Consider the following 53682-nt stretch of genomic DNA (forward strand, 5'->3'; position numbering starts at 1 on the left):
TGAAGCTCTTGCCCGGGAAACAAACTCAAACTAACAGTCCCTTGTCCTGCCTCGCGGGTGGAGGAATTTGACTGACCACACCCGGAGGAATTTGAAGTGACCCGCGGGGTCTGGCCGGCGACTATTCCGCCTCCGGCGACTACAAGGCCTTCGCGCTCAACATCGGCGGCTTCACAGGCGCGGCGTTGAACCAGCCGACCGAGGAAGCCGCGCGCAACATGGCGCTCGAGCAGTGCCAGAAGCGCGCCGATGCCGCGCAATCGCCGCGACGTTGCGAGCTCTATGCGGTCGGCAACGACGTCGTCTACACGCACGGCAAGCCGCCGATGCCGCCGCAGCCCTGGGTGCGCCACGACGCCATGACTGAGCGGGCCTTCGCGCCGAAGGATTTTCCGATGGTGCGCGATCCGGCAAAAGTCCGGCTCGAGAACATGTTCGTGCCGGCGGCGAAATCCCGCGCCATCGCGCTCGGCCCGGGCGGTCAATATTTCATGGTGCTGGGCGCGTCATCCGTCGACGATTCGACGCGGCGTTCGCTGGAATCGTGCGGCGCCATCGCCGGCGTGGCCTGTCTGATCGTCGCGGTCGACGACAATTTCGTCGTGCCGATCCCGACCCTGCTCAGGATCACCGGCTTCTTCCATGCCGCGTCCAACGCCTCGATCGCGGCCGACGCGCGCGCCGAGGTCGTGCGCAAGCTCGCCGATGGCATGGGCTGGAACGCAGTCGCGGTCGGGACCGCGGGCCGGCCGGGCCTCGGCCTGAAGGCCGCAGACGAGCAGACCGCCGTCAATTCCGCGCTGGCCGACTGCGCCAAGCGCGACAGCGATTGCCACGTCATCGCGATCGGCCCGTTCACGGTCGGACCGACGAATTAGAGCTTGCTGCGATCGGAGAGAGCGTTGCTGTTGGCCCAAACAGCTCTGCAAGGGAGTTTTTGACCGCCGCCACGCCGCTTGCGCCCCGCGGCCGATTCTCTCCGACGCTTCAAAAACTTCGCAACGACCACTGCCCATCGCGCCGGCAATCGCCGGCTATTGTGCATGGGGTTGTTTTCGCAGTTTTAGTTTGCGAAGGGCGCAAACTGCTGCGCGACCGCGCGATAGACCTCGCGGCGGAACGGCACCACGAGATCGGCGACGCGGTCGAGCCGCTCCCAACGCCAGGCGTCGAACTCCGCGGGCTGTTCGTTGCGCGGCGTCAGCGGATCGATCTCGTCGTCGCGGCCGGTGATGCGCAGCGCGAACCATTTCTGGCGCTGCCCGCGGAACTTCGCCAGCCGGTGCGTCTGCGGCCCGTCGTAGGGCGGGAATTCGTAAGTCAGCCAGTCTGTCTCGCCGAGATAGTCCGCACTCTTGACGCTGGTCTCTTCCCAGAGCTCGCGCAGCGCCGCATCGCGCAGGTTCTCGCCCTCATCGACACCGCCTTGCGGCATCTGCCAGTCGAGGCCCGGCAGGATGATTTCGGGGCCGTCGCCCTTGAAGCGGTGACCGATCAGCACGCGGCCATCGGCATTGAAGAGGGCGATCCCCACGTTGGGACGGTAGGGCTTTTGATTGGTCACGCGCGCGTCTTTCATCGTCATTCCGGCGATGCATTAGCACCGAACCCGGGATGACGATTTGATTTATTCATCCGCCAGCGCGGAAAATTCCTTCACGACGCGCTCATAGACCGGGCGCTTGAACGGGATGATCAGCCCGGTCAGGTTCTTCATCGGCTCCCAGCGCCAGCTCACGAATTCGGCCTTGTGGCCGCCGCCGGGCTTTTCGACATTGATCTCGCTGTCCTTGCCGGTGAACCGGACCGCGAACCATTTCTGGCGCTGGCCGCGATAGCGGCCCTTCCAGGCGCGCCCGGCAACCGTGCGCGGGATGTCGTAGACCAGCCAGTCCGGAACCTCGCCGAGCCGCTCGACCGAGCGCACGCTGGTCTCCTCATAGAGCTCGCGCTTGGCGGCCTCCCAGGTGTCCTCACCGGGATCGACGCCGCCCTGCGGCATCTGCCAGACATGGGCGTCGTCGACATGCTCGACGCCACCGGCGCGTCGGCCGATGAACACCAGACCCTTCTTGTTGATCAGCATCACACCGACGCAAGTACGGTAGGGCAGATCCTCGTAACGCGCCATTCCGCCAGACCTCTCGCGTGTTTTTGGTGGGTATGCCGGCCCCGAGGGCCCGTGCCGTACCAATCCGTTGATTTAGCTGGATTTTGATTTCAGCATCGCTGTTGTCAATGGCACCAAAAGGATACCCCGGTCACTCAATGTCTTGGTCCAGCTGCCGATGCGTTCGATCGAGACCGGCAGGGCGGAGGCGGTGCCGATGGCGACGCCGCGCTCGCGCGCCATCGATTCGAGCTTGTTCAGGGCGCGGTCGATCTCCGCGGGTGTCGGCACCACATCGATCGCGATGTCGCCCTTGCCGAACGGCATCGCCTGGCTGCCCGCGGCCTGGGGCGCGATGCTGCGCGGCGAGGAGCCGTCGTCGAAGAAGCCGAGGCCGCGCTTGGCCGCCTCGCGGATGATCGGCTGCATCGCGGCGTCGGTCGCCACGAAGCGGGCGCCCATGAAATTGGTGAGGCCGGCATAGCCCTGCATCCGGCTCAGGTGCCAGTACAGGCGGTCCATGTTCTGGTCGGTGGTGAGCGAGGTCAGCAGCGTCTGCGGGCCCGGGTCGTTGTCCGGGAAGTCGTAGGGCTCCATAGGGATCTGGAGGAAGATCTCGTGGCGCTGGGCGCGGGCCCGCTCGGCGAGCTTGCCGGGATCGGCGCCATAGGGCGTGAAGGCCAGCGTCACCGCCGGCGGTAGCCGCATGATCGCGTCAGTGGTCTTGGCCGCGCCGACGCCGAGGCCGCCGATCAGGATCGCGACCACGGGCATCTTCGCGGCCTTGGCGCGGTCGGCATCCGCCGCATAGACGTTGAACGGCTTCGCGCCCTCGGCGGTTACGGGGATCATGCCGTAGCGCGATTTTTCCAGCAGTTTCGGGTCGATCCCGGCCATGACGGGCGGTGGGGCGGAGGCGGCGGCCGCGTCGCCCTTGTCGGCGGCATCGCCGCCACCGATCACCACGTCGTGGCGCGTGCCGGTGGAACCGTCGATCATGGTGACGGTCTTCTGCTCGCCAGCCTGCTTCGGCGCCTCCTTGGCCTCGTGCTTGTTCTCTGGCTTGCTCTCCTGGCCAAGGCCCGCGGCGGCCGGCTTCTCGTCGGTGGCCCTGGGCTCGCGGATCGCAATCCGCGTCATCGGCTCGCCGCCGAGCGGATCCTTGTTGAAGATGGCGAAGCCGGCGAAGGCGACCAGGAACAGGCCAAGCATGACCGCGAGGGCCTGCATGGCTGTGAACGGCAGCCGCAGCCGCCGTTTCCGGCGCGGCTTGTCCTGTCCGAGCGGGGCGCTCAGATCATCGGCCGTTTCAGTCATGCGAGATCCCGAATCACTCCCGCCGACGATACCACGCCGAGGTCAAGCGGCGTCAGGCCGGGATAGGCCGGGGGTCGCAGGAGCCCCAAGCAAAAAGGGCGGCTCCGGGAGCCGCCCTTTTCGAGAGATGAGATGACGCGCCGACTTAGTTCGCCGCTTTGGGCTTGTCGGTCGTGGCCTTGTTGTCGCCCGGCGTCGGCGCCGCGGAGGCGCTGTTCTTGATGCCGTGGAGCAGGTCGTCCGCGAGCTTGAGCGCCTTGTCGTCCTTGGCGTCCGGCGGAACATAGGACTGCGAGCCGGTCTTCTCGTCGCCGTCGTTCTTGAGATGGCCGCGCAGCGAAGCCTCGCCCTTGGTGTCGGTGCGCGACTTCAGCTCGTCCGGCACGTCCTGGAGCACTTCGATGTCGGGCACGATGCCCTTGGCCTGGATCGACTTGCCCGACGGCGTGTAGTAGCGCGCCGTGGTCAGACGCAGTGCGCCATTGCCCGAGCCGAGCGGAATGATGGTCTGCACCGAGCCCTTGCCGAACGAGCGCGTGCCGACGATGGTCGCGCGCTTGTGGTCCTGGAGAGCGCCGGCGACGATTTCCGATGCCGAAGCGGAACCGCCATTGACCAGCACGATGACAGGCTTGCCCTTGGTGAGGTCGCCCGCATGCGCGGTGCGGCGCTGGGTCTCCTCGGCATTGCGGCCGCGGGTCGAGACGATCTCGCCCTTCTCCAGGAACGAGTCGGAGACGGTGACCGCTTCCTCGAGCAGGCCGCCCGGGTTGTTGCGGAGGTCGATGATGTAGCCCTTCAGCTTGTCGCCGATCTGATTCGAGAGGTTGGCGACCTCGCGCTTCAGGCCTTCGGTGGTCTGCTCGTTGAAGGTGGTGATGCGGATATAGGCGATGTCGTCGGCCTCGATGCGCGCGCGCACCGAGCGGACGCGAATGTTGTCGCGCACCAGCGTGACGTCGATCGGATTGTCCTGGCCCTTGCGGATGATCTTGAGCTTGATCTTGGTGTTGACCGGACCGCGCATCTTCTCGACCGCCTGGTTCAAGGTCAGGCCCTGCACGGCTTCGTCGTCGAGATTGGTGATGATGTCGTTGGCCATGACGCCGGCGCGCGAAGCGGGCGTGTCGTCGATCGGCGAAACCACCTTGATCAGGCCGTCCTCCATCGTGACTTCGATGCCGAGGCCGCCGAACTCACCGCGGGTCTGCACCTGCATGTCGCGGAAGCTCTTGGCGTCCATGTAGCTCGAATGCGGATCGAGGCCGGTGAGCATGCCGCTGATCGCGGATTCGATCAGCTTGGTGTCATCGGGCTTCTCGACATAGTCCGAGCGCACGCGCTCGAACACGTCGCCGAACAGATTGAGCTGGCGATAGGTGTCTGCGGTGGCGGCTCGCGCGCTGGAGCCCATGAAGACCGCGCGCGGCTGGGTCACGAACAGCGTCAGCGCAGCACCGGTGGCCGCGCTGAGGAGGATAACTGAAGTCTTGCGCATCATCCGCGAACCTTCTCGCCTTCATTTGCGGCCCACCATGGGCCTGGATCGATTGGAGTGCCGTCCTTACGGAACTCGACATACAGCACAGGTTGACTCGCGTTCGTGGCGAGAATGGAGGCGACTTGAGAGGTCGACCCCATAGTCGCGACCGGTTCCCCCGTGAGCACAAACTGACCGATGTTAACCGAAATGCGCTCCATCCCGGCGATCAGGACATGATACCCGCCCCCGGCGTTGAGGATCAAGAGTTGTCCATAGCTGCGGAACGGGCCTGAATAGACAACCCAGCCATCACACGGCGTCGTGACCTGGGAGCCGGGCCTGGTTGCCAGCGAAATGCCCTTCTGGACACCGCCGACCCCGTCGGAACCGCCAAAATCCCTGATCTTGTTACCGTTAACCGGCAGAGGCAGGAGCCCCTTGGCCGCCGCGAAGGCGATCGCCGGGGTGGTCCGGGACCGGTCCTTGAAAGTCCCCGGACCGGGCTTGGCGCTGGCGGCCGCCTTGGCCTCGGCCTGCTTGGCGGCCTCGGCGGCGCTCTGCAGATCCTGCTCCATCTTGGTGATCAGCCCCTGGAGATCGCCGACCTGCCTGGAGAGCGCGATGGCGCGCGAGTTCTCGGCGTCGAGGTCTTTTTCACGCGACGCCTGCTGGCGCTGCCGCTCGTCGACCAGGGCGGTGAGCCGGGTCTGGTCATTGCGGACCTTGTCGCGGTCGGTGGCGAGCTGGTCGCGTTCGGCGGCGATGTTCTTGCGCAAGGCCACGAGCTCGCCGAGGTCGCCCGCGAGCTTCTCGGCGCGGCCGCGCAATTCCGGCACCACGGCGCCGAGCAGCATGGCGGTGCGCAGTGATTGCAGCGCGTCTTCGGGCCGCACCAACAGCGCCGGCGGCGTGCGCCGGCCGGCGCGCTGCAACGCTGCCAGCACCTCGACGATGTCGGCGCGGCGCGACTCCAGCGAGGTGCGCATCTGCTGCTCGCGGCCGTTGAGCGAACGCAGCCGCGCTTCGGCTTCGTCGATCTTGGTCTCGACGGCCCGCACATTGGCTGCGGTGTCGATCAGCTGCTGATTGAGCTGGGTGCGGTCCTGGCCGAGCGAGCTGATTTCGGCCTTGAGCTTGGCCTGCGCTTCCTCGGCGCTCTTCTGCCTCGCGCGGGCGGCCTCGAGCTCCTGCTCGCGCTGCTTGATCGCATCGGGCGAGGCGGCCGCCGTCTGTGGCGCGGGCGCAATTATCTGACCTTGCGTCTGAGCTTGCGCGAGGCTTGCGCCCGTAACGCCGGCGATCAGCAGCAGGTTGAGGATCGGCGCTCGCATCGCTTTACGCAAAGGTGCTCGTTGTGCGCGCATCATGCGCGGTGATAGGGGTGGCCGGCCAGAATGGTGGCGGCCCGATAAAGCTGTTCCAGAAGCATGACGCGGACCATTTGGTGCGGCCAGGTCGCAGAGCCGAACGCGATCGCGAGCTTGGCCTTACGGCGCAATTCGGGCGAAAGTCCGTCCGCCCCTCCGATCACGAAGATAGTATGTCCGGCACCCTCGTCGCGCCAGCGCCCGAGGTGCCGTGCGAATACGGTGGAGTCGAGATTCTGGCCGCGCTCGTCCAGCGCCACCAGGATCGATTTTTCCGGGATGTGCGCACCGATCGCCGCGGCCTCTTCGGCCATCCGAGTCGCGGTGTCGCGCGCACGGCTTTCGGGGACTTCGTGGATGGTGAGCTCGCGGAATCCGAGCTTGCGGCCGGCTTCGTCGAACCGCTCGAAATAGCGGTCGGCAAGCTCCCGTTCGGGGCCCTGCTTCAGCCGGCCCACCGCAATGACAGCAACGCGCATGATATCTTCAGGTCGTGTTTCAAGACCGCGCGCAATATGCGCGCGCACGACGCTAGCATGCGCGTCAGCCGATTCGAAATCGGCTCGATGAGCCTAGATCGCCTTCGCCGCCCCAGGGCCCTGGGTGTACAATCTCTCGAGATTGTAGAACTCGCGGACCTCGGGTCTGAACACGTGCACGATCACATCGCCGGAATCGATCAGCACCCAGTCGCAATTGGGCAAGCCCTCGACGTGGATGTTCTTGATGCCGTTTTCCTTGAGGCCCTTGGCGACGTTGTCCGCGATCGCACCGACGTGCCGGTTCACCCGGCCGGTGGTGACGATCATGTAGTCGGAGTACGCCGATTTGCCGCGAAGGTCGATGGTGACCGTCTCTTCCGCCTTCATGTCGTCGAGGCGGGAGAGGATCAGGCTCAGCGTCTTGTCGGCGCCGGGTTGCGCCTTCAAGGCCGCAGCTTTGGTCGATGTTTTACGCGCCGGTTTCGCTACCTTGGGTAAAACAGACTTGGACAATACAGATGTGGTCAGGGACCATTCCTTTCACTGTATCGCGAACGCCGAATCCGACGCTCACCGGTTACACTACATCATGTGGGGTTAAGGGTTTCAATATGCCAGAGAGTCCGAAATCCCCACAACGTCCACACACTTCGTCTCACTTCGGACCTTTCCAGCTCCCGTCCGGGTTCCGCAAGCCGGTCGAGGACAGGTTCAGTTTCAACCCGGTCAGAAAGACCCAGGCCGGCGCCGGCCGATCCGCAAGCAATGCCGCGTCCGTCTCGGGCACGCGGTAGCGTGCAAGGGCCTGGGCAGCGGGCGAGGCGAGGGCGCGAAAACTCTGCGGCGGGCGATCGATGACCGCAATCGGCACCTGGTCGGCGATGCGCCGCCAGTGCTGCCAACGATGGAATTGAGCGAGATTGTCGGCGCCCATGATCCAGACAAAGCGCAAGCCACTGAGACGGCGGCGCAGGGTGTTGATCGTGTCGATAGTGTAGCGGGTACGAATGACGGATTCGAGACAGCTCACCTCGATCCTGGGATCGTCGGCGACGTCGCGCGCGGCCTGCATGCGCGCGCCGAGCTCATGCAGCGTGCCGTTCTCCTTCAGCGGATTGCCCGGCGTCACCAGCCACCACACGCGGTCGAGTCGGAGGCGTTTCAGCGCGAACTGGCTGATGGCGCGATGGGCCTCGTGCGGCGGATTGAACGAGCCGCCGAGCAGGCCGACGCGCATGCCTTCGGTGTAGGGCGGAATGGCCTGCGCGAAGAAACGTGGCGCGACGAAATTGTTACTCAATGCCCCACGCCTCGCGACATGACTTACGGCCGCGTCTGACCTGTGCCGTGGACGCGATATTTGAAGCTCGTGAGCTGCTCGGCGCCAACAGGACCACGGGCGTGGAATCGGCCGGTGGCGATGCCGATCTCGGCGCCGAAACCGAACTCGCCGCCGTCGGCGAACTGCGTCGAGGCATTGTGCAGCACGATCGCGGAATCGACCTCGCTCAGGAATTTCTTCGCAGCAGCCTCATCCGCGCTCACGATCGCGTCGGTGTGATGCGAGCCGTGGTTCTGGATATGCGCGATCGCGCCGTCGACACCGTCCACCACCTTCGCCGCGATGATGGCGTCGAGATATTCGGTGTCCCAATCGTCTTCGCTGGCAGGCTTGACGCGCGCATCGGTCTTCTGCACGGCGGCGTCGCCGCGCACTTCGCAGCCGGCCTCGATCAGCATCTCGACCAGCGGCTTCAAATTTTTGGCGGCAGCGGCGCGATCGACCAGCAGCGTCTCGGCCGCGCCGCAGACGCCGGTGCGGCGCATCTTGGCGTTGAGCACGATCGACTTCGCCATGGCGAGGTCGGCGCTGGCATCGATATAGACGTGGTTGACGCCTTCGAGATGCGCGAACACGGGCACGCGGGCTTCCTGCTCGACGCGCGCGACGAGGCTCTTGCCTCCGCGCGGAACGATCACGTCGATGGCGCCGTTCAACCCTGACAGCATCATGCCGACCGCCGCGCGGTCGCGCGTCGGCACCAGCGTGATCGCCGCCTCGGGGAGGCCCGCTTCACGCAGGCCCTGGACGAGACATTCATGGATCGCGCGGCACGAACGAAAACTGTCGGAGCCGCCGCGCAGGATCACCGCATTGCCGGACTTCAGGCACAGCACGCCGGCATCCGCCGCAACGTTCGGCCGGCTCTCGAAGATCACGCCGACGACGCCGAGCGGCACGCGCACGCGCTCGATGGTCATGCCGTTCGGCCGCTGCCAGCTCTCGGTGACGATGCCGATCGGATCGGCGATGCCGCGCACGATACCGATGCCCTCGGCCATCGACTCGACGCGCGCAGGTGTCAGCGTCAGGCGGTCGATGAAGGAGGCGATCATGGTGCCCGAGGCCCGGGCATCCGCGACGTCCTCGGCATTGGCGGCAAGGATCGCCGCAGAATTCGCGCGGATCGCCCGCTCCATGGCCTCGAGCGCCCGGTTCTTCTGCTCCGGCGGCGCCAGCGCCAGCACGCGCGCGGCAGCGCGGGCACGGGCGGCGAGATCGGACATCAGCGCCTGGAGATCGGCATTGCCGTCGACGGCTTTGAGGGGGGCGGCCATTGGAGCTTCAACCTTTTGCTAAGGCGGTGTCCTAGCATGGAAATCCCGCGTCTGCGAAGGGTCGGGAGGGTATGGCTGGTCTCTCCGGCGAGGCGCCGGCTAGGTCATTGGCCCAGCAAATTCAGTGAAAAGGGCCGTCGCGGCCCTTACCCGCCCACCACCAGATCGTCGCGGTGGATCATCTCGGACCTCCCGCTGATGCCGAGGATGGCCATCACGTCCGGGGACGAGCGGCCCTTGATCCGCTCGGCGACCTCGGCATCGTAGGCGATCAGGCCGCGGCCGACCTCGCTGGTGTCAGGGCCGCGCACGATCACGGCATCGCCGCGGGCGAACTGGCCTTCCACCTTGATCACGCCGGCCGGCAGCAGGCTGGCGCCGGCACGCAGCGCCGTCACGGCGCCGGCATCGATGGTCAGCGTGCCCTTCGGCTCCAGCGTGCCCGCGATCCAGCGTTTGCGCGAGGTGATGGGGTTGGCCGGCGTCAGGAACCAGGTGCAGCGGCCGCCGTCGGCGATCGCCTGCAGGGGATGCTCGATCTTGCCCGAGGCGATCAGCATATGCGTGCCGCCCGTCGTGGCGATCTTGGCGGCTTCGACCTTGGTGCGCATGCCGCCGCGCGACAGCTCGGACTCGGCGTCGCCTGCCACGGCCTCGATCTCCGAGGAGATGCTGTCAACCACGGGAATGAGTTTGGCGTTCGGATTGTTCTTCGGCGGGGCGTCGTAGAGCCCGTCGATATCGGACAGCAGCACCAGCAAATCGGCGCTCGCCATGGTGGCGACGCGCGCGGCGAGGCGGTCATTGTCGCCGTAGCGGATCTCGTTGGTGGCGACCGTGTCGTTCTCGTTGATGACGGGGATTGCGCGCCATTCCAGCAGCTTGCCGATGGTGGAGCGCGCATTGAGATAGCGGCGGCGCTCCTCGGTGTCCTGGAGCGTGACCAGGATCTGCCCCGCACCGATGCCGTGGGCCCCGAGCACCTCCGACCAGATCCGCGCCAGCGCGATCTGGCCGACCGCGGCGGCCGCCTGGCTTTCCTCCAGCTTCAGCGGGCCGCGCGGCAGCTTGAGGCGGCTGCGGCCAAGTGCGATCGAGCCCGAGGACACCACGAGCACGTCGCGGCCCTCGCGATGCAGCTTGGCCATGTCGTCGGCGAGCGCGGCGAGCCAGGAGGCGCGCACCTCGCCCTTGTCGGAATCGACCAGCAGGGCGGAGCCGACCTTGACGACGATGCGGCGGAATTGACTGAGTTCGGGGCTGGCCATGTGTGTTTGTATTGGCGCGTGTGACGAATTGCTCTGCATCGGAAACGGCGGAGCGACAGGCGGCGCCGGTTAAGGCCTGCTTTTGCAGCAGGACGATGGCCGGCGCAAGGCGGTCGAAATGGTAAACGGCGCTTGTCCGGGACGCTCGCCTGGCTCTAATTGTCGCCAACCATAATGGGCAAAGAGGAAACCGATGGATCGCCGCAACTTCATCGCCGGATGTCTCGGGTTGCCGCTGTTGGCGCAGGCGGGCGGATCGCAAGCGCAGGCCGGGCTGACAAAGATGATCTTCCCGTTCGCGGCGGGGGCGGGCGGCGACACGCTGTGCCGGCTGATCGCGCAGGAGATGGCGCCGGCGCTGCAGCGGACCATCGTGGTCGAGAACCGTACCGGCGGCGACGGCCTGATCGGCATCAAGGCGGTGAAGGGCGCGAGTGCCGACGGCAGCATGGTGCTGGTGACGACCGGGCCGACCATGTACCTGCTGCCGATGGTGGAGACGACGCCGAGCTTCGACACGGCCAGGGATTTTATGCCGGTGTCGCTGCTGGCGCGGTTCGAATTCGCGCTCGTGATCGGTCCGGGGATCGATGCCACGGATTTCAAGTCATTCGTGGCATGGCTGAAGGCGCATCCGGACAAGACGTCGTTCGGCGTGCCGAGCAACGGCACTATTCCGCATTTCGCCGGCTCGAAACTGGAGAAGGATCTCGGCATTCCCCTGAGCCGCGTGCCCTATCGCGGCAGCGCGCCGATTCTCAACGACCTCGTCGGCGGCCATCTGCCGTTCGGAATCACCACACTGGCCGATGCGCTGCCGCAGCATCGCGCCAAGGGCGTGAAGATCATCGCGGTCGCGAGCGCGGAACGTTCGCCCTTCGCGCCCGAGGTCCCGACGCTGAAGGAGAGCGGTATCGATCTCGTCGCGGATGCCTGGTACGGCATGTGGCTTCCCGCCGGCAGCCCGCCGGACTTCGCCGGCAAGCTCGGCGCCGCCGCGAGTGCCGCGCTCGCCAGGCCCGAGGTGAAGGAAAAGCTTACCGCGATCGGGCTGATCCCGGTCGGCAGCACCGCGGATGGCCTGACCAAGGAGCTCGCCGCGAACACGGCGTTCTGGCAGCCGATCGTGAAGGCGACGGGGTACAAGATCGAGAATTGAGGCGCTGCTTGTGCTCCATACTCCGCCGTCATGGCCGGGCTTGTCCCGGCCATCCACGCGCATCAGCGATCGACGCAAGACGTGGATGCCCGGGTCAAGCCCGGGCATGACGAGTGGAGAGAGCCGCGCGCTCTTTCTATCTCCGCATCCTAAGGGGCCGCAAAGCAGCGGCGTCTCGAAGGATGAAGGGCCAAGGTGCAGCGGGGGCCTGCATGGTTCGAGACGGCGCTTCGCGCCTCCTCACCATGAAGGTTTTAGAGCTTCGCGCGCTGCGCGATGCCGTCCTTGATCGACGCGAGCTCGGCTTCGTCCCAGACACCGATCAGGATCCCGCCCTTCACCTGGAGCTGGTTGTCGGCATAGTTAGCGATCTTCTCGCGCGGCGTGGTGATGTGATCGTTCGGATGCAGCGCCCAGTCGAACAGCTCGGCCTGAAGGCGCGCGATGATGCCGGCACACTCCGGATCGTCGCCGCGATCCAGAAACTCTTCCGGATCGGTTTCGAGATCATACAGCATCGGGCGGAAGCCGGAGGCGTGGATGTACTTCCAGCGGCCGTCGAACACCATGAACAGGCGGCAGCGCTCGATCGGCTGGTTCAGCTTCAACCGCACATCCTGCATGGCGTAGTCGTATTCGGAGAACGCGACCTTGCGCCAGTCGGACGGCCTCTCGCCGCGCAGCAGCGGCAGCAGCGAGCGTCCTTCGAGAATGTGGCCCGGCACCTTGCCGCCGAAATAATCGACGAAGGTCGGTACGAGGTCGATGCCTTCCACCAGCGCGTCGCTGCGCGTGCCACGCGTGGCGTCGGCTTCCCTGGAGGGATCGATGACGATCAACGGAATTTTCGCCGACTGCTCGTGGAACAGATCCTTCTCGCCCATCCAGTGATCGCCGAGATAGTCGCCATGATCGGAGGTGAACACGATCATGGTGCTGTCCAGCAGGCCGCGCGCCTCCAGAAACTTCATCAGCACGCCCATCTGGTCGTCGATCTGGGTGATCAGGCCCATATAGGTCGGGATCACCTTCTCGCGGGCCTCGTCGCGTGCCATGTTGCGGGAGTAGCGCATGTCCATGTAGGCGCCGAACACCGGATGCGGATTCTGGCGTTCGCGCTCGGAGCGGATCGCCGGGATCATGTCATCGGTCGAATACATGCTCGCGTAGGGTTCGGGAGCGATATAGGGCCAGTGCGGCTTGATGTAGGACAGATGCAGGCACCACGGCCTGCCGTCGGTCTCGGCCTCGCTGATGAAGTCCATCGCGCGCCGCGTCATGTAGGGCGTTTCGGAATGCTCGTCCGGCACGCGCGCGGCCTTGTCGGCATGCACCAGGAGCCAGCCGTTCTGCAGGGAGCCGTCGTCCGCCGCGCCTGAATTCGCCCAATGCTCCCAGGGATTGGTCGCCTCGAATCCCTGGCTGCGCAGGTACTCATCGTATTTCGGGCGCGGCCGTCCGGTCGGATGCAGGCCGTCGTCACGCTCATAAGGCTCGAACCCGCATTCGGCGACGTGCACGCCGATCATCGATTCCGGCGGGATGCCGAGCGCCTTCATGCCCTCGAGATCGGGCGCCATGTGGGTCTTGCCGACCAGCACGTTGCGCACGCCGATCTTCTTGAGGTGGTCGCCGAGCGTGGGCTCGCCGACGCGCAGCGGCCAGCCGTTCCAGTGCGAGCCGTGCGAGCGCATGTAGCGTCCGGTGTAGAACGACATCCGCGACGGGCCGCAGATCGGCGACTGCACATACGCCTTGCTGAAGAGCACGCCACGCTTGGCCATGGCGTCGATGTTGGGCGTCTTCAGCGTCGGATGGCCGGTACAGCCGAGATAGTCGTAGCGAAGCTGGTCGCACATGATCCAGAGAACGTTCTTCGCGCGCGCCATGCTTCGCCCCTGCCGTTTCTTGATCTTTTAATGCTGCGCTATCGCGGTCGCGATGACAAGCCAGTGATGCGCGCGCCCGCGGCCGCAGACTCCGCTGTCGTCCCTGCGAAAGCAGGGACCCATAACCCCAAGACGTAGTTTTGCGAAGGCTCGTCGTTCGGTACTACGACCATTCGCAATCTAGAGATCACGCGGTATGGGTCCCCGCCTTCGCGGGGACGACCGTGGGGAGAGAGATCAGGCTGACCACGGCTCCGCTTCGGCCGCGCTCTTCGCCTTGGCCGATACCGGGGCCTCGCCGATCACGTCGACAAGCGCGCGCAACGCTTCCTTCACGCCGTCGCCGGTGATGCCGGAGAGCAGCAGCGGTGTCTTCTTGGCGGCGCGCTTCAGCCGGTCCTTCTGCTTCTTCAACTCGTCCGGCTCGACCGCGTCGATCTTGTTCAGTGCGACGATCTCGATCTTGTCGGTGAGCAGCCCGCCATAGGCATTGAGCTCCGTGCGAACCGTCTTGTACGCCTTGCCGGCATGCTCGCAGGTCGCATCGACCAGATGCAGCAACACGCGGCAGCGCTCGACATGGCCGAGGAAGCGGTCGCCGAGGCCGGCGCCTTCATGCGCGCCTTCGATCAGACCGGGAATGTCCGCCAGCACGAATTCGCGGCCGTCGGAATTCACGACGCCGAGCTGCGGATGCAGCGTGGTGAAGGGATAATCGGCGATCTTCGGCTTGGCCGCGCTGACCTTGGAGAGGAAGGTCGACTTGCCGGCATTGGGCAGGCCGACCAGGCCGGCATCCGCGATCAGTTTCAGCCGCAGCCAGATCCAGCGCTCCTCGCCGGGCTGGCCGGGATTGGCGTTGCGTGGCGCGCGATTGGTCGACGACTTGAAATGCGCGTTGCCGAAGCCGCCATTGCCGCCCTCGGCCAGCACGAATTTTTCGCCGACATCAGTGAAGTCGTGGATCAGGGTCTCGCGATCCTCGTCGAAGATCTGCGTGCCCACGGGCACCTTCAGCACGATGGCCTTGCCGTTGGCGCCATGACGGTCCGAGCCCGAGCCGTTCTCGCCCTTCTGGGCCTTGAAATGCTGCTGGTAGCGGTAGTCGATCAGCGTGTTGAGGCCGTCGGCGACCTCGATGACCACGTTGCCGCCGCGGCCGCCATTGCCGCCGGAAGGACCGCCGAATTCGATGAACTTCTCGCGGCGGAACGCCACGCAGCCGTTCCCGCCGTCACCGGAGCGGATATAGACCTTTGCTTCGTCGAGGAATTTCATGGGCCATAGGTAGGGCAGGCGGTCCCGCGCGGCAACCCGGACTTATCCCTGAATCGGCCGAAATCCTGCGAATTTGACCCCGTGCTTAACCTGCAGGCCGTCTCCGGATCAGGAATTTCTGCATCCCCTCCAGCACCAGCTCCTTGCGCTGGTTGAATACGGTGCTTTTGAGCGTCACCGCGCCGGTCGTGCGACCCGGCACCAGCTCCGTGACCTCGAGCGCGGGATAGATGGTGTCGTCGGCGAACACCGGTTTGAGGAACCGGCTCGATTGTTCGAGGAAGCCGACCAGGGAGTCCTCGACCATGAACGGAAACAGGCCTGCGCCGGGCGCGGTGTGGATCAAGGTCTGGAAGCCGTGGGCGAGCAGATGCGGCATGCCGCGGCTGCGGCAATATTCCACGTCGTAATGCACGGGATGGGTGTCGCCGCTCGCGGTCTGGAAGGCGGCGAACACCGCCGAGGTCTGGGTGCGGCTCGGCAGCACGAAGCGCTCGCCGACCACGAAATCCTCAAACCAGCGTTGCGCGGGGATCATGCGATGCCGGGTCGGGTCGAAGTCGGTCATGTCCATGCTCTCTCGTTGGGGAGGCGCCTATCGCTATCGCGCCGCGAAGAGTGCGACAATCCGTTCAATCAGCAGATGCGGGCTTGTCCGGCGCGCTCACGTGATTAAAACGGCGCCAATGCCCTTCTTCAAGAATCTCTCCGCCTATGACGACCGCTCCGCGCGCCTGGCCGGCATTGCGCTGATGGTGCTGTCGATCTTCATGTTCTCGTTCGGCGATGCCATGGGCAAGTTCCTGGTCGGGACTTATTCGGTGGGGCAGCTGCTATTCCTGCGCGCCTGCGCGGCGCTGCTGCTGCTGTCGCCGTTGGTCTGGCGGCAGCGTCACCAGTTTCTGCATCTGGAGCGGCCGTGGCTCCAGCTGTTTCGTGTCGTGCTGTCGACGCTGGAAGTGGCCGCCTTCTTCCTCGCGACGGTCTATCTGCCGCTCGCCGACGTCATCACCTATTATCTCGCGGGCCCGATCTTCGTCACCGCGATGTCGGCGATCTTCCTGGGCGAGAAGGTCGGCTGGCGGCGCTGGACGGCGATCCTGATCGGCTTCTGCGGCGTGCTGATCGCGTTGCGGCCGTCGGCGCAGACGGTCAGCCTGCCGGCGCTGATCGCGCTCGGCGGCAGCCTGTCGTTTGCGACCCTGATGCTGATCACACGCAGCCTGCGCAAGACGCCCGACATCGTGATGGCGTCGTCGCAATTCATCGGCACGTTCTCGCTGGGTGCCGTGCTGTCGGCATTCCACTGGGTGCCGCCGACACCGGGCAGCCTCGCGATCTTCGCACTGGCGGGGTGCGTCTCGGTGACGGCGCTGTTCTGCGTCAACCGCTCGCTCAAGCTGGCACCGGCCAGCGTCGTGGTGCCCTATCAATATTCGATGATCGTCTGGGCCGTGATCTTCGGCTTCGTCGTGTTCGGCGACGTGCCGTCGATTGCCACCATCATCGGCGCCGCCATCATCATCGGCGCCGGGTTCTACATTTACTTACGCGAACGCGATCTCGGCCGCCCCAGCAACGAGGTGAATCCGCCAGCGTAGGTGCAGCTACACCGTCGTCCCGGGGCGCGCGAAGCGCGAGCCCGGGACCCATACCCACAGGACGTCGTTTTGCGATAACTCGGAGTGGGAGCTTTGCGCCACACTTCTCCCTGGGATTATGGGTCCCGGGCTCGCGACTTCGTCGCGCCCCGGGACGACAGTGGAGAATGGAGCAGCTCTCCGCCCTACCTCATCCGTCTCGCACTGCTCCAGTTCTTGAGCGACGGCCACACGCCGCGTGAGAGGCGGAAGCAATCGACCGGCGTGGACGAGCCCAGCGCGAGGAAGCGATGCAGCTGGACGCCGCTCCACTGGAAGCCGCACTTCTCCAGCACGTTGCGCGAGGCCGGATTGGTGACGCGCGCACCCGCATAGAGATGATCGTCCTCGAACTCCTCGAAGAAGAAGTCGATCGCGCCGCGCGCCGCCTCGGTGGCAAAGCCCTGGCCCCAATGCTCGACGCCGAGCCAGTAGCCGAGCTCGGCATTGTCGGGCGTGGAGCGGTCGATGCCGACCATGCCGACCGGCCCGGTGTCGTGCTCGATCAGGAACACGGTCTCGCTGCCGAGCGCGGCGGTGGCGCGGACGAATTCGACGGCGTCATCCTGCGAATAGGGGTGAGGAAGGCGACGGGTGTTTTCCGCGACACGGCGGTCGTTGGCGAGGTGGGCGATGGTCCTGACGTCGGCGAGAGTCGGGCGCCGCAACGTCAGCCGCTCGGTGGCGACGACGCTCGGTCTCGCCTCCCGCAAGGTCACGCTCGAGAAATCCTGCAACATGTCCGGCTCCGTCAAAGTCACTAAGTGAAAAGTGAGCAAGTCAAACGAAAGGGGAGGCCGGTTTCCCTGCCTCCCCTGGAGCCGTCTCGTGGACTCCGCCGGTTCGGTCAAGGACCCGGCGGACTCCAAATTTGGTCCACCGTCTATTCAGCCGCCTCGGCGATCGGGAGTACCGATACGAATGTGCGGCCGTTGGCTTTGGCTTGGAACGTGACGCGACCCTCGATCTTGGCGAACAGAGTGTGGTCCGTGCCCATGCCGACATTAAGGCCGGGATGCCAGGTGGTGCCGCGCTGACGCGCAATGATGTTGCCGGGAATCACGACTTCGCCGCCGAACGCCTTGATGCCGAGGCGCTTGCCCTTCGAATCGCGACCGTTGCGCGATGATCCGCCTGCTTTTTTGTGAGCCATGGCTCGTCTCCAAAATCCTGCGTATTTCTAGATCAATTCCTTGACGGAATCATTTCACAATTTCTCACGCATCAATTCGTGATTGCGCGTGATCAAATTATGCGGCGGCTTCTTCCTTCGCCTCTTCCTTGGCGACCTTCTCCCGCTTCGGACGCGGGCCCTTGGTGGGCTTGGCGCCGTCCGTCAGGATCTCGGAGATACGGAGGACCGTGATCTCGTCGCGATAGCCGCGCTTGCGGCGCGAATTCTTGCGGCGGCGCTTCTTGAACGCGATGACCTTCGGCCCGCGCTTGTGGTCGAGCACCTCGACCGCAACGGACGCGCCTGCGACCGTCGGGACGCCCAGGACCGGCGTGTCACCGCCGAGCACCAGAACTTCATTCAGCTGTATGATCGAGCCGACTTCGCCTTCGATCTTGCCTACTTCGAGAACATCATCCGGCACGACGCGGTATTGCTTGCCGCCGGTTTTGATGACTGCGAACATCGTTTTTTCTCCGTGTTCAAATCCCGGCCTCGCGACGAGACTCGTCCGGGCCGGCTTTTTGTCAGTCGCTATGGGTTTATGCGCGTTTTGTGCGGGCGGGAGTTATCCCTTTGAAAACCCACGCAAAAACAAACAGCGCGAGAAACGCCCCGCGCCGGTTGCGGGGACTTATAGCCGCAGATCGCCGCAAGTCAAGGAAAACCACCGAAAACGGCCCGGATTTGAAGGATTTGGGCCGTCGGCCGGCCCGGACTCGAATCTCGGCCGGCGCTGCAACTTCCGGGTTCCCGCGCCGTTGTCCCGGCCGGAACAGCTAACCGGGCAGGGCTTTCATGGCAACGGACGAACTGGTCAAGACGACGACGGGCATCGCCGCCCACGGCGCGGCGCGGCTGCCGTCGGTGGACATCGACAGCTTCAACATCGAGATGAAGGACGAGGACGGTTTCCTCGGCGACCGCGCCAGCAAGGGCGCGTTCCGCGAAATCCTCGAGCGCTGGCGCAAGCCGCTGCGCAAGTCCGGCGAGGACCCGTTCGGCAAGGAGCCATCGGATGAGATCAGCAAGAAGACGCTGGACGCCATCCTGATCGGCGATGACACCGAGGCCTGGGCCGTGGTGCATAGCGCCATCGAGGACTTTGCCCAGGAGCTCGCTTACGTCACCCGTCGCTTCCTCAAGAGCAAGGCCTGGGCGAAGACCGAGCGCATCGTCGTCGGCGGCGGCTTCCGCGATTCACGGCTCGGGGAGCTTGCGATCGCGCGCACCGAGATCATCCTCAAGGCCGAGGATTTCAAGATCGACATGGTGCCGATCCGCGCCCATCCCGATGAAGCCGGATTGATCGGCACACTGCATCTGGCGCCGTCATGGATATTCGAGGCCCATGACAGCATCCTCGCCGTCGACATCGGCGGCACCAACATCCGCTGCGGCCTGGTGGAGACCGGCTGGAAGAAGGCCAAGGACCTCTCGAAGGCCAAGGTGGTGAAATCCGAGCTGTGGCGTCATGCCGATGACGAGCCGACCCGCGAGGGTGCGGTGAAGCGGCTCACCAAGATGCTGAAGGGGCTGATCACCGAGGCCGAGAAAGACGGCTACAGGCTCGCGCCGTTCATCGGCATCGCCTGTCCCGGCGTGATCAACGAGGACGGCTCGATCGAGAAGGGCGCGCAGAACCTGCCGGGCAATTGGGAGAGCAGCAAGTTCAACCTGCCGGCGAGCCTGATCGAGGGCATCCCCGAGATCGGCGAGCACGACACCGCGATCCTGATGCACAATGACGGCGTGGTTCAGGGCCTCTCCGAGGTCCCGTTCATGCAGGATGTCGATCGCTGGGGCGTACTCACCATCGGCACCGGGCTCGGCAATGCCCGCTTCACCAACCGCCGCAAGGAGAACGGCAACGGAAAAGACCGGGATTCTACTGAGAACGGCAAGAAAAAGGGTAAGGCGGACAAGGAGTAACCTTGACTGGTTAGGTTAAGGACCGGATTGCGTTGCGGCGCACAGGACACTCGCTACGGTCGAATCGTCGCCTCACCCTGGCCGGCGAAGCCGCCCTTCCCAGCCAGTATTTCAATGAGCGGCACGGGACCGCCAGTGTTTACCGCGTCTGGCGGTCCCACCCCTGTCTTCAGCTCCAGCCGATCCGCTGAAAGAACGCCGCGATCTCCGCGGCCGCGCGATCCGGATCTTCCCGATGCGGGAAGTGGCCGACGCCCGGAAACATCGCGACGTCGAGATCGCCAAACGTCTCGCCGAGACGATCGGTCCAGGCATAGGGAAACAGCGGGTCGTGCTCGGCCCAGCGCACGCAGGTCGGCACCTTGATTGGTGCCAGCTGCGGGACTTCGCCCTTCATCATCGCGACCCGCCCGGCATGCGAGGCGCGATAATGCGCAAAGCCGCCGGCGAGGTTGCCTTCCCTAAAGAAATTGTCGGCGAAGGCATCGAGAACATCGTCGAACGCGTTCTTCCGATGCGCCCAACCTTTGAGGAAGTGACCGATATAGAGCCGGCAGCTTTCGCGGCTCGCCCCGACCAGCGCCGGCGCCATCTCCATCTGGTGGAAAGATTGATACCAGATGTGGTTGAGCCTATCAGGCGCCGCCATGCGCGGCCCGATGCCGGGATAGACGAAGTCGAAGAAGAACAGCCCCGCGAGCCGCTCGCCCGCCTGTCGGGCCAGCGGCTGCATCACGGCGCCGCCGACGTCATGGCCGACCACGGCGAATCGGTCGATGCCGAGCCCGTCCATCAGCGCCAGCATGTCCGCCGCATGGCCATCCGGCCCATAAGGCCCGTCCGGCTTGTCGCTGTCGCCGAAGCCGCGCAGATCGGGCGCGATCAGCATGAAACGGTCCGAAAGCCTTGATATCACCGGCTCCCAGGTCAGCCAGAACTCCGGCCAACCATGCAGCAAAGCAGCGGTTTGCCGCTGCCGGCGCGGACCAGGTGGAAATCGGCGCCATTGGCGGTGATCGTGAGATGCTCCACGGCAGTTCCTCCCGGCGATTGGAGCGTTTTCGAGCGAAGCGGACACCGGTTCGCGTCAGGAAAACGGGTCAAAACAAGAATCTGGAGCACCGTTCCGATTCACCGGAACGGAAGCGGCTCCAGGGCAGGGGCTGAAAGAGGCAGCGGATTTTCCCCTTTCGCGCCTTGTCTGGCCCGCCATCCTCGCCTATTAACGCCCCCAACCACAGGGGCCCTGCTCCTTACTTGGCGCCTTCAGGAGAGGTGGCAGAGTGGTTGAATGCACCGCACTCGAAATGCGGCATAGGTGCAAGCCTATCGGGGGTTCGAATCCCTCCCTCTCCGCCAAAACATTAGCAAAATCAGCTAGTTAGATTGATTGTCGTCATTCAGCGCACAGTTGAACGTACAATGCGCTCTCGGCGCCTGCGTCGCGAGGCCGCGGAGCTTGAGCAGATTTGGAATGGGCTGACCGGGTAGGGACGGGCAGTTCTCCATACCCACGACCGGCAGTAGTTCGCGCTCGTTCCGCGCCGCTAGGAATCGATAATTTGACTCTCGCCTTAGCCGCGTTTCGATGGCGGCATGCCTCGTCCTAAACGCCGCACATCAACGCACGCAGATGGCCGGCCGCTCAAGATCACCTTCGGCGAGATGCGAGAGATGGGTGTGCGCGGCGTCTTGATCTATTGCCATTGTGGCCATCACGTCGCCCTGGACGCCGACCGCTGGCCTGACACTGTGAGGCTATCCGATCTCGAGCCGCGGTTCGTTTGCTGGGGTTGCGGCAATCGCGGCGCCGAGGTTCGGCCAGACTTCGACCGAGGTAACCCACAGCTCGCAATCATGGGGTACCGAAACGCGACATGACCAAGGGCCGGGGCGGCGCAAGCTGAAGCAATGAAAGACACCGCCAACTGAGGCGGCCTCAAATCATTTTGTCGATCTCGCGAGCGCGCCTCTCCATTAGGTCCGCGAACAGTTGCAAGACCTTCTCCGTTTCGGGAGGGAACACACATGCAAGCTTGCGAAGCTCAGCAAGGTCCGCCTGTATCTCGATAAGCTCATCAAGTGCGGTTGGTGTCATACCGGCGGCTGTAATCCGGGTGATCTCAGCCACTCGCTGATGTGCGAGGCGGTTTCAGCCTGCCGTGCTTTCCTTTCGACGGCTTCGCGCAGATTGCCATGCGGAAGCAATTCGGCTTGTTCATGCAGGCGCTTCGCCTCTTCGGCGAGACGTCCTTCAAGCGATTTGGTTTGCGTGGAATGGCGACGCATGGCGCTGCTCCTATCTAGAGGAGGCGGGAGCGCTAATGGCGTTCTCATCACCGATGAAAGCCAGGGGCCGCGCGGTGATAGGTGTTTGTTAACACCTATCGCGGGCCGAATCTGGGCAAAATTGACCAGCGCACCCACAAAGCGAATTAGCTCATGGGAAAAGCCGCAGCGTGGTTCCAACACACACACACACACACACACCCACACTGCGGCATTCCCGGACAACTAAAAATTGTTTGATGCTTAAATCGCGCCGGTGTTCTCACAGTAGAACACCCCGTTCCGAAAATGCATCCGTACGACTACCGGAGTCCGCTGTTTTACCCATTGTCGTTAGAGATCGAACGTGGCACGGCTCGCTTTCCAGCCCCCAATGCTCCCGGCTGCCGATCCAATTGCGGATTGGAGCGCCGGGAGTGCTAGGCCCGCCAGTGAACCGGCGGGCCTTTTGCTGTCAGATGCCAGAGACCTTCTTCCCAGCGATCGCGAGGCACAAGCTGAGCTTGAAGCACAGCCGGCCGACGTAGAGCCGGATCAGGCGCACTCGTTGCCCCCGATCAGGACAATCTTCGCTTGCGGCCTTGCTGGCTCGGTCAGCTTTTCCTTCAGATCTTCAACCCGTTTTAGGACATCAAAGATGCTGAATGAGAGCATTTCCGCATCACGTCGCGGCATGCTGAAAACCTCAGGATCAGGGTCTCCTCCGAGCAGACTTTCATGCGCGCCAATCGCAACCAGAACCATCTGCCTGATTTCGTGAAGCGCGTTGTCAATGTCATTCACGTCCATCAATTCGCCCTCCCGGTTTCGAGCGCAATCAGGTCGGGCGAGATGGTGTCTCGGTCGGTACCTGCCGCCATGTAGGCAAGCGTCACCATCAACTCGGCCGGCAGGATCAGCTTCACCACCACTTGCTGATAGCCGGTGCTGTCGACACTCGGCACCGTGAACACCAACCGGCGGTTCGGCCCCAGCGTATCTATCCGGGCTAGGCCGTGGCAGTAGATATCGCAGGCCTGATCTATCAAGAGATTTTTGTCCATCACATCACCGGCTGGTTTTCCGGTCATGGCTGCACCCACAGCAGCGAGTGCACCAGCAGCGAGCCGGAGCAGATGGTCAGCACCGCCACCAGCGGTACTGGCGCGACGGGACGGTTCATAAGCCGGCGAAGTCGGGCAAATCCAGACGTGATTGTGGTATCGTGAGTGTCAGATCTAGTCACGGGTCACTCCTTGACTGGGTTTAGAGCCGGGGCGGAAGTTGACGCTTCCCCTCGGCTTGCTTTTCCTGTATACGAAAAGTCATGACCAAACAAGAGAAGTCTGTACACAAAAAGTCCATGGGGCGCCCACCCGGCATCAAGTATGGCGGGACAATCCCCGCCCGGTTCGAGATTCAGACCATGAAAGCGCTCGACACTTGGGCAGGAAAACACGACGTTTCACGGTCAGAAGCCATCCGCCGCCTTGTCGAGCTGGGGCTGAAGGCGAAGTCCAAGGGCGGTTAATCGCTTTTGGCCGCTTTAGCTGGGGTTAAATACTCCCCAAGGTTGAATCCGCGCTCGATTTCGTCAAATACTGGCCAATGTGACGATCCCGTTACCTATTATTAATAGTATCAGTTCTTGATACGTTCAGTATTGCGGAACGTATCAGGGATCGATACGTTAGCGAGCAATCGATGGCCATTCGGTCTTTCAAGGACGCCAACACCAAGGCGGTTTTTGACGGCAACTGCCCCCGCGGGTTCCCGACAACAATTGTCAGGGTGGCTCGTCGGAAAGTCCGAATGGTTGACGCTGCAAAGGGGCTATTCGATCTGAAAGCACCGCCAAACAACAAGCTTCATGAACTGGAAAAAGATCGCAAAGGACAGCACGCGATTTGGATCAACAAACAGTTCCGAGTTTGCTTTGTTTGGAGAGATGGCGAAGCGTATGACGTTGAGATCGTAGATTATCACGACTAAGTAGGAGGGTTAAGAAATGGCAAAGTTGAAGCCACTGCACCCGGGAGAGGTCCTGCGGGAAGAATTTATGGAGCCCTACGGCCTAACTCCGTACGCCCTTGCGAACCTGTGCCATATCCCGCGCACTCGCATTGAGCGCATTGCCCGGGAGGAAACGGGTATTACGGCTGATACCGCATTGCGTCTCGCAAAGGTATTCGGCACCACGCCCGACTTCTGGCTTACGCTGCAATCGAGGTTTGAGGTCGAAAAGACCGGCGCCGAGATTGCTAGCGAGCTGAAGCAGATCAAACCACGTGAATTGGTAGCGGCCTAAACGGCCGTTACCAATGCTCGCAATAGTGCATAGCTCTTGTAGGTCAGCGGCCGGTTAAAATCGCTGCCGCTCCTGGTCGCCCGGTAGCGCCGCCAGAGCAACCGGTTCGCGACCTTGGCCTCGGTTTCGTCGTCACCCATTTTTGCGCTATATCCGATTTGCAAGCCGCCGTTCGGCACGAAAAATGTATCACCCTCTCGACCGACCGATATCTCCCCAGAAGCAGCGGATAATCGAGCGCGCGAACAAATTGCGGGGCATGTTGGTGGGCTCCTATTCTCAGGTGGAGTACTTGCTTGGTAACTTGTGGGTGTCGATGGAGCAGGTTGATCCGTATTTCACCAAGCGTAATGAATTTCCTTACCGTCTACCGAGCAGGGTCAAGGCAATCAGACAGCTACTTGATGTTCCCCACGGACCGCTATTTCAATTCCGTGCGAAGGCTGTTGAGCTGCTGGACGAGATGGACGCCTACGAAAGGCACCGGCGCATGATGGCACACGGGTATATGGAGGTGGAGCACTCAGCGAGCGGGCATCTTGTGCGCGTAAGGTTTTACGAACCAACGAAGGATGACACTGCCAATGAGGTGCACACAGAAATGTCGCTCAATAAAATGGAGGCAGACGCCAAGAAAGCCGCCGATTTCGCCGGGCGCTGGATGCGTCTCCAGTTCGATATTCACGCTCAATTTGGTTGGGTTGCACCAGCTACTACTCTGAGATCGCATAAATCCCAGGGGATTGTCGTTCAATCTCGCCGGCGTCCGTCTTGATTTTCCCCCGCGAATCCTCTTCCGCCTCCACAAGCGCAGAATTGCGCTGCGGAAGGGCACGCCTGAGTCGAGGCGCTAACGTGGCGAGACGGCCTTATCGCGCCCAGACGAAGTCTTTCACCCGTGAATCTGCACGGAAGGCATCCCGATCAAAGGCGATCGATATCCGAGGTGCTTCGCACACTGCGCGGACTCCATTGGAGTCTAAATGAAGTTTCCAGCTCTGGCGGTCGACTGGCTCATGCTTTGCAAACGCCTCGGGGCTTAGGATTGCAAAGTTCGGCCCCTTTTCGGGGTCTCGAACTGACGTGTACTTGATGACCTGGATGGCAGCCTCACGCGCGCTGTCAGCGACTGCTTGGGCAGTGGTATAATCGACGAGGTCGTAGAGCGGCGCGTGGTCAATAAACGGAGGCGCAGTAAGGTCCAAAGCCCGATTTGTGGCAATTTCGACCGCAAGGGCTGTATATTCTCCCGGATTCTGCGGCCAAGGTGTCCCAGGAGATTCCGCGAAGAAGAGCAAACGATAAAAGGCCATCTCAGCGATGGCGGTGCCTGAATGTTCTGCGGCGTAAAACACGCCGTCGGCTGCATTCGGGCGCCGAAACCTGCTCCCATTGGGATTTTTGGCGCTATAGCGGAACGGCGTCATCAAAAGGAAGTGGAGAGCTTCGCAACCAGCCGGTACCGACGGTTTTGTTTCGTCTATCAAGCGCTCAAGAATTTCTTGCTCTGCCAGTGTATCCGTTACCTTCATTGTCGAGGCTTGGTGCTGCGCCTCGACAATTCGCCAGGATCTGGACGTTAGCGTTGAGGCCTTAGATGATAGCTCTTCTGGCGTCCAAATATCGGATTGCATCAACCAGGCCCTGCACCTTCTGGATCATTTCGATCGGCCGAGCCTTGAGCGCAGTATTTTCGTTTCTCAGCCATTCGCCGGCTGTTTTATCATCACCACTTACAATTGCATCAAGTGATCGATAAAGCCGAACAAACAGAACAGCGAGTTCGAGCGGCTTACCCCGCTCGAGAACATACTCCCCGGTTTTCATGCGAGAGATGGCTGATTCGGAAAGGCCCAACACATTGGCCAAAATGCGCTGCGACATACCAAGGCGGTCGGCAGCCCTAATTGTTGCCTTGGTTAGAACCACTCCCTTAGAGGGCTCTCGGACCGCTTCCATTGACGGTAACATGTCACCATCTCCCCTATCTGTGGAAAGAATAAGCCTTGGTTCTTTCATTAGCAAGTAAATAGCTAATGGCTGATTAAGTTCCGTCGCCCCCCCCCCGGTTTCGGGGCAGCGCCAAGCCGTGCTCGCCATCACGCTATTCCCGCGTTCGGATACACCATCGGCCGATTGAAGTTGCTGTTGGCGACCACAGGCGCCCCGCCAGGCTCGCTGAAGCACAGCGCCGCCGCGTCGCCCTCGTCGGGGCTCGGCATGCCCCGCTTCTTCATGTCGTCCTTGCTCTCCAGGACCAGCCGGCCGTCACTCATGTAGCGGTAGCCGGGGCCGCAAATGTCCGTTTGCAGGCTGTCACTGTCCGGCAATGAGAAGCTGGAGCCCTCCAGCGCGGTCTTCAAATGCGACCACATCTCAGCCCGACGGTTGGCGGGGCCGCCCGATGGCTTGCCGCTGTCGTCCAACGGTGGAGGCTCGACGGGCTTTGAGCCGAAGTTGACGGCATTGAGCAAACCACTGCCGAACGAACCGCCGTAGCCTTGCTCTACCAAACGGTCATAGATGCCGGCGCCGAGGCCGCCAACGTCGATATTGACCTTGGCGGGCTTGTCGTCCCGCATGATCTGAGCCACCCAGCCGGCAACCTGCATGGTGTCAAGGCCGTGGCGCTTCTCGATCTTCTCGATACTGCTGCCGCGGCGCCAGGCGATGGCCGTGCTGTCTGCGCCGAACCGGGCAGGATCGACTCCAACAATCAGCGGTCCCGTCCCCTTGTGGTCGCTCTTGCGAGCCCGCAGCACCAGTTCATGCGGAATGAAGCTGTCGAAGCTGGACGCAAGGAAAGCCTCATCCGGGGTTAGCGGATACTCCCGCTTGAAATAGTTGATGTCGCCCTTGTCTGCGATCTTGCAGCGGCGCCAATAGATCTGCTCGGCGTCCAGCTTGTGCAACTCGGCGAGCTGCTTTTCCTCGGTGCTCATGACGAAGTCGTCGGGGAGGGCCTTGCGGTAGGTCGGATCTTCCGACCACGGCAGGAACACCGCGAGGAAGCTGTTCTCGCCAGCCAGTGCCTTGCACCAGAACTGGTGAAATTCATCGCCGAATTGATTGCCCGTTGTCTCCACAATGATCTCGGTATCTGGCAGGTCCGGCACCGTTTCCATCAGCGCCGCAAGCTGTTCCTTCAGGTTGACCCAGAAGGCAGCCTCGGAGGCGTGTAGAGCCTGGGCCGTTGACGATCGGCCGGCGCCGTCTTCGGTCGCAACCGAGACCAGATAGCCGCTGTCTATGTTGCTGAACTTCAGCTCCTCGGCATTCGAGGCGCCAGTCACCGGTCGCATGTCATCCGGCATCAGGTCATGCATGCGCTTGACGAGGCCGAACAGGTTTCGGACGGCCGGCTTCTCGTGGGCCACGATCGCAGTCAGGAAGCCCGGCTTCTTGATCGTCTTGTGATAGTAGCGGCCGGCAACGTAGGTACTCACGCCTTCCTGCCGGGCCTTCAGCACCACGATTCGGACCATGCCAGTCTTGGCGCGTTGCTCCTCAATGATCGCGTGTAGCTTGCGCTGCACCGGGTTGAATTTGAACGGCACGACGCCGCCGGCCTTGGGCCGGATCTTCAGGTAGTGCTCGGCGAAATACTCCAGGTCGCCGTCAAGCCGCTCTGCATGATCCAGCGCCCCGCTGATCGAGTCCGTCCAGTGCGTCATATCAATGCTGTGTATGGCCATCGCTCGAGGTCTCGGCCTCGAAAGCACGCAATGCGGCTCGCGCCTCCTCCACCGTCACTCCCATCTGACTCGCAACATGCTCGGCGATGCGAGTGCGCTCTGCTAGGTCCGCCATGAATTTCGGATCAGTCAGCCCGCTGAGGATGCCACTCATTTCTTTTCCTCCAGGAGAGCCGCCGCTTGCTTGCAGGGGCACCCCCAAGCCTTGCCCTCGAGTTCGCGGCGCAACACGGGCGGCGGGATAGAGAAGTTTGTCTCAGCGCGAAGCTCCTCCACGCGCCTGTCAATCAGGGCGTCCGCCTCGATCTGAATTTCCTTGATCCGCTCGATCAGCGTCTTCTGCTTCAACATTCTTGCCCTCAATCTCTTTCAGCTTTTTGCGCGCATCCGCAGCCTCTTGCTGCGCCCGCTTGATTGCTCTGGTCTGGTCCTTGTCGCACAAGGACAGATATTGCTGCACGTCATACGGAAGGTCGCTGAAGTGTGGCCGCTTAGCCTTTGGCCACGATAGCGGCGCTTCAATCTTGGCAAGGTGGTTCAGTGCAGCCGACACCGGATAACCCGATGTCGGATCTGCCTGCCCCCGCCGCACATGGCACCGAGAAATCTCGACCACCATCCGCGCCAAATCGTGAATTTCAAGATGCCCGCGCTCCAGGACAAACAGCGCGATCGAAGCAGGACGGGCCGGAAGCGATGCAACGCTCCTCTGCTTGCACCAGGCGACAAACTCTGCCGGCAAGTTGCCGTGTCCTAGATCAACCGGCGGGCCGATCTGCCTTGCGACCGCCGCGCTGATGGACCGCGCGTGATGCTCGGCCTCCTCCAGCTCGGCATTGACCAGGGCCTTGAGGACCGGGCTACTCAACGGCCGGCCTTTCGCAACGTGTGATGAACCTGCTGCATATTCCGGCGAAGCGTCACCAGCTCGTGATACTTCCGCAAGTCGGAGGTATCAGCGTTTTGATAGTCCTTGTCGATCTGATCCAGGAAGGTCGACCGTTTGGCGTAGCCGTACAGTTGAAACTCCTGCAACATTCCGTCAGGGGTCATCTCCTCCCCGTCCCAGTTCTTTGAAACGTCACGCGCCCTATCGACAAAATTGCGGTCGTCGTCCGCCATTGGTTATCTCCGTGCTTTCCTGGCTGTGTAGAGTTTGAAGACGTCCTCGGCGTCGCCGGTTGCGGTCGCTCTCTGCCTGAGGGCGACGATCTCGCTCATGTCTCGGTCGCCGGCTGTTCTGGCAACACCAGGCCTCTGGACAGAGGGGACGGGCCTGGGGATGGCCTTCGCGGGCGCCTTCTTCATCGCGTGGGATTTGGCAGCTGTCACCATCATCGCCTGCACCTCCGCACTGCGCAGGATCGGGTGATCGATCATGGCCTTGCCGAGGGTCTCGCGATCGAGGCCGAGCGACTTGGCGTAGTCCGCCACTTCCTCCGCCACTTGATTTGTAATTTCGATTCCCATGGTCTTGAGGCGAGCATCTTCCGCCTTCGCCCAGGTTTCGATCTGTTGGCGCTCGATGGAGGCCTGCTGCTGCGCAGCCTGCTGCTGCGCCTGGACGATCGTGTGCGTGCGGGCGAGGATGCTCATGGCCTTCTGAAAGGCCGGCGGATCAACCTGCGCAAGCAGCTCCATTCCCTGCTCGAACTGCGCCGGTTCCAGACCCAGGAGATGCGGGACAACCTCACCAAGAGTCGCCAACGTGTGCAGTCGCGCGTTCTCAAGGCCATCTGAATAAGCCTTGGTTACCTGCTCGGCCTTGGTAAACTCCTCCGCGATGGCCTGCCGAACCTGCGGATGCTTCAGCGCCTTCTCCACCTCGGGGTGGAGCTGGCCATCTGCCGGTTCAACATAAGGCTCCTCAGCAGCCGCCTCTGGAGCGGGCGCCTTGTCGGCACCCAGCTCAACGCCGTAATGCTCGGCAAGCTTTGGGTCGCCGTTGATCTTTTCGGCGCGAGCCCTGTCGATCTGGTCTCTGGTCTGTTCAATACCCAGGAGTTCGCGACCGGCTCGCTCGAAGGAAATTGACTGCGTGAGCGCATCGTGTGCCTGTTCGGGCGTGATGGCGAGATTGGGCTCGACCTTCTCGCCGGTATCGGCATAGGTCAGCTCACGAGTTACGATCTGGCCGTCAGTATCCCCACGCTTGCGCTTGTATTCCTCATAAACCGCCTCCGCTGAATCAGCTGCGGGCGGCGCGGCCGGGGTCTTTACGTGCGTATAACCCTGATCGGCCTCCACGCCTTGAAGGCCGAACTTTTCCTCGCCGCCAGCGAACTGCCCCAAGGAATCCCTCGGAACGTCGACTGTCGAGGTTTCCATTTCGCTCATCAGCGCTTCTTCCCTCCGGCGGGCTTCGGCGTGGTAGCCTTGCGGATGACTGCGGATTCAACAGCCCTGTATTCCTTCCGGCTCGTATCCCCGCGCCGAAAGCTATCGTCAGCTTGCTGCAGATCTTCCAGGTCTCGCATCAGTTCTTTACCCATCGTGCGTTCCTTCCGTGTTGACCGGCGGTGTTGCCGGGGTTGAGTGAATTAAGGCTCGGCTGTCGGTTTATCGCGCCGGTACATCCGCGGTCGCGATTGGTCCGCCCTGAGCCTCCCCGCCCTCGATACGGGAGTCGTACAGGGCGCCTGCGCTGGGAGCGGGCCTTGGAGTGGGGTCGAACCCGGCCTCGCGTAGAGCCTCCGCTAGGGCTTGGCGAGCCCATTCCGCGGGCTTACTGCCGGCAGCCAATGCGGCCTTGTCGATCAGGGATCGAAAGCCGGGCAGCACCTGGACGGTCAGGGCCTCGCTGTAGCGAATGACCTGGGTCATGAAAGGATCTCCGTAACGTAGAGCGTGCCGCCGGCAGAGACCTGCGTAGCTTTGACGACTTGGCCGGGGCTTACAGTGAAAACCTCAGAATACGGGCTGGCCGGCATGTAGGCCCCCGACGTGCTCGATGGCGTGCTGCCATCGGTGGTCACGAAAGCATCGGTCGTGACGACAACGCGAACCTTGTAGGTCTGAGAGCCGATCGCGCTCGTAGTCCCAGCGGTGCCCGTATAGGCAACGTTCTTTCCCGGACCGGTCCGGCCGGTGCCGATAAACTGCGTCATCACTCGGCTCGCCCCGCCTCAACAGGCCGAATGCTGGGCGCGCTGATCTTCCAGCCGCGCTGCTGCATCAGCTCGAATACGGTGCGGGCTTCCATGTTGGAAAGCCGGACAAGCGGCGACGTGCTCTGAAGCATCAGCACCATCTCGCTCAATTCATTGTCGGTAAGCATCGTCGCGTCCTCGTGTGCAAATCACTCACGAGGAATCTAGGGAAATACCTCCGGAAACGCCACGACATTTGTACGTAGCGCGTTACGTAGCGAGAACGCCTGATAAAGATAATGCGTTATTTGCCTGCTTTTGGCTTCTCTGGGAGGAATATGGTTCCGCCTAATCCAGTCTTTCCACCTTCGGCAGATCCTTCGCGACGCGCGCTCTTAGATCTTCCTCGATCCAACCGAACACGGTCTCCGGGTCGATCGCCGCTGCCGTCGCCTGGATCAGTCCCACGAGCCGGCGCATCATCTGCATCTCGGCGGAGTCCATCGGGCCGGTGCGGTTCTCGATCGAGACCGCGATGTCCTTCGGGATGATGCTGAAGAGGACGCGGAGATAGGTGCTCGGGTCGGTGGCCCTCACACGCTCCAGGGTCGTCTTGCCATGCGTCGTCCAGTCCGCCAGCGCATCGGCGCATGCAGCCTCGGAGAACTTGCTACGGGCTCCCTGAGGCCTGCCAAGGGGGTTGCCAGACTGGCCCGGCTTCCATGCCGTCTTTGCAAGCTGTTTGTTCACGTCGATTCTTCTCCTGTTGGTCTAAACCTCCTCCTCGGAGGTAGAGGTTTTTGGTCTTGGTCACGCTTGGTCACGGTAACGGTCACGTCACGGTAACGGTTGGTCATGGTCACGCGGTCACGTCACGGTTCACCCCCCTATAAGGGGGTGACCGGACGTTACCTGACCCGTTACTGATACCGGCTCTTGCCGGCTGCCGAAGATGGAATTGAATTCCGCTGCGGAATCGAATTCGGCGAACATCCGGTTAAGGGGCTCTTCCCAGTCACCGGGTGCCGGCTGCCGATAAAGGACCATTGATCGATACCAGCATGTTGCGTCCGTCTCCCAGAACCATGGCCACACCGCCGTCGGGTCCGATCGCACCAGATTCCAGACTGGCTTGCCCATTGCGCCGGCAAGGTGAGCAACCGCTGTGTCGACGGTGACGACGAGGTCAAGCTGATCGATGATCGATGCGGTGTCGGCGAAGTCCATGACGTGGGGCATGGGGTCGATGGCACCGAGACGGTGAAGCTCTGCGGTGTCGTCGTGTTCCTTTTGCAGGGAAACCAGATTGACGCCCGGTCGTGCCAGCGGCGCGAGTTGGTGGAGCGCTATGGACTTTCTGCGGCCGAACTCCTGGTGGGATCTTCCCGAGATCCAGCAGATACCGACGTTGCGCCCGCGGTTCTTCCTGGGCACCACGGCAGAGAATGGTTCGAGCGGAGAACCATTCTTGAGGTACGCCCCCCGGCAAGGCAGCGTCTGCTCATCCATCCCAGATGGAAGCGGGGCACGCTCGCCCGGCTGCCAGACGCAGGTTAGGCCCGCCGTCACGAACATCGGGACTGCGAACAGCGAGCAAACGTAGTCGGCTGCCCACGGCAAGGGATCGAACTGCGGCACCTCGCCGAACTCGTACAGGTCGGGGCCATATTGCACGATCACAGCGTCGGCAAACGGCAGGCTCTGAGCCAGGCGAAACATCGGAGCACGCACCGAGACGATCACCCGGGCGCCGAGGTCTTTGACCGGCTTGGCGAACCGCAGCAAAAGGATTTCGTCTCCGAAACCCAATTCGCTGTAGAGTAGGATGGTCTTTCCCTCGAGAGATTGGCCGTGCCAGACGATCGGAGCGCGGTCAGCCATTGACCCTCCACACGCCGGCATATTCTCGCACCAGGCCCTTGTCCTTCAGCGCCATACGAGCCTCGTAGTGGCGCTGCTTGGTGGCGATGCCGTTCTCCTTGGCGAGATCGTTCCACGCCTCCATGGTCAGCCCTGTTGGCCCGGCGTCAGACAGAAGCCGATACATGACGCGCTGATTGGTGGAGAGTTTCGGCTCGGCGGATTTCCTCTCAGATTGAGAGGAAATATCCTCATCACTCACGATGTTGACCGTGCGCGGGTCGCCATCCTCGTCGGTGCCGAACTCGATTATCTCCGACGCGAACGAGAAAAGCGGGCCATCCGGTATATCGTTGGCCTTGGTGACCGTCGCAGTCTTGATGGTGTCGCCGCCGATCGTCACCAGCACGTCAACGTCACCGTATAGGGCATTGGAGCCGCGCGCTCCTCTGGCCTCGTCCTTGCCCGTATGACCAATCAGGGCGATGTGCGGATTTCCAAGCGCATCCTTGATGCGCTGGAGATTGGCGAACACCCGCCCTTGGTCTTTCGCGCTGTTTTCATCGCCGCCGCCGGCAGCAATCATCTTGGCGAAGGTGTCGAAGATCAACAGCCCCGCGCAATGGCACTCGGGGAGTTGGCTGAAGTATTTTTCGGCGCGCTCCACAGCCTCCACCACCATCGGCACGGTTGCCGGGTTCATCATGTCAAGCATTCCGCTTTGCACGACGATGGGAATGGGGTGGCTTTCAGGTAGCCCCATTTTGCGACGGTGAGCGATCAGCCGACGCTTGACCAAATCGGCGCGCTCAAGAGCAAAGTAAACCACTCCAACGGGGTTGCCGGGCGCCCTCCGACCGAACCATGGCTGATTGAGCGCAATGCTTATCGCTGCGGATGCCAGGAGCGCTGACTTCAGCCCGCCGGGTGGCGCGATCCATGCCGACGTTTCACCCCAAGCGAAAATGCCCTTGATAATGTGCGCCTTGGCGCAATCATCCTCAAGAAAGATGCTTTCGAGCGGCTCGAGCCGCAGAGCCGCCCTATGGGGTATCTTTAGCGAGGATAGGCGGTCGCGGCGTTCGTCCCGCTCTTGCTCCTCTCGCGGCTTGGCACCAGGCCACGTGTCCGGGAACGGATCATTCGGATCAAGGGGAGGGATGTCCGCTGCGAATTGGTTCTCGTGTTTCATGCGCACCTCATCAGCTCGGGGTACACGAGATCCAGCGCGCCCATTTCCTCCAGCTTGGCGTCAAGCTCGGCCGTGGTCATGGTGCCGTTCTTCACGGCGAGCCCCATAACCTTGGCCTCATGGGCTAGCCACTGAGCCCGGCTGTACATGAAGCGAAGGCCGGCGAGCTGAAGCTGCTTCCGGATTTCCGGGTCGCTGACAATCAGGTGGTCACGTGTGAACGATCGCTCGTGCATCATGCCGGCACCCTCCGCATAAGCCGGCGCCGTTTCCGCTCAACTATGGGCACGGGCTTGGCGAACACGATCGCGGCGAGCTGGTACGCAAACGCGCGCTCGGCCATCGGATCAGCTTGAATTGGGGGGAGAGAAGAGATAGATTCCGAACAGATCGAAGCGCCAGCCAGATCAGATTTCGGAAGCCCGGTGCCCGCCAGCGCCGGGTTTTCCATATGTGGCTTCATCAGACTGCGGCCTCCGTGGCTTTCCACTCGCCGCGCTGCCATGCCGCAACTTCATCCTCCCACCACACAACAGCTTGTCCGTTGGGGTCGAGCCGCCGGCTCTGCGGGAAGGCGTGTTCTTTCATCTTCCGGTAAAGGGTCGGGACCGACCAGCCTGTAGCCTCCAACACGCGGGGCCGGCGGATCGCCTTGCGTAGCGTCGTCATTGCTAGATGCCTCCTGCGTTCTCAGGACCATCCTTGAGAATGCGAGGGCAACATCTCACGGGCCAAAATCGCCCGACAAACATTAGGTGGAATTCAAAGAACCCTTGTCTTTAGCCCACTTCTCGAAGCGCTTATAATTTTTCCAGCACTCGACGGCCTTGCTAGCGCTGATGATTTGCCCAAACTCTGATTTGCACCAATCAATTGCTTTTTTGATTATGTCGGCCTTCACTCCGTATGGACGCATGAGCGGAAGTGAAATCGAGCGCTTGCCGCCAGTAATTTCGTCGATGCTTTCCGTGATGTCCGGGTTCATTCGTCGCTTGCCCCGAGACAGGGGGATGAGATCCGCGCGGGCCTGCTCAGCCCGAATATCCTTTGTTTGCGGCAATGCCTCATAGCGCGCGTGAGCCTGCTCTTCGGCAGCCTTTATCCACAGCGCTTCGCAATACTGCCCGACCTGCAAAGCCTGGAATCCATTGAGCGGAGATTTGCGGCCAGCTCCGGCCCGCGCTCCGCCCCGGGTCATTTCCGCGCTCCGATCGCCACCACGTTGTCACCGCCTACCGCTTGCCCCTCGCAGTAGCCGGCCCAATCCTCCATCAACCGAACGCGCTTCTCGCGCATGTCGCCGCGCCGATAAGCCGCCTCAACCTTGTTCGAGACCGTGTGCGCCATCGCCATTTCGGTTAGTTCGTTGGCATAGCTGGTCTGTTCGGAAGCCCAATCCTTGAACGTCGAGCGGAAGCCGTGAACGGTCGCCGTGTCGCCGTCGTATCCCATTTCCTTGAGCGTTTCGGCCATTGCCATGTTGCTGAGGCCGGCGCCTTCCTTGGCGCCCGGAAAGACAAACTCGCCGCCGTCGCGCGGAAGATCCTGCAGGATCGCCAGAGCGCGGTCAGAGAGGGGGATAACGTGGTCCGGTCGGCGCTTTCCCTTCTTGCCCTTCATCAGCTCGCCAGGAATGGTCCAGGTCTGTTCCTTCTCGTCAATCTGCGACCACTTCGCGCCGATGGTGTTTGCGGTACGGGTGATGTTGAGGATTGTGAACTCCAGCGCCCGCGCGCTGACGCCATCCCGCTTGCGTAGCTTCGTCATGAAGGCCGGCATCTGCTTGTAGGGCAGGGCGGCGAAGTGCTCGACGGGAGAAACCTGGGTCTTGCGGGGCAAGAGCTGGTCGAGATGTCCAGTCCAGCGGGCGGGGTTCTCGCCCTCCCGCAGCCCGATCGCCCGGGCTCGGTCCAGTATCTTCTCGACGCGACCGCGGACGCGGCTGGCGGTCTCGGTCTTGGTCGTCCAGATCGGTTCAAGGATCTTCATAACGTGGCTGCGATCGACTAGAGCCACGGGCAGGGAACCGATGACCGGGTAAGCGTAGGCTTCCAGCGTCGCCGCCCACTGGCTGGCGTGCTTGGCACTTTTCCAGCCCGACTGGTGCGCCTTAATGTAGGCCTCGGCACACTGCCGGAAGGTCGTAGCCTTGGCCCTAGTGGCCTCCCTCTCGACCACCAGGGCGGCCTTGCGGGTTTTGCGGTCCTCGATCGGATCGACACCATCGACGACAAGCAGGCGCTTGGCCTGGGCCAGCTTGCGCGCGTCCTTCAGGCTCACCTGGTCGATGTCGCCTAAGCCCATCTTGCGAGCCCGGCCGCGGATCATGAACCGGAATATCCATGCCTTGGTGTTCCGGTTGCTGACCTGGAGGTAGAGCCCGTTCCCATCACCGTAGAGACCCGGCGGGATATCGGTCTTCTTGATCCATTTGTCTGAAAGCTGGTTGACGGCTCGCCCCATGGTTTCCTCCGTGTACGGATAAAGCTACGTACAAAACAGAATGAGAACCTATGGGAATAGTTGATAGCTGTCCAGAGGCGTTGACGAAAAAACTTCAAGATTTAGAGCGGGTTGTGAGTATGCCTAAGCACGCCCGAGAAGGGGAAAATAATCCCTCCCTCTCCGCCATAATAAAACGACTTTGAGAACCCCCGCCAAAGACTGCCTCTCTGCATCTCAGCAGCCTCTGCTGTCGTCCCCCCGGGGACCGCAATCTGACACCGCACTTGCGACCGGCTGCCAAGCTTCTCCACAATGCCCCTCGTGACGACCCCGCCGAGGATCTCCCCGATGACGGCTAAAATCGATCTCCTTACGCTGCAATTGTTCGTTGCCATCGTCGAGGAGCAGAGCATTGCGAAGGCGGCGGAGAAGAAGAACATTGCGGCGTCCGCGGTCAGCCGCCGCGTCTCGGATATTGAGGACCTCTTCCAGGTCGAGCTGCTGCATCGTCACTCGAAGGGGATCGAGCCGACACCGGCCGGCTTCGCCCTGCTCGAGCACGCCCGCATCATCCTGGGCAATTTGAGCAAGCTCGAGAGCGAGCTGACGGGATACCGGCAGGGCAAGCGCGGGTTGATCCGGATCTGTGCCAACAAGTCCGCGATCCTCGAAGCCCTGGCGGACGAGCTCAGCCTGTTCCTGGAGCGGCATCCGCTGGTTCACATCGACATCGAGGAGGATCTCAGCCCCGCGATCGTGCGCGCGGTGGTGGAGAACCGGGCCGACATCGGCATTTTCGGCGGCAACATCGACGGGCAGGATCTGGAGTTGCTGTCCTATCGCAGCGACAGCCTGGTCGCGCTGGTCACGCGCGACCACCCGCTGGCGGGCCGCGACAGCGTTCGCTTCCGCGAGCTGGTCGATTTCGACTTCGTCAGCCTGGAGAAGGGCAGCTCGATCGAGACGCTGTGCGTCAGGGCCGCCGCGGCGCTCGGGCAGCACCTCAAGGTGCGCATCCGCGTCAGCAGTTTCGATGCGCTGTTCCGCGTCGTCGACGCCCGGATGGGGGTCGGCATCGTGCCGCTGGAGATCGTTCGCGACCGCTACGGCGTCGACAGTCTCGTCACCGTCCCGCTCGATGAGTCCTGGGCGCGCCGCGACCTGGTCATCGGCGTGCGCGATTACAAGTCGCTGCCTTCGGTGACGAAGCTGCTGGTGGAGCATTTGCGGACCCATGATGATGCGCGTCTCACCACGGGCGGCGTCTCCGACCGGCTGACGGTCGTGCGCGGCCGAAGCTGACATCGCCCCTGCCGACGGCCAGCCATCGCCGGCCGCGATGGCTCCCTGCCCAACCGTCACTGCACATTTCCGCGACGGGCTTCTATCCTGCTTTCCAAGGTCGCGGTCGGCATGATCGGCGGCAACACGGCACATCAGATGCCGAACAGGGGAGGACGGATCGTGGACACGCGTGGTCGCACGCTGCTGGCCAAAATCTGGGACCAGCATGTCATCGCCCACGTCAGCGATGATACCGATCTGCTTCACGTGGATCGCCATCTGCTGCATGACCTCGGCGGGTCCCGCGGCCTGATCGACCTCAAAAGCCGCAACATTCCGGTCCACAATCCCGAGCTGACCTTCGCGACGCCCGATCATGCGATTTCGACGGCGTCCGGGCGTGCCGGCACGATCAAGACCGGGTGGGAGCTGCTGGCGGCGTTGCGGACCGAGACATCGGCCAGCAACATCCGGTTGTTCGACCTCGACCAGCCGGGGCAGGGCATCGTCCATGTCATCGGGCCGGAGCTCGGCCTCAGCCTGCCCGGCTGCCTGATCGTCTGCGGCGACAGCCATACCTGCACCCATGGCGGGCTCGGCGCGCTCGCCTTCGGCATCGGCTCCAGCGAGCTCACGCATGTGCTGGCGACCCAGACCATCATCCAGCGCCGGCCGAAAACCATGCGCGTGACGTTCGACGGCCGGCTGCCGTTCGGAGTGACGGCGAAGGATCTGATCCTCGCTTTGATCGGCCATGTCGGCGCCGCTGGCGGCACCGGTTACGCCGTCGAATATGCCGGCAGTGCGATCAGGGACATGCCGATCGAAGGGCGGCTCACCATCTGCAATCTGTCGGTCGAGCTCGGCGCCAAGATGGGGCTGATCGCGCCGGATGAGACGACGTTCGATTATATCCGCGGCCGTCCCTACGCGCCGCAAGGCGAGATGTGGGAGCGGGCCGTCGCGGCCTGGCGGACGCTTCGGAGCGACAGCGATGCCGTGTTCGATCGCGAGGTGTCAATCGACGTCGGAACCATCATCCCCCAGATCACCTGGGGCACCAGTCCCGAACACGTCCTCGGTGTCGATGGCCGCATCCCGGATCCCGCAGATATCGCCGATCCAGCGCGCCGCGGCGCGATCGAGATCGCGCTCGACTATATGGGCCTGAAGCCCGGTGCGCCGATCGCCGGCACGCCGGTGGATTGGGTCTTCATCGGCTCCTGCACCAACAGCCGCCTCAGCGATCTGCGCGCCGCGGCCGAAGTCGCGCGCGGCCGCAAGGTTGCGCCGGGCGTACGGGCCTGGGTCGTGCCGGGGTCGGAGACCGTCAGGCGCGATGCGATGGCCGAAGGGCTCGACAAGATCTTCATCGACGCGGGCTTTGAATGGCGCGAGCCCGGATGCTCGATGTGCCTTGCCGCCAACGGTGAAACCGTGCCGCCCGGCCAGCGCTCGGTGTCGACGTCGAACCGGAATTTCATCGGCCGGCAAGGGCCGCGTGCCCGCACCCATCTGGCAAGTCCGGCCATGGCCGTCGCGGCGGCGGTGTCCGGTGCCATCGCCGACGTCCGAACGATGGAGCGCTAGATGCCGCAAGCCTTCACCAAGCTGACCGCGACGGCCGCGCCGATCATGCGCACCAATGTCGATACGGACGTCATCATCAGCATCAACCGCATGATCGGAAATTCCGTCCGCGGCAGTCTCGGAAAATGGGCGTTCGGTTCGCTCCGCTATCTGCCCGATGGCTCGGACAATCCGGAGTTCATCCTCAATCGCGAGCCTTATCGCGCCGCGGAAATCCTGGTCACGGGTCCGAATTTCGGCTGCGGCTCGTCGCGGGAGGCCGCGGTGTGGTCGCTGCAGGAAATGGGCATCCGCGCCATCATCGGCTCCGGCTTCGGCGACATCTTCTTCGCCAACTGCTTCCAGAACGGCATCCTGCCGGTGGTGCTGGACAAGGCCGTCATCGACGGCCTCGCCGCGGAGATCGAAGCGAGCCAGGGCGCGGGGCGTGTCAGCGTCGATCTGCAGGAGCAGACGGTCACCTCGCCATCGGGCGTGCGGCACGTCTTCGAGATCGATCCGCGCCGGCGTGCGGGTTTGCTCGAAGGCTTAGATGAGATTTCGCTGACGTTGCGGCGCGACCACGAGATCCGCGCATTCCAGGCATCCGACCGCGACGCGCGGCCGTGGATTCACTTTGCAGGACATCAGGCAGGACAATTGGCATGAACACGCTCTCGAACATGATCAAGGTCGCCGTGGTCGGCGGTGAAGGCATCGGTCCTGAAGTGACCGACCAGTCCCATCGTATTCTCAAATGGTTTTCGGCTAGGCGCAGCATTCCCGTGGCGCTGCGCGAAGCGCAATACGGTCTCATACCGTATCTGGCGACGGGCAAGGTGTTGCCCGATGACACCGTCGAGGCGATGGAGGAGGCCGACGCTATACTCTGGGGCGCGACGGGTGGCCCTGAAACCACTGAGGTCCCTCCGGCCGCGCGCAAGGCGGGAAGTCTGCTGTCGCTGCGCAGCAAGTATGATCTCTATGCCAACCTCCGGCCCATTGTCGCCAATCCGGCGCTAGCGGACTCCGCGCCGCTCAAGGCCGCGGTGCTGAAGGATGTCGACTTCATCATCATCCGCGAGCTCACCAGCGGCATCTATTTCGGCGAGCCGCGCGGCATCGAGACGCTGCCCGACGGCCAGCGCCGCGGTTTCAACACCCAGCAATACACCACCAGCCAGATCCGCCGGGTGGCGCGCACCGCGTTCGAATTGGCGCGGACGCGCAAGGGCCGGGTCTGCTCCGTCGACAAGGCCAACGTGCTGGAAACCAGCGTGCTGTGGCGCGAGGAGGTCACCGCACTGCATCAAGCGGAATTCTCCGATGTGGAGCTGACACACCTCTATGTCGACAACGCCGCGATGCAGATCGTGCGGGCGCCGTCGCAGTTCGACGTCATGGTGACCTGCAATATCTTCGGCGACATTCTCTCCGATTGCGCCGCGATGGCATCGGGTTCGCTCGGCATGCTGCCGTCGGTCTCGCTCGGGCCGCCGGACCGGCTGGGCCGCCGCAAGGCGCTCTATGAACCGGTCCATGGCAGCGCGCCTGACATTGCGGGCAAGGGAATCGCCAATCCGCTCGGCTCGATCCTCAGCGTCGCGATGATGTTGCGCATCACACTCAATCGGCCCGATGATGCCGTGCTGCTGGAGAAGGCCGTGGATACGGCCCTGGCCGCCGGCGCAAGAACGGCCGATATCGCCGAGCCCGGCGCAAAAAGATTGTCGACCCAGGAGATGGGCGATGCGGTTCTGAACGCGCTCGACAAGGTGGTCGGCAAGGAGAGGGAGCACGCGTGATGAGGACTCGGGTCACCAGACGGGCCGCGTTGACGATCGTCGCCGGCGCCGGTGCGTCCATGGCGGCAGGGCGGGCGTGGGCGGATACCCCGTCGGGCCGCGTGATCTATCCGGTGGCCATTCCGGTCTATCAGTCTCAATTCGTCGCCGACCGGGCCGGATTCTTCAAGGAGGCCGGCCTCGACTGCAAGCTGATCCAGGGCGGCAGCGGCGTGAAGACGCGCGAGATCATCGCTTCGTCCCAGGGCGATATCGGTATCGGCGACACCACCCACCCGATGCAGCTCAGCAATCACGGCCGCAGCGCGCGCGTCCTGATGCCGGTCGATACCCGCAGCAATGCGGCGATCTTCATCATCCGCAAGGATCTGTTCGATCAGGGCATCACCACTCTGGAGGCGCTGGCGAAGTGGAAGCGGCCTGACGGACGAAAGCCGATCGTTTCGGTGTCGTCGCTGGGCGGCACCAACCACGTCTGGGCGTCCTACTACATGGAAACCATGGGGCTGGACGACAAGGTGACCTGGATCGGCACCGGCAATGTCGACACCATGATGGGCACGTTGAAGACGAAGCAGGTCGATGTTCTCATCAACTCGCCATCGATCCTCAAGGATTCGGTCGAGCAGGGCTGGGGCGCACTGTTGTTCGATGGAACGGACGAGGCGGTCTGGGCCAAGTATATCGGCGGCAAGGTCCCGGTGACGTCTCATTTCACGCTGCAGGCGACCATCGACAAGGACCCGCAGAAGATGCAGGCGTTCGTCACGGCGCTGTGGCGCGCCACCCTGTGGATCAAGGGGCACTCTCCCGAAGAGATCTACGATATGATCGAGCCTTACGTCGGAAGCACGTCGCGCGATGCGAATATTTTCGACAGCGGCGTCATGAAGAAGGTCACCGATTACGAAGGCATCATCGATGCCGCCAGCTTCGCGCGCGGCCAGAAGGTCTGGTTCCGTGAAATGACCGGCATCAAGCCGCTCGCGATGGCCGACGTCGTCAACACCAGCTTCATCGAAGCGGCACGCAAGGCCTATCCGGCTTGACGATCCAGGCTTTACACGCACCACACGTCGATGCGCAGCCTGACACGCGCCGCATCGACGTGCGCGGTTTGTGCAAGACCTTCCAGCTGGCGGGTACGGCCATCGAGGCGGTGCGCGACGTCTCCTTCAATGTCCGGCGCGGCGAATTCGTCGCCCTGCTGGGGCCATCCGGCTCGGGCAAGAGCACCGTCCTCAACATGATCGCAACCCTGGTCAAGCCGACCAGCGGTCAGATCCTGATTGATGGTACGCCCGTCGTCCCCGGACAGGCGACGCCCAATGTCGGCTACGTGTTCCAGCGCGACACCCTGTTTCCCTGGCGCACCGTCGCCGACAACATCGGTTACGGCCTCGAACTGGCGGGTGTCCCGGCGGCGGAGCGAAAGGATCGGGTCCGTGCCTGCCTGGCGCAAGCCGGGCTGCAGGATTTCGACAATGCCTATCCCTCGGCGCTGTCGGGCGGCATGCGCCAGCGCGCCGCCTTGATGCGAACGCTGGTCGTCGAGCCGAAGGTTCTGCTGATGGACGAGCCGTTCGGTGCGCTCGACACCCACACCAAGATCGACATGCACGACGTGTTGCTTCGCATCTGGGAACGCGAGCAACAGACCGTGTTGTTCGTGACCCATGATCTCGGCGAGGCCCTGACGCTGGCAGACCGCATCATTCTGTTTTCCGCGCGGCCCGGCCGGATCAAGGAGAGTTTCGAGGTGGATTTCGCCCGCCCGCGCAATGCCGTGAAGATCCGGGAGACGCCGCGCTATGCCGAGCTGTTTCAGCTGATCTGGCATTCGCTCGGCGAGGAATTCATCAAGGGCCGCAAGCCATGAGACGAGCGCGCCGACCCGGCAGAACCCTGGCCTGGCAGATGCTGATCTGCGTCGGCTTCCTGTCGATCTGGCAGTGGGGGTACGATCTGCACGGCCGTCTTCCCTGGCTGGTGCCGGATCTGCTCGACCCCTATTTCGTGTCCAAGCCGTCCGACATCTTCGAGCACTTCCTGATCCTGAGTTGCCTCAAGTCCAAGCTCGGCGTGTTCAACGGCTGGTTCAATGGCGAATTCGCCCGCTGCATGGCGCGATCCGAGAACAATCTCTGGATCGCGACCGCCGTCACCCTGAAGAACACGTTCTTCGGCTTCGTGACAGGCGTCAGCAGCGGCTTTGCCGCGGGCCTTGTGCTCGGCCGTTCGGATCGGCTCAGCGCGATCTTCCAGCCGTTCATCACCGCGGTGAATTCGATCCCCCGCATCGCGCTGGCGCCGATCATCGTGCTGGCCTTCGGCATCGGCGATACCTCGAAGATCGTCACGTCGTGGATCGTGGTCGTCTTCCTGGTGTTCTTCAATACGTTCGAAGGGGCGCGCTCGATCGACGAGGGCTTTGTCAACGGGGCGCGGCTGCTCGGCGCCAGCGAGTGGCAGATCACCCGCACGGTGGTCATCCCCTCGACCATGGCCTGGGTCTTCGCCTCGCTGACGCCTGCGATCTCCTTCGCCCTGATCGGCGTGATCGTCGGCGAGTTCATCGGCGCGGAACGGGGAATCGGCCGCCTGATCATCGAGTCCGAGGCGCGCGCGGAGGCATCGGGAATGATGGTCGCCGTCGTCGTGCTGATGCTGGTCGGCGTCGCGCTGTCCGCGTTGATCTGGCGATTGCAGGCCTATCTGTTGCGCTGGCAACAGCATAATCTCGCGGAGTAGTCCGAGCAGCGGCCTGCGGCGTTGATTACGACCGCGCCAGCACCGTCCGCGCCGTCGTCACAAACGCCTGCGCCGCCGGCGACAGCGTCCGTCCCTGACGTTGCAGCAGCGACACCGGGCGGGTGATCGCCGGGCGTATCAAGGGTCTTGCGATCAGTGTCGGGAACTGGTCGGCGGGCAGCATCGTCGCGGGGAGGATGGCGAGGCCGAGGCCCTGTGCGGTCATGGCGAGCGCGGTGTTGATCAGCGTCACCTCATAGGTCGGAGAAAGGTGCTTGCCCTGCGCGCCGAGCGCCTGGTCGATCTGCATGCGGATTCGCGTCTCGCGCCGCATCGCGATGGTCGGGAGCTGCGCCAGCTCGTCCCATGTCAGCGCGCGCCGCGCGGCGAAGTCGGCGGTGCGACGGCCGATCGCGCTCAGCCGGCCGCGGGTCAGCGTCTCGATCGTCATCTCCGCGAACTCACCCTCGACGCTGCCGATCGCGAACTCGGCATCGGTTGCGATCAGGCGCGGAACGAGGTCGTCGGCGGCGACGTCGCGCATGTCGATGTCGATCTCGGGATGGCCTGCGCGGAATTTCGCGAGAACCTGCGGCAGCAGTGCCGAAGCGGCACCCGCCGACGCGACGAACGCGACGCGGCCGGCGCGCGCCTGCGCGAGGTCATGCATGCGCCGTGACAGGCCCAGCGCATCGCTCAACATGCGTTCGGCGGCTTGAAACGCCTCGTCGGCGGCCAGCGTCGGCTGCACCGAACGCGTGGAGCGGTCGAACAGCTTGACGCCGAGCTGCACTTCGAGCTGCTGGATCAGGAGGCTCGCGGCCGATTGCGTGATGCCCAGCTCGCGCGCGGCCCGCGTGATGCTGCGCGTGCGATACACGCCGGTGAAGGCCCGCAATTGTCGCAAGGTGAAATTCATAGCAAATTCTCATGAATTGATGAGTTCTTTCCGACTTATCGCATAAGAGGCCTTGCAATAAAATGCATGCTGCGCGGGCAACGAATCCGCGGAGGTGCAAGGGGATGGAAACGAGCATGAGGACACAGGTGCTGGTCGTGGGCGCCGGGCCCGTGGGACTGACCGCGGCCATGGATCTGGCCTCGCGCGGGATCGACGTCGTCGTCGCGGAGATCCGCCACGCCGGCGATCCGCCCAGCGTCAAATGCAATCACGTCTCGGCGCGCTCGATGGAAATCTTCCGCAGGCTCGGCGTCGCCGCAAAGCTGCGCGACGCAGGCCTGCCTGCGGACTTCCCGAACGATTGCTCCTATCGGACCACGGCGACCGGCATCGAGCTCTGCCGTATCGACATTCCCTCACGCGCGCGCCGCTACAGTGCCACCGGCGGCCCCGACACCTGGTGGCCGACGCCCGAGCCGCCGCACCGGATCAACCAGGTCTATCTCGAACCGATCCTGTTCGGCCACGCCGCCGCTCAGCCGCGCATCACCATTTTGGCGCGCACGGAAATCACCGATATCGAGCAGGACGACGATCGTGTGGTCGCGCTGGGTCGCAATCTCGACAGTGGAAACGCGCTCCGCATCGAAGCGGACTTCGTGGTCGGCTGCGACGGCAGCCGTTCGCTGGTCCGCAAATCGATCGGCGCCAGCCTGTCCGGCACGCCGGTGATCCAGCGGGTGCAATCAACCTTCATCGAGGCGCAGCAACTGAAGGAATTGATGGGGGCGCACAAGCCGGCCTGGATGGTGCTCTCGCTCAACCCGCGCCGTTCGGGCACCACGGTTGCAATCGACGGCCACGACCGCTGGCTGATCCATAATCATCTGAGGCCCGATGAGCCCGAGTTCGACTCGGTCGATCGCGACTGGTCGATCCGCGCCATCCTCGGCGTCGACGAGCGGTTCGAGTACAAAATCCTCAGCAAGGAGGATTGGGTCGGGCGCCGGCTGGTGGCCGATCGCTTCCGCGACCGCAAGGTCTTCATCTGCGGCGACGCCGCGCATCTGTGGATGCCCTATGCGGGCTACGGAATGAATGCGGGCATTGCTGATGCCGTCGACCTCTGCTGGCAATTGGCGGCGCATCTGAACGGCTGGGCACCGGCTTCGATCCTTGATGCCTATGAGGCGGAGCGCCAGCCCATCACCGACCAGGTGTCGCGCTTTGCCATGGATCACGCGATGAAGATGATGGCGCAGCGCGGCGGCGTGTCCGCGGAGATCGAGGATGACACGCTGCGCGGCCACGCGGCGCGCGCTTCGCTTGCGAGAGCGGCCTACGATCTCAACGTGCAGCAATATTGCTGCGCGGGCCTCAACTTCGGCTACTACTACGACGTCTCGCCGATCATCGCCTATGACGGCGAAACCCCGCCGGCCTACGCGATGGGAAGCTTTACGCCCTCCACCGTGCCGGGCGCCCGCGCGCCGCATGTGTTCCTGCGCGACGGACGATCGCTCTACGACGCCTTCGGAGCCGGCTACACGTTGCTGCGGTTCGACCCGGCAATCGATGTGGCGCGGCTGCTCTCAGCCGCAGAACAGCGCGGCATGCCGCTCGCGCTGGTCGACATCGCGCCGGATGAGGCGAACGGGGCCTATGCCGAGAAGCTGGTGCTGGCGCGACCCGACCAGCACATCGCGTGGCGTGGGCAGGTCGCGCCCGAAGATCCGCAAGGCTTGCTTGCGCGCATCACTGGTGCTGCGGCGTGATCGAACAGCAGGCTGCCTGCCGACGGCACGGCAGCCTGGTCGTGCCTACAAACAAGAATACGTAATGGGGGAGGAGAAATTGTTTCACGTTGCAAGGCGCCGCATTCTGGCCGCGCTGACGGCCGCGACTTTCGCCGTGCTGCCGCTGGAGGCCGGCCGCGCGGCCTATCCGGAGCAATTGATCAAGATCATCGTGACCTTCCCGCCCGGCGGCAGCGCCGACACCGTCATCCGTGCGCTCGAGCCGCTGGTCACCGCGGAGCTCAAGCAGAGCCTGGTGATCGAGAACCGCGCCGGGGCAGGGGGCAATATCGGCATGGCGGCGGTGGCCCAGGCCAGGCCCGACGGCTACACGCTCGGCGTTGCGCCGGCGGGCGCGCTGACGGTGAACCCGCACCTCAATTCGTCGATGCCGTTCGACCCCAAGGATCTCGCGCCGATCCCGCTGCTGGCCGAAATTCCCTTTGTGCTGGTGGCGTCCGCGGACGTGCCCGCGCACAATGCCGCAGAGACGATCGCGCTCGCCAAGGCGAAGCCGGGCGCGCTGTCGATCGGGCATGGCGGCAATTCGACCGCGATGCATCTGACGGCCGCGCTGTTCACGCAGAAGGCGGGGATCAGCATGGAGCTCGTTCCGTATCGCGGGACGGCGCCGGCGGCGGTTGATGTCCTTGCGGGACACGTCCCCTTCGCGGTGCTGGATATCCCCGCATCGAGGCAACTGATTCTCGAAGGCAAGCTCAACGCCGTCGGCGTCTCCTCGGTGCGTCGCCTTCCATCCTTGCCCGATGTGCCGACTCTTGCCGAGAGTGGTATCGCGGGCTTCGAATCCGTGGGCTGGTTCGGGCTTGTTGCTCCCTCAGGCACGCCCGCGGACGTCATCAGCAGGCTGAACGAGGCTTTTACAAAAGCCCTGAAAGACCCGGTGGTGGCCGAGAAGATCCGGACCCTCGGCGCAGAGCCCGCACCGACCTCGCCGGAGCAGTTCGGCCGCTTCATTCAGAGCGAGAGCACGAAATGGGGCAAGCTCATCAGCGAGGCCGGCATCAAGGCGAACTAGGCCGTGTACCTATAAACCCGGTGCGACATGTGACTGGTGGCTTCGTCCGCTTTGCTCCTATAACCGAAACCACCATGATCGCGGCGTGCTAATCGAACCTCGTGGTGCCAAACGGAGGCCGTATGAGTCAGTTGAGGTCCATGTACCCACCCATCGAGCCCTATAGCTGGCACCCTCGACGTTGGAGAAGGTCACCGGGTTTATTACGAACGGGTGGGGACGCCGGGCGCGAAGCCGGCGGTCTTCCTGCACGGCGGACCGGGCGGAGGTTTGTCCCCTGAACATAGGCGTCTGTTTGATCCCAATCGATATGATGTCATGCTCTTCGATCAGCGAGGATGTGGGCAATCAACTCCGTATGCGGGGCTCGAAGCGAATACGACCTGGCATTTGGTATCGGACATCGAGCGCTTGCGTGAACTTGCAGGCGTCGACAAATGGCTCGTGTTCGGTGGCTCGTGGGGATCGACTCTCGCGTTAACTTATGCAGAAACGCATCCCGACTGCGTCAGCGAGCTTGTTCTCCGTGGCGTCTACACCGTCACCAAGGCGGAGCTGCAATGGTACTATCAGTTCGGCGTTTCAGAGATCTTTCCGGAGAAGTGGGAAAAATTCCAGGCACCGATACCCCTGAGCGAGCGAGGCGACATGATTGCGGCGTATCGCAGCCGGCTGACGGGCGACGATCGAGCCACCCAGCTCGAGGCAGCCAAGGCTTGGGCTATTTGGGAGGGCGAAACGATCACGCTGCTGCCTAATCCAGCATTCTCGACATCGTTTGGCCACGACCAATTTGCGCTCGCGTTTGCGCGATTGGAGAACCACTATTTCGTTCACGATTGCTGGCTGGAGGAAGGGCAACTTCTGCGCAACGCTCATCGTCTCCGCGGTATCCCGGGAGCCATTGTTCACGGCCGCTACGACATGCCCTGTCCAGCCCGATATGCGTACGCGCTGCATAGGGCGTGGCCTGATGCCGCGTTCCATCTGGTCGAGGGTGCAGGTCATGCTTGGTCGGAGCCAGGTATCCTCGATCAACTGGTGCGCGCCACCGATCGCTTCGCGACAGCACTATGAAGAGGGCAACGACGAAGTCGGAAAAATCCGGGCGCAGGAGAGGAGAATCATCCGTTAGCGGCGGGCTGGTCTCTGGGGCCGCATCATCGACACGCTGGGTGCTTGCTACTCCACGTAAGAAGAGCGTCTGCGACACGTCGATCGTCCGCGTGCATCAGCACTGAGCGCTTCTTCAACAGGATCAAGCAATGCCGTCGTGTGGCGACGCGCTATGACAAGCCTGCCGCCAACTATCTCGCCTTCGTCCAACTCGCTTCAATCAGGCTATGGCTCGGCGCTAATGAGTCCACGTCCTAGGCCTTCCTCTCCGCCGCTCAAGCTTGCTTGTTCTGACGGAGCCGTGACGGCCAGCCGATCCTGACCAGGGTCTCGTCCGGATCCGACAGCGCAAACTCGTACATTCCCCACGGCGTGTCCTTCGGCCCCTGTCCGTTGGCCAACTCGCCCGAAAACTCTCGCGCGAGTTCGTCGACGGCCTCGGTGTAGAGATAGAGGCCGAATGGGTTGCGGCCTCTGATCAGCCAGCCTTCGACGGCATCGGTGAGATGGAGATGGCCACCCTTTCCATCGGAGAGGATGCGATAGCTGTCCTCACCGTCCGCCGGTTTGTCACCGTCCGCGCGCGTAAAACCGAGCCGGGCGTAGAATTTCTCCGAGGCGGCGAGGTCGTTGCAGGGAAGGATGGACGTCAGTGCGTGAGTTGGAGGCATGCGAATCCCTTTGCGTTAGAGCGCCGATACGTGGGGACGGAAGGTTCAAAGTCGTCACGGCCCGCCGTCCCGACCAGCTTGCGTCCTTTTGAAGACGACCTTATAACCTCGCGCAGGTGCCGAAGGGGCGCCTTCCCGCACAAGAGGCTCTCACCCTTCGAGAGGTTGTCCGTTTTCTTCCGGCGATACGATCCTTCGATCGGCATCCGGGAAGGCTAACGATGACGAGCCCTTTGTTCGGCAATAGCGGGAGTGTCGGACGCCTCACTGGGGTTGTCATGAACACCGTATTCTCGTCGGGCGCTGCGATGCTCGAATTCCCAAGCACGTGCGATGAATTGCTGCGTGAAATCAAAATTCGCGCGCGGCTACGCTTGAACGATCTGACCAATGAATCGCCGGATGTCATTTTCTACGCACGCTGGATATCGAGGCGGCGACGCCGGGCGTGGCCCGCGAAATGGAAGTTGACCCACGCCCTCAACATAGTCTGCACGGAGCTCGGTTTCCAGGATTGGGAACATGCACGTCATGTGCTTGGCGGGCAGGCCAAGCCAACGGATGACATGGGCGGGCTGTGGTACGATTTCCGTTGCCAGCTTCTGCTGAACAACTGGTTTGCGAGCTACGCCGAAGCTCGTGCCTTCTGCAAGCATGGGGCGACCCGCTTTCTGTTTCCTTACGCCAGGCAGGTCGTCGTGGGCGACGAGAATTTCGTGCGCATGCTGGGGCTCGACCCTGAATCGTCGCTGTGGGAGGAAACCCGGCGCGATCTCCTCGCAAGCTATGGCACGCCCGCCTGGCGCACCCTCTGCCATCTGCGGCTGACAGCGACCCGTGGTCGCCTTCCGATCGGTCGCAGGCCGGCGGCGCGGAATCTCTAGCACCATCGACGTCCCCTCAACGATCGCGCCCCCGGAATGAATCCGCGCGCCGCTTTCGCGTCAATTCTTTCAGAAAGCCATCGACATATGACAAGTCTCTTCGCAACGTCCAGCGACGGCAGCCGCATTGCCTATGAACGCGCCGGTTCCGGACCCGCGATCGTACTCCTGCACGGCGGCATGCAGTCGCGTCAGGTCTGGCACGCGGCCGGCTACGTCAGCGAGCTCCAGTCCGACTTCACCGTACTGGCCATCGACATTCGCGGTCACGGCGACAGCGAAAGGCCGCGGGATTCAATCGCCTACTCCGTCGATCGGCACTGCGACGATATTCTCGCGGTCGTCGATCACGCTTGTATCGAACGGTTTATGCTCTGGGGATATTCCTACGGAGCGAACATAGGGCGTTATCTTGCCGCTCGATCCCGGCGCGTGCTTCGGTTCGTCATGGTGGGCATACCGTTTGGCCCAGGCGCCGTCGGTGAATTTCGCAGCACCATTACCGGCGTCCGCGATCGATGGGCGCCAATCCTCAAGGCTCAAGAGGAAGGCAGTCTCGATGTCGAAGCGTTGACGCCCCCCGAGCGGGCTTATCTTCAAAGTGGTCGCGCCGGCCCTGAGGTGGCTTGGCTCGCGGCGATGCTGGATTGGGAAGATATCGATCCAGGGCGTCTTCTTTGCCCGACACTTTGGATCGTTGGCCGGGAAAACCCGGCCGCGCTCGGGAACGCGCAGACCATCGGGACTGCGTTGCAGTCGACCAAAGTACAGCTCGTGATCCTGGACGGCCTGACCCATGAAGCCGAACTGAGTGCGGTCGATCTCGTCCTGCCTCGAGTTCGTCAGTTTCTGCATGTCGGGTCATCATCATGACGGCCGGTTACTTACTCGGTTCGACCGTGAACGCGAAGCCGCTGTCGCGCGGGGGCGCGCGCCCGGTGCCCCCGCAACCAGAGCGGTGACAGGTTGAACCTGTTGCCGTCGCGGCCCGACCAACAGCATCCCGCCAGTCGGCAGGGAGCGAGGTGTTTCACGACGATGTTCGACAAAACCTACCGGCAGCGCCTCGAGGCTGATCTCGCGCAATGGGAAGCCGACGGCGTGATCGCGCCGGCGGCGGCCACCTCCATCCGCAGCGCGCTGCCGCCGCTCTCGCCTGGCATCAACATCGCCGTCGTCGTTGCCATCGTCGGCGGCCTCTTGATCGCAGCCGCCTTCCTCGCCTTCGTCGCGGCGCACTGGACGGAGATCGCGCGGCTGCTGCGGTTCGCGATCCTGATCGCCGGCATGGTCGTCGCCGGCGGCCTCGGGGCGTGGTTCGCCGCGACGGGCCGCAATGTTCTCGCCGATCTCTGCGCGAGCATCGGGGCGATCATCTTTGGCGCGGGCATCGCGCTGGTCGGCCAGATGTATCATCTCGGCGAGGACTTCGCCGGCGGCATGCTGCTGTGGTCGATCGGAGCATTTGCCGCCGCACTGCTGACCGGATCGCGCGGCGCGCTTGCGGTCGCCCTCGTCGCCGCCTGCATCTGGACCTGCATGCGCAGCTATGATGCGCCTGATGTCCTGCATCTTCCGTTCGTGGCGGTCTGGCTGATCGCCGCCGCGCTCGCGCTTGCATGGAACTCCCGCGTGGCGGCCCATCTCGTTGCGGTCGCGCTGCTTCCGTGGTGGATCGCGACGTCGCTCCGCTTCGAGCTCGACGGTGCCCAACCGTCGTTCGTGCTCGCGAACGGCGCTGCCCTGCTGTTCGGCGCCGGACTCGCAATCGCCGCTGTGCCGTCGCCGAGGGCGCTGCGCCTCGGAACGGTCCTATCGATCTACGGAGCGTTTTCGCTGGCCGCCGTCGCTTGCCTGGAGGTGACAACGGTCGACGACATCATCCGCTTCCGGAACAGCACGGTGCCGGCCCAGCCGCTTTGGGCGATCCTGTGCGGGGCCGTTGGTGTGATCCTCGCGCTTGCGTCCGCAGGGATCACCAGGCGTGCAGGTGAAATCCTTGCAGCATGTTCGATCGGGCTCGTCCTGCTCGCGGCGCCGATCTGGCCGGCATCCACGGCCGGCGAGCCCTGGTTCGCCTATGCCGCGCTGCTCTGCGCCATGCTGTGCCTCGTCGTCTCCGGTGTGCTTGATGATGTGCGTCCGCGGATCGCTGCCGGCTGGCTCGGGATCGCCGGCGTCATCGCGGGGATCACCTGGGCGGTGAAGGGCTCGCTGCTGCGCCGCTCGGCCTTCCTTGCCGCGGCCGGTGTTGTTGCCGTCGTATTTGCCACCGCGCTCAATCGCGCGCTGCCGAGGGCTCAGCGATGATGGAGTTGACCGCGTCCGTGACAAGACTCTGGCAGCGCATCCCGAAAGCCGTGCTGTTCGGTGTCGCCGTCCTGCTTCAATGCGCGCTGCTGGTGCTGATGGTCGCCGATCGCATGCAGATCCTGCGCGAAGGCCGTGAGGTGACCTTGCAGACGCAACCGGTCGATCCCCGCGATCTGCTGCGCGGCGACTATGTCGTGCTCCGCTACGACATCTCGCAACTGCCGGCGGGCACGCTTGCCGGCCAGCCGGCGGCCGAGCGCAAGCCCGTCGTGTTCGTCAAGCTCGCGCCGAATGCCAATGGTCTCTACGAGGCCGTCTCGGTGCATGCCGAGCCCGTCACAGTCACGGCTCCCGAAGTGCTGATCCGCGGCCGCGTCTCCTATTACGGCGGGACCTGCGGCTCGGGCCCGCACGTCTTCTGCGAGAAACTGGCGATCAAATACGGTCTCGAAAGCTATTTCGTGCCCGAAGGCGAGGGCAAGAAGCTCGAGCAAGCCCGCAACCAGCAGAAACTCCGGGTCGTCGCCGCCGTACTCCCCTCAGGCCGCGCTGCCATCAAGCGCCTGCTGCTCGACGGCGAGCCGGTCTATGAGGAGCCGTTGTACTAGGCGCTGATCATTTGGCCTTCAGCGCCTGCCGCAGCACGTCCCACATCCGCGGATCGCTCATATGCGCCACGTTGAAGCGCAGGAAGTCCGATGCCGTTTGTGACACGCTGAACACGTTGCCCGGTGCGAGCACCACATCCTCCTCGAGCGCGGCGCGCGCGACGGCGGTGGCATCCTGCCCGCCCGCGAGGCGGCACCAGAGGAAGAAGCCGCCGCGCGGCATCAGCCAGGGCTCGATGCCCAGCGCCTGAAGTTTTCGCACGACGTCGCGGCGCGTGCGCGTGAGCTTCTGCCTGAGCTCGTCCATGTGCTTGCGATAGCTGCCGCCGGCCAGGACCTTTGCGATGATCTCGGTCGCCACCGGGCTCGG

64 protein-coding genes, 1 tRNA gene and 4 pseudogenes (1 of these 69 only partly in view) are annotated in these 53682 nt (G+C 63.2%); 25 read left to right on the forward strand and 44 right to left on the reverse strand.

Going from position 1 to position 53682, the window contains the following annotated elements; translation table 11 throughout:
• Window positions 1-110: 110 nt before the first annotated feature.
• Window positions 111-878: pseudogene (locus QJT78_RS20670) on the forward strand (adenylate/guanylate cyclase domain-containing protein); the annotation flags it as partial.
• 185 nt (window positions 879-1063) lie between these two features.
• Here the strand turns inward: QJT78_RS20670 and QJT78_RS20675 are convergent.
• The 10 genes from QJT78_RS20675 to proB form a co-directional block, all read right to left on the reverse strand.
• Window positions 1064-1564 (reverse strand): RNA pyrophosphohydrolase, encoded by a 501-nt coding sequence (locus tag QJT78_RS20675; RefSeq protein WP_028149996.1) that lies wholly within the window; start codon window positions 1562-1564, stop codon window positions 1064-1066.
• Between the two features lie 63 nt (window positions 1565-1627).
• On the reverse strand, window positions 1628-2131 hold the full coding sequence (locus QJT78_RS20680) for an RNA pyrophosphohydrolase (RefSeq protein ID WP_028149995.1): 504 nt from the start codon (window positions 2129-2131) through the stop codon (window positions 1628-1630).
• A gap of 72 nt (window positions 2132-2203) precedes the next feature.
• On the reverse strand, window positions 2204-3427 hold the full coding sequence (locus QJT78_RS20685; protein ID WP_028149994.1) for a divergent polysaccharide deacetylase family protein: 1224 nt from the start codon (window positions 3425-3427) through the stop codon (window positions 2204-2206).
• A gap of 145 nt (window positions 3428-3572) precedes the next feature.
• Window positions 3573-4928, reverse strand: a complete 1356-nt coding sequence (locus QJT78_RS20690; protein ID WP_014490597.1) for a S41 family peptidase — start codon at window positions 4926-4928, stop codon at window positions 3573-3575.
• Entirely contained in the window at window positions 4925-6241 is a 1317-nt protein-coding gene (locus QJT78_RS20695) for a peptidoglycan DD-metalloendopeptidase family protein (protein WP_281460286.1), read from the reverse strand. Before QJT78_RS20695 ends, QJT78_RS20690 begins: the two co-directional genes overlap by 4 nt.
• 32 nt (window positions 6242-6273) lie before the next feature.
• Window positions 6274-6756, reverse strand: coding sequence for a 23S rRNA (pseudouridine(1915)-N(3))-methyltransferase RlmH (rlmH, locus tag QJT78_RS20700; protein WP_028149992.1), 483 nt, complete (start codon window positions 6754-6756; stop codon window positions 6274-6276).
• A 93-nt stretch (window positions 6757-6849) separates the two neighbouring features.
• Complete coding sequence (rsfS, locus tag QJT78_RS20705) at window positions 6850-7206, reverse strand: ribosome silencing factor (RefSeq protein ID WP_028149991.1); 357 nt, start codon at window positions 7204-7206, stop codon at window positions 6850-6852.
• Between the two features lie 208 nt (window positions 7207-7414).
• Complete coding sequence (locus QJT78_RS20710) at window positions 7415-8059, reverse strand: nicotinate-nucleotide adenylyltransferase (RefSeq protein WP_028149990.1); 645 nt, start codon at window positions 8057-8059, stop codon at window positions 7415-7417.
• Window positions 8060-8082: 23 nt separating this feature from the next.
• On the reverse strand, window positions 8083-9378 hold the full coding sequence (locus tag QJT78_RS20715; protein WP_028149989.1) for a glutamate-5-semialdehyde dehydrogenase: 1296 nt from the start codon (window positions 9376-9378) through the stop codon (window positions 8083-8085).
• A 146-nt stretch (window positions 9379-9524) separates the two neighbouring features.
• Window positions 9525-10646, reverse strand: coding sequence for a glutamate 5-kinase (gene proB / locus QJT78_RS20720; protein ID WP_028149988.1), 1122 nt, complete (start codon window positions 10644-10646; stop codon window positions 9525-9527).
• A gap of 193 nt (window positions 10647-10839) precedes the next feature.
• Here proB and QJT78_RS20725 point away from each other — a divergent pair, with 193 nt between their 5' ends.
• Window positions 10840-11805 (forward strand): Bug family tripartite tricarboxylate transporter substrate binding protein, encoded by a 966-nt coding sequence (locus QJT78_RS20725; protein ID WP_038943174.1) that lies wholly within the window; start codon window positions 10840-10842, stop codon window positions 11803-11805.
• A 254-nt stretch (window positions 11806-12059) separates the two neighbouring features.
• On the opposite strand, the gene QJT78_RS20730 is transcribed toward QJT78_RS20725, so the two are convergent.
• The 3 genes from QJT78_RS20730 to QJT78_RS20740 form a co-directional block, all read right to left on the reverse strand.
• Window positions 12060-13694, reverse strand: a complete 1635-nt coding sequence (locus QJT78_RS20730; protein WP_028149986.1) for an alkaline phosphatase family protein — start codon at window positions 13692-13694, stop codon at window positions 12060-12062.
• A gap of 237 nt (window positions 13695-13931) precedes the next feature.
• The gene (gene obgE, locus QJT78_RS20735; protein WP_028149985.1) at window positions 13932-14972 is read right to left on the reverse strand and encodes a GTPase ObgE; all 1041 of its coding nucleotides are present in this window, start codon (window positions 14970-14972) and stop codon (window positions 13932-13934) included.
• 85 nt (window positions 14973-15057) lie between these two features.
• Window positions 15058-15540, reverse strand: a complete 483-nt coding sequence (locus tag QJT78_RS20740) for a MaoC family dehydratase (RefSeq protein WP_014490587.1) — start codon at window positions 15538-15540, stop codon at window positions 15058-15060.
• A 118-nt stretch (window positions 15541-15658) separates the two neighbouring features.
• On the opposite strand from QJT78_RS20740, the gene QJT78_RS20745 reads away from it, so the two are divergent.
• Window positions 15659-16573: a DMT family transporter gene (locus QJT78_RS20745; RefSeq protein ID WP_028149984.1), complete on the forward strand. Its 915-nt coding sequence runs from the start codon at window positions 15659-15661 to the stop codon at window positions 16571-16573.
• A 185-nt stretch (window positions 16574-16758) separates the two neighbouring features.
• Here the strand turns inward: QJT78_RS20745 and QJT78_RS20750 are convergent, their stop codons facing one another.
• From QJT78_RS20750 to rplU, 3 genes are all read right to left on the reverse strand, one after another.
• Entirely contained in the window at window positions 16759-17352 is a 594-nt protein-coding gene (locus tag QJT78_RS20750; protein ID WP_038943175.1) for a GNAT family N-acetyltransferase, read from the reverse strand.
• A 143-nt stretch (window positions 17353-17495) separates the two neighbouring features.
• Complete coding sequence (rpmA, locus tag QJT78_RS20755; RefSeq protein WP_011083253.1) at window positions 17496-17765, reverse strand: 50S ribosomal protein L27; 270 nt, start codon at window positions 17763-17765, stop codon at window positions 17496-17498.
• 97 nt (window positions 17766-17862) lie between these two features.
• Entirely contained in the window at window positions 17863-18252 is a 390-nt protein-coding gene (gene rplU / locus QJT78_RS20760; protein ID WP_028149982.1) for a 50S ribosomal protein L21, read from the reverse strand.
• 332 nt (window positions 18253-18584) lie between these two features.
• On the opposite strand from rplU, the gene QJT78_RS20765 reads away from it, so the two are divergent.
• Window positions 18585-19718 carry an ROK family protein gene (locus tag QJT78_RS20765; protein ID WP_028149981.1) on the forward strand — a complete coding sequence of 378 codons (1134 nt, stop codon included), beginning with the start codon at window positions 18585-18587 and terminating at the stop codon, window positions 19716-19718.
• A 169-nt stretch (window positions 19719-19887) separates the two neighbouring features.
• Here QJT78_RS20765 and QJT78_RS20770 read toward each other — a convergent pair.
• Window positions 19888-20750 (reverse strand): annotated as a pseudogene (locus QJT78_RS20770) (alpha/beta hydrolase).
• A 237-nt stretch (window positions 20751-20987) separates the two neighbouring features.
• On the opposite strand from QJT78_RS20770, the gene QJT78_RS20775 reads away from it, so the two are divergent.
• Both QJT78_RS20775 and QJT78_RS20780 read left to right on the forward strand, forming a co-directional pair.
• Window positions 20988-21077: transfer RNA gene (locus QJT78_RS20775), tRNA-Ser, on the forward strand.
• A 237-nt stretch (window positions 21078-21314) separates the two neighbouring features.
• Window positions 21315-21599, forward strand: coding sequence for a hypothetical protein (locus tag QJT78_RS20780; RefSeq protein ID WP_080586570.1), 285 nt, complete (start codon window positions 21315-21317; stop codon window positions 21597-21599).
• Window positions 21600-21812: 213 nt separating this feature from the next.
• On the opposite strand, the gene QJT78_RS20785 is transcribed toward QJT78_RS20780, so the two are convergent.
• From QJT78_RS20785 to QJT78_RS20800, 4 genes are all read right to left on the reverse strand, one after another.
• Window positions 21813-22007: a hypothetical protein gene (locus QJT78_RS20785; RefSeq protein ID WP_080586571.1), complete on the reverse strand. Its 195-nt coding sequence runs from the start codon at window positions 22005-22007 to the stop codon at window positions 21813-21815.
• Between the two features lie 534 nt (window positions 22008-22541).
• Entirely contained in the window at window positions 22542-22796 is a 255-nt protein-coding gene (locus tag QJT78_RS20790) for a hypothetical protein (RefSeq protein WP_028150835.1), read from the reverse strand.
• Entirely contained in the window at window positions 22796-23077 is a 282-nt protein-coding gene (locus tag QJT78_RS20795; RefSeq protein ID WP_038943178.1) for a hypothetical protein, read from the reverse strand. The genes QJT78_RS20790 and QJT78_RS20795 overlap by 1 nt, the downstream gene beginning before the upstream one ends.
• Window positions 23074-23232, reverse strand: coding sequence for a hypothetical protein (locus QJT78_RS20800; RefSeq protein WP_155257936.1), 159 nt, complete (start codon window positions 23230-23232; stop codon window positions 23074-23076). The genes QJT78_RS20795 and QJT78_RS20800 overlap by 4 nt, the downstream gene beginning before the upstream one ends.
• Window positions 23233-23313: 81 nt before the next feature.
• Between QJT78_RS20800 and QJT78_RS20805 the strand changes: the two genes are divergently transcribed.
• From QJT78_RS20805 to QJT78_RS20815, 3 genes are all read left to right on the forward strand, one after another.
• The gene (locus QJT78_RS20805) at window positions 23314-23517 is read left to right on the forward strand and encodes a hypothetical protein (RefSeq protein ID WP_049807601.1); all 204 of its coding nucleotides are present in this window, start codon (window positions 23314-23316) and stop codon (window positions 23515-23517) included.
• 173 nt (window positions 23518-23690) lie between these two features.
• Window positions 23691-23978, forward strand: a complete 288-nt coding sequence (locus QJT78_RS20810; RefSeq protein WP_038943180.1) for a type II toxin-antitoxin system RelE/ParE family toxin — start codon at window positions 23691-23693, stop codon at window positions 23976-23978.
• A 16-nt stretch (window positions 23979-23994) separates the two neighbouring features.
• Complete coding sequence (locus QJT78_RS20815) at window positions 23995-24294, forward strand: HigA family addiction module antitoxin (RefSeq protein ID WP_028151619.1); 300 nt, start codon at window positions 23995-23997, stop codon at window positions 24292-24294.
• Here the strand turns inward: QJT78_RS20815 and QJT78_RS20820 are convergent.
• Complete coding sequence (locus QJT78_RS20820) at window positions 24291-24434, reverse strand: hypothetical protein (protein WP_155257935.1); 144 nt, start codon at window positions 24432-24434, stop codon at window positions 24291-24293. The two genes, QJT78_RS20815 and QJT78_RS20820, sit on opposite strands and share 4 nt — an antisense overlap.
• Before the next feature lie 44 nt (window positions 24435-24478).
• On the opposite strand from QJT78_RS20820, the gene QJT78_RS20825 reads away from it, so the two are divergent.
• A complete protein-coding gene (locus QJT78_RS20825) occupies window positions 24479-25069 on the forward strand; it encodes a hypothetical protein (protein WP_038943183.1) in 591 nt (196 codons plus the stop codon).
• A gap of 94 nt (window positions 25070-25163) precedes the next feature.
• Here the strand turns inward: QJT78_RS20825 and QJT78_RS20830 are convergent, their stop codons facing one another.
• From QJT78_RS20830 to QJT78_RS20920, 19 genes are all read right to left on the reverse strand, one after another.
• Window positions 25164-25826 carry an RES family NAD+ phosphorylase gene (locus tag QJT78_RS20830; protein ID WP_309248405.1) on the reverse strand — a complete coding sequence of 221 codons (663 nt, stop codon included), beginning with the start codon at window positions 25824-25826 and terminating at the stop codon, window positions 25164-25166.
• Window positions 25827-25887: 61 nt separating this feature from the next.
• Window positions 25888-26265: an MbcA/ParS/Xre antitoxin family protein gene (locus QJT78_RS20835; protein ID WP_049807602.1), complete on the reverse strand. Its 378-nt coding sequence runs from the start codon at window positions 26263-26265 to the stop codon at window positions 25888-25890.
• A 128-nt stretch (window positions 26266-26393) separates the two neighbouring features.
• Window positions 26394-27989, reverse strand: coding sequence for a hypothetical protein (locus tag QJT78_RS20840; RefSeq protein ID WP_157790059.1), 1596 nt, complete (start codon window positions 27987-27989; stop codon window positions 26394-26396).
• A complete protein-coding gene (locus tag QJT78_RS20845; protein WP_157790058.1) occupies window positions 27970-28143 on the reverse strand; it encodes a hypothetical protein in 174 nt (57 codons plus the stop codon). The genes QJT78_RS20840 and QJT78_RS20845 overlap by 20 nt, the downstream gene beginning before the upstream one ends.
• Entirely contained in the window at window positions 28140-28340 is a 201-nt protein-coding gene (locus tag QJT78_RS20850) for a hypothetical protein (RefSeq protein ID WP_038943185.1), read from the reverse strand. Before QJT78_RS20850 ends, QJT78_RS20845 begins: the two co-directional genes overlap by 4 nt.
• Window positions 28273-28857 (reverse strand): hypothetical protein, encoded by a 585-nt coding sequence (locus tag QJT78_RS20855; RefSeq protein WP_157790057.1) that lies wholly within the window; start codon window positions 28855-28857, stop codon window positions 28273-28275. Before QJT78_RS20855 ends, QJT78_RS20850 begins: the two co-directional genes overlap by 68 nt.
• A complete protein-coding gene (locus QJT78_RS20860) occupies window positions 28854-29111 on the reverse strand; it encodes a hypothetical protein (protein WP_038943186.1) in 258 nt (85 codons plus the stop codon). Before QJT78_RS20860 ends, QJT78_RS20855 begins: the two co-directional genes overlap by 4 nt.
• A gap of 3 nt (window positions 29112-29114) precedes the next feature.
• Window positions 29115-30326: a hypothetical protein gene (locus QJT78_RS20865; RefSeq protein WP_038943187.1), complete on the reverse strand. Its 1212-nt coding sequence runs from the start codon at window positions 30324-30326 to the stop codon at window positions 29115-29117.
• Window positions 30326-30481 (reverse strand): hypothetical protein, encoded by a 156-nt coding sequence (locus QJT78_RS20870; RefSeq protein ID WP_155257932.1) that lies wholly within the window; start codon window positions 30479-30481, stop codon window positions 30326-30328. Before QJT78_RS20870 ends, QJT78_RS20865 begins: the two co-directional genes overlap by 1 nt.
• A 67-nt stretch (window positions 30482-30548) precedes the next feature.
• Complete coding sequence (locus tag QJT78_RS20875) at window positions 30549-30812, reverse strand: hypothetical protein (RefSeq protein ID WP_028151612.1); 264 nt, start codon at window positions 30810-30812, stop codon at window positions 30549-30551.
• Window positions 30809-31096: a hypothetical protein gene (locus QJT78_RS20880; protein WP_038943188.1), complete on the reverse strand. Its 288-nt coding sequence runs from the start codon at window positions 31094-31096 to the stop codon at window positions 30809-30811. Before QJT78_RS20880 ends, QJT78_RS20875 begins: the two co-directional genes overlap by 4 nt.
• Window positions 31096-31266 carry a hypothetical protein gene (locus QJT78_RS20885; protein ID WP_157790056.1) on the reverse strand — a complete coding sequence of 57 codons (171 nt, stop codon included), beginning with the start codon at window positions 31264-31266 and terminating at the stop codon, window positions 31096-31098. The genes QJT78_RS20880 and QJT78_RS20885 overlap by 1 nt, the downstream gene beginning before the upstream one ends.
• A gap of 160 nt (window positions 31267-31426) precedes the next feature.
• Entirely contained in the window at window positions 31427-31828 is a 402-nt protein-coding gene (locus QJT78_RS20890; RefSeq protein WP_049807604.1) for a DUF5681 domain-containing protein, read from the reverse strand.
• 129 nt (window positions 31829-31957) lie between these two features.
• The gene (locus QJT78_RS20895) at window positions 31958-32959 is read right to left on the reverse strand and encodes a glycosyltransferase family 9 protein (protein WP_038943190.1); all 1002 of its coding nucleotides are present in this window, start codon (window positions 32957-32959) and stop codon (window positions 31958-31960) included.
• Window positions 32952-34130 (reverse strand): AAA family ATPase, encoded by a 1179-nt coding sequence (locus tag QJT78_RS20900; RefSeq protein ID WP_049831819.1) that lies wholly within the window; start codon window positions 34128-34130, stop codon window positions 32952-32954. The genes QJT78_RS20895 and QJT78_RS20900 overlap by 8 nt, the downstream gene beginning before the upstream one ends.
• Window positions 34127-34369 (reverse strand): hypothetical protein, encoded by a 243-nt coding sequence (locus QJT78_RS20905; protein WP_028151609.1) that lies wholly within the window; start codon window positions 34367-34369, stop codon window positions 34127-34129. The genes QJT78_RS20900 and QJT78_RS20905 overlap by 4 nt, the downstream gene beginning before the upstream one ends.
• 223 nt (window positions 34370-34592) lie before the next feature.
• On the reverse strand, window positions 34593-34799 hold the full coding sequence (locus tag QJT78_RS20910) for an AlpA family phage regulatory protein (protein WP_038943194.1): 207 nt from the start codon (window positions 34797-34799) through the stop codon (window positions 34593-34595).
• Window positions 34800-34881: 82 nt separating this feature from the next.
• Window positions 34882-35328, reverse strand: a complete 447-nt coding sequence (locus QJT78_RS20915) for a hypothetical protein (RefSeq protein WP_028151608.1) — start codon at window positions 35326-35328, stop codon at window positions 34882-34884.
• Window positions 35325-36593, reverse strand: coding sequence for a site-specific integrase (locus QJT78_RS20920; RefSeq protein WP_038943195.1), 1269 nt, complete (start codon window positions 36591-36593; stop codon window positions 35325-35327). The genes QJT78_RS20915 and QJT78_RS20920 overlap by 4 nt, the downstream gene beginning before the upstream one ends.
• Window positions 36594-36923: 330 nt before the next feature.
• Here QJT78_RS20920 and QJT78_RS20925 point away from each other — a divergent pair, with 330 nt between their 5' ends.
• From QJT78_RS20925 to QJT78_RS20955, 7 genes are all read left to right on the forward strand, one after another.
• Window positions 36924-37877, forward strand: a complete 954-nt coding sequence (locus QJT78_RS20925) for a LysR family transcriptional regulator (protein WP_038943197.1) — start codon at window positions 36924-36926, stop codon at window positions 37875-37877.
• Between the two features lie 159 nt (window positions 37878-38036).
• Window positions 38037-39449 (forward strand): 3-isopropylmalate dehydratase large subunit, encoded by a 1413-nt coding sequence (leuC, locus tag QJT78_RS20930; protein ID WP_202801342.1) that lies wholly within the window; start codon window positions 38037-38039, stop codon window positions 39447-39449.
• Window positions 39450-40097, forward strand: a complete 648-nt coding sequence (gene leuD, locus QJT78_RS20935; protein ID WP_014490573.1) for a 3-isopropylmalate dehydratase small subunit — start codon at window positions 39450-39452, stop codon at window positions 40095-40097. It begins immediately after the preceding gene.
• Window positions 40094-41233 (forward strand): 3-isopropylmalate dehydrogenase, encoded by a 1140-nt coding sequence (gene leuB, locus QJT78_RS20940; RefSeq protein WP_028151604.1) that lies wholly within the window; start codon window positions 40094-40096, stop codon window positions 41231-41233. The genes leuD and leuB overlap by 4 nt, the downstream gene beginning before the upstream one ends.
• Window positions 41233-42282, forward strand: a complete 1050-nt coding sequence (locus tag QJT78_RS20945; RefSeq protein WP_028151603.1) for an ABC transporter substrate-binding protein — start codon at window positions 41233-41235, stop codon at window positions 42280-42282. Before leuB ends, QJT78_RS20945 begins: the two co-directional genes overlap by 1 nt.
• Window positions 42279-43112 (forward strand): ABC transporter ATP-binding protein, encoded by an 834-nt coding sequence (locus tag QJT78_RS20950; protein ID WP_028151602.1) that lies wholly within the window; start codon window positions 42279-42281, stop codon window positions 43110-43112. The genes QJT78_RS20945 and QJT78_RS20950 overlap by 4 nt, the downstream gene beginning before the upstream one ends.
• Window positions 43109-43984 carry an ABC transporter permease gene (locus QJT78_RS20955; RefSeq protein ID WP_028151601.1) on the forward strand — a complete coding sequence of 292 codons (876 nt, stop codon included), beginning with the start codon at window positions 43109-43111 and terminating at the stop codon, window positions 43982-43984. The genes QJT78_RS20950 and QJT78_RS20955 overlap by 4 nt, the downstream gene beginning before the upstream one ends.
• 25 nt (window positions 43985-44009) lie before the next feature.
• On the opposite strand, the gene QJT78_RS20960 is transcribed toward QJT78_RS20955, so the two are convergent.
• Entirely contained in the window at window positions 44010-44903 is an 894-nt protein-coding gene (locus QJT78_RS20960) for a LysR family transcriptional regulator (protein ID WP_038943198.1), read from the reverse strand.
• A 116-nt stretch (window positions 44904-45019) separates the two neighbouring features.
• Between QJT78_RS20960 and QJT78_RS20965 the strand changes: the two genes are divergently transcribed.
• The 4 genes and pseudogenes from QJT78_RS20965 to QJT78_RS20980 form a co-directional block, all read left to right on the forward strand.
• Entirely contained in the window at window positions 45020-46660 is a 1641-nt protein-coding gene (locus QJT78_RS20965; RefSeq protein WP_080586574.1) for an FAD-dependent oxidoreductase, read from the forward strand.
• A gap of 79 nt (window positions 46661-46739) precedes the next feature.
• Window positions 46740-47720, forward strand: a complete 981-nt coding sequence (locus QJT78_RS20970) for a tripartite tricarboxylate transporter substrate binding protein (RefSeq protein ID WP_028151598.1) — start codon at window positions 46740-46742, stop codon at window positions 47718-47720.
• A 122-nt stretch (window positions 47721-47842) separates the two neighbouring features.
• A pseudogene (gene pip / locus QJT78_RS20975) lies at window positions 47843-48797 on the forward strand (prolyl aminopeptidase).
• Between the two features lie 162 nt (window positions 48798-48959).
• Window positions 48960-49094, forward strand: a pseudogene (locus QJT78_RS20980) (IS5/IS1182 family transposase); the annotation flags it as partial.
• A 17-nt stretch (window positions 49095-49111) separates the two neighbouring features.
• Here the strand turns inward: QJT78_RS20980 and QJT78_RS20985 are convergent.
• A complete protein-coding gene (locus tag QJT78_RS20985) occupies window positions 49112-49507 on the reverse strand; it encodes a VOC family protein (protein WP_028151597.1) in 396 nt (131 codons plus the stop codon).
• Between the two features lie 278 nt (window positions 49508-49785).
• Here QJT78_RS20985 and QJT78_RS20990 point away from each other — a divergent pair, with 278 nt between their 5' ends.
• The 4 genes from QJT78_RS20990 (at window position 49786) to QJT78_RS21005 (ending at window position 53312) form a co-directional block, all read left to right on the forward strand.
• Window positions 49786-50391, forward strand: a complete 606-nt coding sequence (locus tag QJT78_RS20990) for a hypothetical protein (protein WP_049807606.1) — start codon at window positions 49786-49788, stop codon at window positions 50389-50391.
• A 36-nt stretch (window positions 50392-50427) separates the two neighbouring features.
• Window positions 50428-51264: an alpha/beta hydrolase gene (locus tag QJT78_RS20995; protein ID WP_080586573.1), complete on the forward strand. Its 837-nt coding sequence runs from the start codon at window positions 50428-50430 to the stop codon at window positions 51262-51264.
• Window positions 51265-51429: 165 nt separating this feature from the next.
• Window positions 51430-52701 (forward strand): DUF2157 domain-containing protein, encoded by a 1272-nt coding sequence (locus tag QJT78_RS21000; protein WP_028151596.1) that lies wholly within the window; start codon window positions 51430-51432, stop codon window positions 52699-52701.
• Entirely contained in the window at window positions 52698-53312 is a 615-nt protein-coding gene (locus tag QJT78_RS21005) for a GDYXXLXY domain-containing protein (RefSeq protein WP_028151595.1), read from the forward strand. Before QJT78_RS21000 ends, QJT78_RS21005 begins: the two co-directional genes overlap by 4 nt.
• 7 nt (window positions 53313-53319) lie before the next feature.
• Here the strand turns inward: QJT78_RS21005 and QJT78_RS21010 are convergent, their stop codons facing one another.
• On the reverse strand, window positions 53320-53682 hold the 3' portion of the coding sequence (locus QJT78_RS21010; RefSeq protein WP_281460287.1) for a PLP-dependent aminotransferase family protein. The gene runs 1050 nt beyond the window's last position; 363 of the gene's 1413 nt are visible here — the last part of the coding sequence; its start codon lies beyond the right edge, outside the window; it ends in the stop codon at window positions 53320-53322.

The organism is Bradyrhizobium sp. Mp27, from assembly GCF_029953005.1.
GTDB classification, from domain to species: domain Bacteria; phylum Pseudomonadota; class Alphaproteobacteria; order Rhizobiales; family Xanthobacteraceae; genus Bradyrhizobium; species Bradyrhizobium barranii.

Coding starts and splice junctions, on each gene's coding strand:
- QJT78_RS20830 (WP_309248405.1), bottom strand. CDS start 25,826: ATGAAGGTAACGGATACACTGGCAGAGCAAGAAATTCTTGAGCGCTTG.
- leuB (WP_028151604.1), top strand. CDS start 40,094: ATGAACACGCTCTCGAACATGATCAAGGTCGCCGTGGTCGGCGGTGAA.
- QJT78_RS20825 (WP_038943183.1), top strand. CDS start 24,479: ATGTATCACCCTCTCGACCGACCGATATCTCCCCAGAAGCAGCGGATA.
- QJT78_RS20955 (WP_028151601.1), top strand. CDS start 43,109: ATGAGACGAGCGCGCCGACCCGGCAGAACCCTGGCCTGGCAGATGCTG.
- QJT78_RS20695 (WP_281460286.1), bottom strand. CDS start 6,241: ATGCGAGCGCCGATCCTCAACCTGCTGCTGATCGCCGGCGTTACGGGC.
- QJT78_RS20990 (WP_049807606.1), top strand. CDS start 49,786: ATGAACACCGTATTCTCGTCGGGCGCTGCGATGCTCGAATTCCCAAGC.
- QJT78_RS20785 (WP_080586571.1), bottom strand. CDS start 22,007: ATGCGTCGCCATTCCACGCAAACCAAATCGCTTGAAGGACGTCTCGCC.
- QJT78_RS20690 (WP_014490597.1), bottom strand. CDS start 4,928: ATGATGCGCAAGACTTCAGTTATCCTCCTCAGCGCGGCCACCGGTGCT.
- QJT78_RS20780 (WP_080586570.1), top strand. CDS start 21,315: ATGCCTCGTCCTAAACGCCGCACATCAACGCACGCAGATGGCCGGCCG.
- QJT78_RS20680 (WP_028149995.1), bottom strand. CDS start 2,131: ATGGCGCGTTACGAGGATCTGCCCTACCGTACTTGCGTCGGTGTGATG.
- QJT78_RS20815 (WP_028151619.1), top strand. CDS start 23,995: ATGGCAAAGTTGAAGCCACTGCACCCGGGAGAGGTCCTGCGGGAAGAA.
- QJT78_RS20715 (WP_028149989.1), bottom strand. CDS start 9,378: ATGGCCGCCCCCCTCAAAGCCGTCGACGGCAATGCCGATCTCCAGGCG.
- QJT78_RS20750 (WP_038943175.1), bottom strand. CDS start 17,352: ATGTTGCAGGATTTCTCGAGCGTGACCTTGCGGGAGGCGAGACCGAGC.
- QJT78_RS20895 (WP_038943190.1), bottom strand. CDS start 32,959: ATGGCTGACCGCGCTCCGATCGTCTGGCACGGCCAATCTCTCGAGGGA.
- QJT78_RS20740 (WP_014490587.1), bottom strand. CDS start 15,540: ATGACCGACTTCGACCCGACCCGGCATCGCATGATCCCCGCGCAACGC.
- QJT78_RS20920 (WP_038943195.1), bottom strand. CDS start 36,593: ATGGGGCGAGCCGTCAACCAGCTTTCAGACAAATGGATCAAGAAGACC.
- QJT78_RS20805 (WP_049807601.1), top strand. CDS start 23,314: ATGACCAAACAAGAGAAGTCTGTACACAAAAAGTCCATGGGGCGCCCA.
- QJT78_RS20880 (WP_038943188.1), bottom strand. CDS start 31,096: ATGACGCAGTTTATCGGCACCGGCCGGACCGGTCCGGGAAAGAACGTT.
- QJT78_RS20995 (WP_080586573.1), top strand. CDS start 50,428: ATGAATCCGCGCGCCGCTTTCGCGTCAATTCTTTCAGAAAGCCATCGA.
- QJT78_RS20795 (WP_038943178.1), bottom strand. CDS start 23,077: ATGACCGGAAAACCAGCCGGTGATGTGATGGACAAAAATCTCTTGATA.
- QJT78_RS20905 (WP_028151609.1), bottom strand. CDS start 34,369: ATGATGCACGAGCGATCGTTCACACGTGACCACCTGATTGTCAGCGAC.
- rlmH (WP_028149992.1), bottom strand. CDS start 6,756: ATGCGCGTTGCTGTCATTGCGGTGGGCCGGCTGAAGCAGGGCCCCGAA.
- QJT78_RS20915 (WP_028151608.1), bottom strand. CDS start 35,328: ATGACCCGGGGCGGAGCGCGGGCCGGAGCTGGCCGCAAATCTCCGCTC.
- QJT78_RS20790 (WP_028150835.1), bottom strand. CDS start 22,796: ATGGACGTGAATGACATTGACAACGCGCTTCACGAAATCAGGCAGATG.
- QJT78_RS20725 (WP_038943174.1), top strand. CDS start 10,840: ATGGATCGCCGCAACTTCATCGCCGGATGTCTCGGGTTGCCGCTGTTG.
- rplU (WP_028149982.1), bottom strand. CDS start 18,252: ATGTTCGCAGTCATCAAAACCGGCGGCAAGCAATACCGCGTCGTGCCG.
- QJT78_RS20730 (WP_028149986.1), bottom strand. CDS start 13,694: ATGGCGCGCGCGAAGAACGTTCTCTGGATCATGTGCGACCAGCTTCGC.
- QJT78_RS20870 (WP_155257932.1), bottom strand. CDS start 30,481: ATGGGTAAAGAACTGATGCGAGACCTGGAAGATCTGCAGCAAGCTGAC.
- rpmA (WP_011083253.1), bottom strand. CDS start 17,765: ATGGCTCACAAAAAAGCAGGCGGATCATCGCGCAACGGTCGCGATTCG.
- QJT78_RS21005 (WP_028151595.1), top strand. CDS start 52,698: ATGATGGAGTTGACCGCGTCCGTGACAAGACTCTGGCAGCGCATCCCG.
- QJT78_RS20925 (WP_038943197.1), top strand. CDS start 36,924: ATGACGGCTAAAATCGATCTCCTTACGCTGCAATTGTTCGTTGCCATC.
- QJT78_RS20910 (WP_038943194.1), bottom strand. CDS start 34,799: ATGACGACGCTACGCAAGGCGATCCGCCGGCCCCGCGTGTTGGAGGCT.
- QJT78_RS20900 (WP_049831819.1), bottom strand. CDS start 34,130: ATGAAACACGAGAACCAATTCGCAGCGGACATCCCTCCCCTTGATCCG.
- QJT78_RS20885 (WP_157790056.1), bottom strand. CDS start 31,266: ATGCTTACCGACAATGAATTGAGCGAGATGGTGCTGATGCTTCAGAGC.
- QJT78_RS21000 (WP_028151596.1), top strand. CDS start 51,430: ATGTTCGACAAAACCTACCGGCAGCGCCTCGAGGCTGATCTCGCGCAA.
- QJT78_RS20745 (WP_028149984.1), top strand. CDS start 15,659: ATGCCCTTCTTCAAGAATCTCTCCGCCTATGACGACCGCTCCGCGCGC.
- QJT78_RS20945 (WP_028151603.1), top strand. CDS start 41,233: ATGAGGACTCGGGTCACCAGACGGGCCGCGTTGACGATCGTCGCCGGC.
- QJT78_RS20965 (WP_080586574.1), top strand. CDS start 45,020: ATGAGGACACAGGTGCTGGTCGTGGGCGCCGGGCCCGTGGGACTGACC.
- QJT78_RS20845 (WP_157790058.1), bottom strand. CDS start 28,143: ATGAGTGGCATCCTCAGCGGGCTGACTGATCCGAAATTCATGGCGGAC.
- QJT78_RS20835 (WP_049807602.1), bottom strand. CDS start 26,265: ATGTTACCGTCAATGGAAGCGGTCCGAGAGCCCTCTAAGGGAGTGGTT.
- QJT78_RS20850 (WP_038943185.1), bottom strand. CDS start 28,340: ATGTTGAAGCAGAAGACGCTGATCGAGCGGATCAAGGAAATTCAGATC.
- QJT78_RS20840 (WP_157790059.1), bottom strand. CDS start 27,989: ATGGCCATACACAGCATTGATATGACGCACTGGACGGACTCGATCAGC.
- obgE (WP_028149985.1), bottom strand. CDS start 14,972: ATGAAATTCCTCGACGAAGCAAAGGTCTATATCCGCTCCGGTGACGGC.
- QJT78_RS20810 (WP_038943180.1), top strand. CDS start 23,691: ATGGCCATTCGGTCTTTCAAGGACGCCAACACCAAGGCGGTTTTTGAC.
- leuD (WP_014490573.1), top strand. CDS start 39,450: ATGCCGCAAGCCTTCACCAAGCTGACCGCGACGGCCGCGCCGATCATG.
- QJT78_RS20960 (WP_038943198.1), bottom strand. CDS start 44,903: ATGAATTTCACCTTGCGACAATTGCGGGCCTTCACCGGCGTGTATCGC.
- QJT78_RS20860 (WP_038943186.1), bottom strand. CDS start 29,111: ATGGCGGACGACGACCGCAATTTTGTCGATAGGGCGCGTGACGTTTCA.
- QJT78_RS20875 (WP_028151612.1), bottom strand. CDS start 30,812: ATGACCCAGGTCATTCGCTACAGCGAGGCCCTGACCGTCCAGGTGCTG.
- QJT78_RS20865 (WP_038943187.1), bottom strand. CDS start 30,326: ATGAGCGAAATGGAAACCTCGACAGTCGACGTTCCGAGGGATTCCTTG.
- QJT78_RS20820 (WP_155257935.1), bottom strand. CDS start 24,434: ATGGGTGACGACGAAACCGAGGCCAAGGTCGCGAACCGGTTGCTCTGG.
- QJT78_RS20685 (WP_028149994.1), bottom strand. CDS start 3,427: ATGACTGAAACGGCCGATGATCTGAGCGCCCCGCTCGGACAGGACAAG.
- QJT78_RS20985 (WP_028151597.1), bottom strand. CDS start 49,507: ATGCCTCCAACTCACGCACTGACGTCCATCCTTCCCTGCAACGACCTC.
- proB (WP_028149988.1), bottom strand. CDS start 10,646: ATGGCCAGCCCCGAACTCAGTCAATTCCGCCGCATCGTCGTCAAGGTC.
- QJT78_RS20765 (WP_028149981.1), top strand. CDS start 18,585: ATGGCAACGGACGAACTGGTCAAGACGACGACGGGCATCGCCGCCCAC.